Source organism: Paenibacillus sp. IITD108 (assembly GCF_036541265.1).
Taxonomy (GTDB): Bacteria; Bacillota; Bacilli; order Paenibacillales; family Paenibacillaceae; genus Pristimantibacillus.
Genome location: NZ_JAZHCT010000047.1, coordinates 1 through 41,138, shown reverse-complemented (window position 1 = coordinate 41,138; position 41,138 = coordinate 1). Strand labels below are relative to the sequence as shown.

The following is a 41,138-nucleotide window of genomic DNA, read 5'->3' as shown; positions in this document are numbered from 1 at the left end:
CTCAAATCGAGCAAAATAAGTAAATTATTCACAAATAGCGCCGATGACAACCGTTACAATTTTTAAACAGCTGTTTTTTGCAAAATAACGCTTCTCATAACCGTTACAGTTGATCCATCATTTACTCCACTCTAACGGTTGCAGGAAGCGCTAATCCGTCTAATAACCCGCTTTTTATCAATATCAGATTAACGTAGATTCCGAAAATAATTTGTATATGTGGTACCATCACCCAAGCCAGCACAAAGGGCAGGATTTTTTTATTTAGTTTAGTTTAGTTTAGTTTAATTTAGTTTGTTCTCATCATAGGACCTCCTATAACGGCGGGGCAATAGTCATATGCTCACAATTGCCCCGTTGTACCTGCTTATTAATATTTAGTCATGATGTTGTAGAGTATCTGTACAAATTGCGCTCTGCTTGCCAAATCTTGTGGCAGGATGTTGTCATTGGTCCCGGCGATAATTCCCGCTCTCACAAACTGTTCAATGGCGTGATTGGCATAATCGGCAATCTTCCCTGCATCCTTGAAGTCTGACAGATTTTTGACGTTGCCTGCTGCCGGTAATTCATTTATGTTCTTAAGCGTATTGTATACCAACACGAACAATTCCTGTCTGGTCACCTGTCTGTCAGGAGCAAATTTGTTACCGCCCACCCCGTTGGTAATTCCTAATTGCTTCGCCACCGCGAGGTATCCCGTGTAATAGGTATTTCCGGCATCGCTAAAATTGTTTGCGGCGTTTTCGTTCGGGCTGATGCCAAATGCTCTCATAATCATGACCAAGGCTTGTGCCCGGGTTACACTATCATTCGAACCAAAGTTTGCATTGTCCACTCCTTTGGTGATTCCTCTTGCCGCCGCAAAGGTTACCGCCTCATAGTACCATGCGCCCTCTGCCACATCTGCAAAGTCAACCTTGTTGTACGCGACTGCAAACTTCGAGGCTCCTTCTGTCTTGAAGGCCAGTGTTCCGGTTGCCGGGTCATAGATGCCTTTGGTCACTACCACCGGTAGTCCCTCTTCGTTGATGCCGTAGGCGACAATGGCATTCGGATTTTCTCCTGCTTTCAGTGTATATGGAATGGCTGCTTCCGCTTTGCCGCCAAGCTGTAATATTTCCTTTTCTCCGCTGGTAATATCAAAGCTCACTACCGGTCTGCTACCAACCTGGCTTCGAATTTCAGCTGGCAATCCGGTGCTTTTCTCCTTCGCAGCCGTAATGGAAATAGTTCCTGCCGACTGTTTCAGAAGTCCTTCTGCCGTCCTCTCATCAAAGGTCATCGTTCCAAACGGTGTAGAAACGACCAAGGTATCCGCATTGCTATCTATGAACGCTTTCAAGGCTTCATCTGTCAGACTGACACCCGCTGTCCCGGCATCAGCCCCCGCATTCACTTCAATTCTAACTGTTGTCTCTGTTCCTACACCCTGCATTGCCGCTTCAGCCGCAGCCTTCGCGATGGCATCCTCCATCTGTTTCTCGGATATTGGCGCTACAGCCTTTCCGTTTTGATCTGTCGTAGGCTTTACAGGTATCGTCGTTGTTACACGTCCATCCTCAACCGTTGTTCCAGGCACCGACGTTGGTGTCGGTGTTGGTGTTGGTGTCGTCGGAGGCGTCACCGGACTTGTCGTCCCGTTCACTGTCCACCTTGCATACAGCGTTATATTCCCGGTCACCTTGTCTGTCGTAAAGTTCCATGCTGTTTTTAAACCTTCATCCTTATACCATCCGGCAAATGTATATCCAGTTCTGGTAGGCGGCGTCGGTGCTGTGATTGCACTGCCGCTGGAGACATCTGCAATCACTGATACCCCGCTGCCTCCATTACTGTTGAAGGAAACTGTATAGGTCTTCGGTTCTTCAGTTCCTCCTTGGGATTCCATTTTTATGAGCACGACATCTTTAATCCCGGATATATTTCCGGCCGCATCGATGGCCTTTACCCTGTACCTGCGTACCGCATCAGGCTCCAATCCGGTGTGAATATAGGTTGTTGAATCCGTTCTGACCGTTCCATTAATCCCACCTATCTCCGGCGAGTTCAGCACTTCCAGAATATATCCGACAACACCTACATCATCGGTAGCCGGCGACCAGCTTACACGCACCTCACTGTCGGAGATCTGCTTGGCAGTTAAATTCTCCGGAGCTGTCGGCGGTGTTACATCCAGTTCAGTATTGACCTGCCAAAGCATTGCAGGACCGGTGATGCCCCCGGTACCCAGTTCATCCAGGACTTCATTTCCCACATCAACAACAATCAAATTCGGTTCGCCAAATTTAATCGCCGGCGTAGCGTCAAACTCCCACGGCTTCATCAGAGGGGAGCCCTTCTGAACTAATGTCAGCTCTGTACCGTTCATCCATACTCTCGCTGTCTCATCAATACTGCTGAACCAAAGCCGAATCGGCTTTCCCGTATTAAACTCCGAATCAACATCAACCGTTGTTCTGTACCAGGCATGTCCTTTGTAATAACCAATCCCCTGATCGGACCAGGACTCCGAATAGGTTTTCAGTTTCATCCAGGATTCCGTTCCCAACCCAGGTTTCCAGAGCCCCAATTTATCCCCGGAACCGTTCGGGAACAGCATAACATTCCATTCGTCCGGCAACTCGGCAACCATTCTGTTGCCGTTGCTGAGCCTTTGACTTCCCTGATTTGTGATTTTATCAAAGAACCAGTCAGTATAATTATAGGAGGCGAGGGTGTTGAGCATGACAGGTGAGTGAATAACAGCCTGTTCTCTTACTTTAGAGATTTGATCGAATTTTTCCTTAGCCTCAATAAACTTAAAGCTGTTAATCCGTTCCTTCATTTGAAGGAAGTTGTCGCCAAAGCTAAAAGCAACACGCACCATATTGACCCGTCGGGCATATACTGGATCCGCTGCCCGTTGCGCCGCATCTTCAGCTTCCGTTAGCGACTGCTCCATTGCCTGCATGACACTGTCAATTAAAATATGCTGAAAATCATTGATACTTCCCGCATAATAATCTGCTTGGGCAAAAGCATTTTCCAGAATGTCGAAATGTCTTTTCATCGGCTCTGCGGCAGATCCATAAAACGTTGTAAAGTAGTCCTCCAGCAAAGCATCCACATCCAGATCAGGGTTCCACATCATCTTGGCCGCCACATAGAGCGTCGGTCCATGATAGGCCCACGCCGGAAGCGCCTCGCCGCGTATTCCGATAATACCCTGTTCGTTGAAATACTTGTATTCTGTTCCTATTCTTTCTGAAAGTGAAAAAGGTAGCCCTGGATCAGCAAGGTTATAAAGATAATCATATATCATTACGTTAGGACTTACCCTTTTCCAGCCGTCAATCATGTCCTTGATGTGCTGCCGCTCCCACGAAAGCGGATTTTCAATGCTTTTCATCCTATCCGTTCTAATGGAAGCGATAATCGGTACGATCCTGGAATCCGGCATATGCTTTACTGGCGGATAATAATACTCATCATAGGCAAAGAAAGAAATTTTCACATCATGATATCCGGCAGCATCAAGCTTTTCCAAAACAAGATTAAAAAATTTCACATAGCGATCTGTTAACGATAATGTTCCTCCATGTATGGCACCCTTAAAATCCCCGTCCCACTCTGGGTCAGGCTGGAGTACCAATACTGGTCCGTCATTGGGTCCCATACTTAAATATTCAAGCTTGGGGTCTGCATCCAATCTTCTGATTGCCTCTGCCACAACAAGGTTCAGTACCTCCGGCTTGGTCACATCGTATTGTCCGGTCGGATTTCCTTTGGCATCGGGCAAAAACAAATCAGGGCGTTCTTTATTCGTAGGCGATGTAATCAGTAATCCATGATTTCCTAACGTTTTCTGATTCAGACGCATATGTTCGACCCAGGGCGCACCTTCTGTCAGATTGACACCCACCGGCAAACCGGCACCTGCGACATATGGCGCAACAGCTTGCAAAAAACGGAAATCAAAGCTCGGGTGCTGGATGGTGTCCTGATAACTGACCGCAATTGTACGCATTGACGGAACTACGGTGCCGATATCACCGGGCATGAACCACCGCACACCAATTTGCTCCAGGAGCTCGTAAGCGGCATAAAGGCTCCCTTTGTCATTGTCATCCAATCCTGCTAATTGAATGATCCCCTCCTTAACATATAGCTGGAAAGAATCGGGTTCAGTTCCCTTAGCACGGATTGCAGCCTTAGCTGCATCAAGATCTGGAGCGGCTCTACCGATATAGATCTTTGTTCCCTGCACCTCGGCCGTGTCATCAGCCACAGGCAATTCTACTCCGGATATTTGCCGAATATAGTCTTTGAGTTCCTGCATCGCCTTCTTTTCATATTCGGTTGCACTTTGCGACAAGATGATCGTAGACCGTGATTTTCCGTTCTCCACCAATACGAGCTTGGAATCCGTATCATTCAAGACTGTAATTCCCTCTGTTAAGCCTGTAGGGCCATTTGCAGCCAAAATCTGGGGCACCGAAGCAAACAACAGCCCAATGATTAATCCCCAGCAAAGAAAAAGTTTTCTTGTCAAGATGCTCAACTCCTATCATCCATAATTTAGAGGGTCATTGGGGCCGCATGGTGATTTCCACTATGTCACTAGAGCTTACATTCGGGAACGCCGTACTATAATTATCGATTGCCCTTACCCTGTACCTAAGCGTCTTACCGTCAGCTTCCAGTCCGGTGTGGGTAAATTCCGTTGCTAACGCTCTCATTAGTTCTTTGTTGACTCCTCCCGGGGGGACCGGATTCAGCAATTCCAAAACATATTCCCTCATTCCGTAAACCGATTCGGATGCAGTCCAGCTTATTGTCACCTCGGTGTCAGAGATCTGCTCAACGGTCAATGTAGGCTTTGTAGGCGGGACTTTTAGAGTAATGAAAGCACTCGCAGCAGATTGACCTCCAGCATTATCAACTGCCAGTACCCTTATCTTGCGTACGATGCCCATTTTAAAATAGTCGGTGAAAATAAATTCATTTGTTGTTGCTTCTACCGTCATGAGTTGTCCCGCACCGCCGTCTACATCCCACACCTCCAACATGTATTTGGCAATCCCAACATCAGATGTAACCGGATCCCAGCTTATTTTCATCTCACCTTTAGCGAGCACCTCAGATTTCAAACCCACTGGGGCCGCGGGCGGGGCAACAGGCGTTACATTATCCGACATGGTTACCTGCACTACAGCACTATAGTCAGCAGACATATTTCCGGCAGTATCGATCGCCTTCACCCTGAACCTGCGTGTCATACCGGGTTGCAGTCCGCTGAGGATATAAGCATTCGTTGTCGATTTTATCGTTTCCAGTACTCCCCCCGGAGGATTCTGGTTCAGCACTTCTAGGCTATACCCGGCAATTTCGAAATCTCCATAAGCGGTAGAAGGGTCCCAGCTTATATAAACCTGGTCGGCGGAGGTTTGCTTAACCTTCAAACCCGTCACCGTTGAGGGCGGATTCATTGTTACACGTGCGTAAGCACTATAATTAACCGATTTATTTCCGGCAGTATCAATTGCCTTTACCCTGTACCTGCGTTCCATGCCGGGTTCCATACCGGTGTCGATATATTCATTTGTCGTAGTGATTACCGATCCAAGCACTCCCCCTACGCTCTCCCGGTTCAGCATTTCCAACTGATATCCTGTAACTCCTGTATTATCTGCGGGTATATCCCAAGTTACTTTCACGGTGGTGGTACCGGGAATGTGTACAGCTTTCAAGTTCTTCACATCTGCAGGCGGGAGATAATCCAGCTCCGTATTGACCTGCCAAAGTATTGCAGGACCCATGATCCCCCCGGTACCCAGTTCATCTATGTCTTCATTACGAACATCAACAACAATTACATTGGGCTCACCAAATTTAACCGCCGGCGTAGCGTCAAATTCCCAAGGTTTTGTCAAACCCGTCCCCTTCTGCACCAATGACAGCTCTTCGCCATTTATCCAAACCCTGGCTGTCTCATCGATACTGCTGAACCAAAGCCGAATCGGTTTTCCTGTGTCAAATTCCTCAGCGACATCTATCGTTGTCCGGTACCAGGCATGTCCCTTGTAATAACGAAGCCCTTGGGCGGACCAGGTCTTTGAATAGGTTTTCAGCTTCCTCCAGGATTCTGTTCCCAATCCAGGTTTCCAAAGCCCCAGGTCAACTCCGGATGCATTTGGGAACAGCTTGACATTCCATTCATCCGGCAACTTAGCAACAATTTGGTTTCCATTACTGACCCGTTGTTTTCCTCCATTTACCATTCTGTCAAAAAACCACTCTACATAGGTATAAGCTTTATAGCTGCTTAAAATGGCAGGGGAGTGAAGAACAGCCTGTTCCCTGAAATCATAAACGTTATTAAGCTTTTCCTTTGCCTCATCAAAATGAAAACGATTGAACTGTTCGAGCATTTCAAGAAAGTTTTCACTGAAACCATAAGCGATGCTGATCATATCAATCCGTTTGGCATATACCGAATCCGATGCCACCTTCGCCTTTGCTTCCCCAAGTGTTCTTGCCAATTCTTGCATGACTTCATCGGTCAAAATGTGTTGGAAATCATAAATATTTCCGGCAGAATAATCCGCTTTTGCAAAAGCATTTTCCAAGATTTCGAAATGCTCCTTCATCGGCGATGCCGCAGGTCCATAAAACGTTGTAAAGTAGTCCTCCCTCAAAGCTTCCACATCCAGATCGGGGTTCCACATCATCTTGGCTGCCAGATAAAGTCCCAGGCCTCCATACCCCCACTCCGGCGTAGTCTCGGCGCGTATACCTACAACTCCATGTTCTTTGAAGTACTTGTACTCCGTACCTACTCTTTCTGCCAGCGAAACAGGCAGGCCCGGATCGGCAGGGTTATAAAGATAGTCATAAATCATTACCATGGGACTTACTTCATTCCAGCCATCAATAACTTCTTTTAGATAGTTACGCTCCCATGCAAGCGGATTTCCGATGCTGTGTATCCGATCCAGGGTGAGGGAAGCAATCATCGGTACAATTCGTTGATTTGGCGTCCACCGGACCGGCGGATTATAGTAAGTGTTATAGGCGTAGAAAACAATTTTCACATCTGGATACCCTTCTTTTTCAAGCTCATCCAAAACAAGATTAAAAAATTTTATATAACGATCCGTCGTTGATAATGCTCCTGTTAATACATCCCTATCATCCCCATCCCATTCAGAGTCAGGCTTGAGTACCACCACATGGCCATCGCTTGGTCCTATACTCAGATATTCAAGGTTGGGATCTTTCTGCAATTTTGCAAGTGACTCTGCTACAACAAGATCGAGCACCTCTGGCTTGGTCACATCGAGATGTAACGACGGTGTTCCGTCGGCGTTGGGCAGATACAGATCCGCTCGCGTTGATCTCGAAGGAGGGGAGCTCAACAATTCATGCGCACCTACTGTCTTTTGATTAAGCCGCATATGCTCGACCCAAGGTGCAGCCTCTTCGAGATTGCTCCCCATAGGCATACCGGCAGCCCATAAATATGGCGAGGTAGCTTGAAAAAAACGGAAAGAAAGACCCGCGTGCTGGATGGTGTCCTGATAATTGACCTCAATCGTGTCCAACTCCGGAACAACAGTTCCGATATCACCGGGCATGAACCACCGTACGCCAATTTGCTCGAGGAGCTCATAAACGGCATAAAGGCTTCCTTTGTCGTGGTCTTCCAACCCTACCAGTTTAATGATTCCCTCCTCAACATACAGCTGGAATGAGTCGGGTTCATCTCCCTCGGCACGGATTGCAGCCTTGGCTGCATCAAGGTCTGGAGCAGCGCTTCCAATATAGATCTTGATTCCGTCCACACCAGCCGAATTGCTCACAACAGGCAACTCAGCTTCGGATATTTGTTTCATGTAGTCTTTGAGTTCCTGTGCTGCTTTTTGTTCCGGTTCGGTTGCGCTTGGCGAAAGAATAATGGTCGACTTGGCGACTCCGTTCTCAACCAACACGAGTTTAGAACCCTCATCATTCATCGCTGTTATCAAAGGTTCCTTGCCAGTCTCCTCTGGCAGACCGGTTAAGCCATTTTCAGCCAAGGCCGGGGGGACTAAAGAAAACAATAGTGCAATGATCACTCCCCAGAAAAGAAATCGTTTTCTTTTCAAATCAATCATCTCCTTTTAATCATGATTCGAGGTTATTCGCACCTGCAATACTATGATAAATTTATAAATGAGCAAAATTGGACGCAACAAAAGGAACCCACGTTTCGCATGAAAGCATTTCTGTTTTCGTTTTATTCATGCGGAACGTGGGGCAAAAGGAAATATGAGCAAGCTTGCTTATAATTATTTCTTGTTTTCCATTTGGTCAATATAGTCGTTCATTTCCTTCAGATACGTTTGGCCGAATTTCGCATTCCAGTCCTGAAGCACCTCTTTGTACTCGGATGACTGCGCATCGCCGATAATGATTTTTGTCGTAACTTCACTGAACTTTTTGTTAAAGTCCAGGTAAGGCGGCGTCTTCGCAATGGCTGGCGTGAAGTTGCGGTCTTTGGACATCACGATTCTTTTTACGGCTTTCTCAATATTCGGCACGAGTATCTGCTTCAGTTCCTCCGATATAGCCGGATTAATGAAGAACATATAGTCGTTGGCGCGGCGAACCATATTTTTGCGGACGAACGTTTCCAGCGGCTGTTCCGCATAGACGCGCTTGTTGTTTTCCACCTTGTAGTCATGCCCTTCAATACCGGTGTAGATTGAATCCCAACCTTCATCCGAAAGCATGTAGTTGAATACGTCAACCACTCTTTGCGGTTCCTTCGCACTGCTCGTTATCGCCCAGAAGCCCCATAAGCCCGTACCTTGTCCCAATCCCTTCATCTCGCCTTGCTCGTTCTTGACGAAAACATAGACAAGCTCGAAATTCGGATTGATCTGTTTACCGGCATTCAGGAAAGTTTCGTAATGACCTGCAAACCCGTCAATCACACCCGTTTTACCGCTTTGAAACCGTTCCAGAGCTTTGCTTCCATCGATCGTAGGACCATCCGGATCGATCACTCCTTCTTTGAACAGCTTGGCCGTCAAATCCAAAGCCTTCGTATATTTATCCGAGTTCAGATCGTATTGGGGATTCATATACTTGTACTCTCCCCCATCGGACTCCTGCCAGCCATAAAGTCCCTGCTCATTCTGGAAAACCGGTCTGAGCGATTTGTCAGGCTGCATGGCCCATCCATATCCGTACGTATCGTGCTTTCCGTTGTCGTCCGGATCTTCCTTCGAAAATTTGTACATGATCTCGATCATTTGATCCAAAGTAATTTCATTATTCTCAGGGAGCTGGATATTCAATTTATCGAGCCAGTCTTTTCGGAACCAGTACCCGTCGGAACGGATAACGGTTGTACGCGGAATGCCGTAAACTTTGCCGTCACCGTTCACGCGCAGAGCGTCCCAGGAAACGTCGTAGGAATATTTCTGGATATTCTCGGCTCCTTCCAAATATTCGTCGATCGGAACGATAACGCCGTCCTTAACCGCTTTCAAGAACGCCGCATCATCCGGACTTGGAAACCAGACGACATCGGCAAGTTCGCCAGTCGTTAGCGCTAATTGCAATCGCTCGGTATAGCCTGTCGACGGCGGGATATCGAATTTGATCTCCGTATTCGTCGCTTCCTCGATCGATTTAACAAGCAACTTGTCCGTTTCTGACAAGTTAGATGACGCAAATTCTCCCATAATTTTCATGCTTACTTTCGGTTTGGCGGTTTCCGCCGCTCCCTCCGACGACGACGGTGACGACGACGGCTTCGAAGCGCCGTTTTCTGCCGGTCCGCCTTTGCCTCCACACGCGGCAACTGTGACAAGCAGCACCGCAACACCTACACAAGCTATTGTTTTTTTGAATTTCATCTTGATTCAGCCTCCCTTAAGTATGTTATCTATGGCAAGGACCGGAAGGATTTATCCTTTAACGGACCCAAGCATAATGCCTTTGACGAAATAACGTTGCAGGAAAGGATACACCGACAAAATCGGCAGAATGACGATCATGATCGTCGCGTATTTGAGCGTCTCCGGCATGACATTCATATTGCCAAGCTCGGCGCTATTGCCTTCTGCAGAAATTTGCAGCATATTGGCTCCCTCGATGACCTCCCGCAGAAATAGCATGAGCGGCCAGTTGTCCACGCTGCGAATATAGATGATCGCCGTGAAAAAGCTGTTCCAATAACCGACCGCTGCGAACAATGTCAATGTCGCAATAATCGGCATTGAAAGCGGGACGACGATTTTAAATAAAATGTAGGGCTCTGAAGCTCCGTCCATTTTCGCGGCTTCCTCCAGCTCCTCCGGAATGTTCTGCATAAAATTGATCATCAGAATCAAGCTGAATGCGGAGAACAGCGCAGGAAACACAAGTGCAGCCAGCGTATCTACCATACCGAGCGAGCGAATCAAATAAAAATTCGGAATGAGCCCGCCGTTGAACAGCATCGTGAAAATAACCAAATTGATCAGAAGCGCTCTGCCTTTCAGATGTAGCTTGGAGAGCGGATAAGCAGTAATAATGTACAGAAATATCCCTAATGCCACGCCGCTAATAGTAATAATTATCGTATTGAGATAACTTCTGGCCAGCACGGGATGCGAAAGGATATCCTTATAAGCATCGAACGTGATGTCGCTCGGCCATATGCGCATCGGGTTTTGCATATAAGCGGTATGCGAGCTGATCGAGACTGCGGCAACGTTCAGTAGAGGATACAGCATAACCACGCAGATCATAGATACAATCAGATAGATGGCGATGTCAAAAAGCTCGATTCTTTTTCGCAAGTTCCTTTACCTCCTACCATAATGACTTGCCGAACAGACGCGCAATCCGATTAGCGAATACGATCATAACAAGTCCAACAACCGATTTGAACAAGCCGACCGCAGCCGTGAAAGCGAGCCTTCCTTCCAGCAGTCCCACCCGGTATGTGTACGTTTCAAACACATCAGCCACTTTGTACGTGGCGGGATTGTACAACAAGAAAATTTGCTCGAAGCCGATATCCAAAATGCTTCCGACCCGCAAAATCAAAATGATGACGATCGTCGTTGCGATGCTGGGAAGCGAAATATACCATATTTTTTGTAGCCGGTTGGCTCCGTCAATTGTGGCTGCTTCGTAAAACGACGGATCGATGGACGTCAGCGCGGCCAGGTAAATAATCGTTCCCCAACCAAGCTCCTTCCATATTTCCGCGGAAATGAGAATCGTTCGGAAATATTCCGGCTTGAGCAGAAAATGAATCGGCTCCCCGCCCAAATCGACGATCAGTCGGTTGACCCAACCTGACGACGGGGACAGCATATTAATAACGATGCCGGCAATGACGACCCACGATATGAAGTGCGGCAAATACAGCACCGTTTGCGCAAATTTTTTGAACAACAGATTGCGCATTTCGTTGAGCAGAATGGCCAGCAGGATCGGCGCAGGAAATCCGAACAACACCTGATAGAAGCTGATGACGAGTGAATTTCGCAAGATCATGAAGAAATCGTCCGACTGGAACAAATAGCGAAAATTTTCGAAGCCGATCCATTCGCTTTCCGTTATGCCTTTAATCAAATTGAAATCTTGGAATGCAATTATAATTCCGAACATTGGAACGTACTTAAAAATAAACAGATAAAGAAATCCCGGTATAAGCAACATATACAGCCATTTGTTTTTTCTCATGTAGAGCCAGACGGGACTGGCTTTGCCGTTATTCATTCTTTTCTCCTCCCGAGGACGCTGCCGCCAGGCAGGTTACTCGCAAACGATTTCAACCACTCGCGCATGGTCCAGCCCATTCGTCGCGATGACCTCCAGACGGAGCGTCTTCAGATTTTTCAGCATTGCCGGCAAACGAATCATTCGCTCGTAATTATCCTTTATATGAGCAATTTCCTTCCTTCCGCCATCGTCGTGCGCAATCAGCCTGAATTCCTTCAGCGTTTCGGCTTGCGGCCGTCCCCACTGCATATGCTTCTGAAGCACATCCAAATGGCATAGCATCAGCAATCGGTGCAGCCCGGTATCGAGAACGATTGTAATTCGGGAAACTGTAACCGGCTCTGCCCACTCCAGCTCCAGCCACGGACTTTCATCTCCCGGCTCCGACATCCAGCGATGTGTGCCCGCCGTCGTCAAGTCGGGACGTACTCCCTTCTCCCCATGGACCGCGCGAGTGTGCCCGTCCACCACATTACTGCATCTTCCTTGCTCTTGCTCGGATGATGCGGAAATTCGAGCAAGCTTCGCGAGATTTCCTTCCAGCATACGACCCGGTAAAAAAGCTCCCTGCCGCAGCAATTGCTGCTGCGCCTCCTTCACGACACCGCTTTCACGATATGCTCGCTCTAGCGGCAACTTGTGCTTCACCGCCGTTGCTGCGAATGTTCCAAGCCCTTCTCCCATGACCGCGCATGTCGCCATTACCCTCGTGCTGGAGAAGGCGATATGAGTAGCCGACAAATTTCGGCCCGCGAACATCAGATTCGCAATATTCCTGCTAATCATCGAGCGCAGCGGAATGCTATACAAATACGGTGTAAACGGCTGATTGCAAGGTTCTTCGTCCTTCGCATCGATGCCCTGAGGCGGATGAGTATCCATCGACCAACCACCGTAAGCGATTACATCTTCGAAATCGACAGCCTGTTGAATATCGTTTTGTGTCAGGACATGCTCACCGATAAATCGTCTGGACTCTCTTTTGCCTGGCAGAAAACCGAACCAGTCCAGTGCCCAATTTGCAGAATCCGGGTGATGACCGCTATTTTTGATGTGATCCCATACCCCTAGCATGATCGCTAGCAATTCGTCGCGAATATACTCATTGTTCTTGATCGTATCCAGTGTTCCTCCGAATTCCACCCACCAATAGCCGAACTCCCATGTGTTGTGGTCTCTAAACTGCAAATCCTCCTCCGTAAACTTGCGGGCCCATGGCGGTGGAATAAACGGCATCGGGCGGCCCATATCTTTCGAGGTGAACAACAGGGAGGACCCAAGCCGGTATGCGTCTCTATTCAGGTTCGCACCGGACTCATTAAATTCATGAGCCGCTTCACGGCCAGTCGTAAATGCGGCGCCCGCTTCAAATCCCAGCCTGCCGTCACCCGTACAGTCCGCGTAAATTGCGGCATGAATCTTAAAGCGGTCTTCCGTGCTCTCTCTAACCGCATGAACGGCACGAATCCGGGAATCCTCGACATCGGCTCCGACAACCGCCGTGTTCAACAACAGCGTCAAATTCGGTTCGGCGCGGCATTTCTCATACAAGATCAAATCTAGCATACTCGCGCTTCGTTGTGGATTTCGTACAGCGCATTCCAGCATGATTTCCTCAATAATGCCGCTTTCCCTGCGTTCCGCCTCCAGTTTCTTTCCAATGGTTGAAGCGCCGGATATATTCATGCGAATCTCTGACGAGGCATTCCCGCCCAGTACAGAACGATCCTGACACAAAATAACACTCGCGCCATTGCGCGCAGCCGCTAATGCGGCTGCTACTCCAGTCATCCCTCCGCCGGCGATCAAAACGTCCGTATCCAATATTTTCGAATTAGTCTCTCCCATCACTCATTGACTCCTTTACTTGCTATACTATATCTTTAATTATATGATACTATCTTTTATTCTCGTATTTGAATTCATAAAATTTACTTTTCATATCCAAAATTTCATTGAATCGACGAGGTGAACCAAGATGCCCGCAGACTTGCCCAAACTTATATGGCATAACTATTGGATTAAAAAAGATAAATTTCTGATGGAAGCGGATACCTATGCGACATGGGTGCTTTTCGCGGTGGAAGAAGGAAGTTTTGAATATCAGATCGGAGAAGATTACGGAGTAGCGGAGTTCGGCGACGTGGTCGTGTGCCCGCCCCAAATTGCTTTTCATCGGAACGTAATAACGCCTTTAAGCTTTCATTCCCTTACGTTCCTGCTCCCCGAAGGAGAAGAACAGCGGATTCAGCCCCTTCTTGCACAGCGGAAAATCAGACTGCCGCAAATCCGACGACTGTCCGAAAACTACAGCAGTTTACGACAAGCGGATCAGCAACTGTCCTATAATCCGAAAAGTCATAAGCTGCGGCAGCATTATTTAGTCGACATTTGGCTAATGATCACACGGCAGGCGATGGAATCCCCTGACACCGATTCTTTAGCCGGGCATGACGACTCCATTCGTGATGTCGCGGACTATTTGCATAACCATGCCCATAAGATGCTCGAAATCCGCCATGTCGCGCAGCAGTTCGGAATGACGCCTGTGAAACTGATTCGCAAGTTCAAAAAGAGCTATGGCGTCAACCCGTTGCAATACTTAACATCGTTCCGGGTCAAGCATGCGTGCAGACTGCTCTTGACCACGGAGTGGACGCTTGACGTCATTGCCGGAAATTGCGGCTACGAAAACGGCTTCTACCTCAGCCGCGTGTTCCGCAAGGAGATGGGCATAAGCCCGTCCGAGTTCCGCAAGCAGAATCGGTATTGAGGATGAATGCGGAGCGGTTGCACAGAAATATCGCTCCCCCACCGGGAGTTGCTTCCTGAGTAGGCGAGGCAAAAGCCAGCTTAAGCGCAACTTCTTCAAGATTTCCCAATTGAAGAGCTTGGTGGTTGTTGCCATTCGAATGAGTTCACAAAGCGCATATGCATTCATCAAAATAGGTAGCACCAACCAATTGTGTATGATATTTCATATACAATTGTGTTTTTCGCGCCACTTCTGCTTATTCTATATGAAATTTCATATACATTTGGCCATTTTGAGGTAGCACCGACCAGTTCTGTATGATATTTCATATACATTTGTGTTTTTCACGCCATTTCTGCCTATTCTATGTGAAATTTCATATACATCTCACATCCGTCACAATCGCCCGATCCTTTACTCTACTCTAACGGTTGCAGTTGAGCTTATTTGCCTCAAATCGAGCAAAATGAATGAAATATTCACGAATAGCACCGATGACAACCATTACAATTTTTAAACAGCTGTTTTTTGCAAAATAACGCTTCTTACGAGGGTGTCGATTAATTGTGGATAGGGCAATAAGCAGTCGAAAGGGATGCTACTACGATCAAGTTTGGGATTCCGACCGCTGTTGTAGTCCAATTTTTTTGATGAAATAACCCCTGTAAAGGATAAAATTGGCCCACAAAGGCGGACGCTGCCGCTTCTCCATTCCCAATCTTGCTCTTCGTTCCCCTTTCTTTTGCTTGCTAATATTTGCCCACAATTAATCTACAGTCTCCTTACAACCGTTACAGTCGATCCATCATTTACTCCGCTCTCTTGCAACTGGAGGTTGTCGATCTAAAATTTACTCCACTCTCACGGGTGCCAGGAGGTTGCGGAGCCATCATTTACTCCGCTCTCTTGCACACTGGAGGTTGTCGATCCATCATTTACTCCGCTCTCTTGCACACTGGAGGTTGTCGATCCATCATTTACTCCACTCTGTTGCACACTGGGGGTTAACGACCCATCATTTACTCCGCTCTCTTGCACACTGGAGGTTATCAATCTCGATCCATCATTTACTCCACTCTCTTGCACACTGGAGGTTATCGATCCATCATTTACTCCACTCTGTTGCACACTGGGGGTTAACGATCCATCATTTACTCCGCTCTCTTACGCACTGCGGGTTAACGATCCATCATTTACTTCGCTCTCTTGCAACTGGAGGTTGTCGATCTAAAATTTACTCCGCTCTCACGGGTGCCAGGAGGTTGCGGAGCCATCCTTCACTCCACTTTAACGGTTGCAGGAAGCGCCGACTCACAGTTAGAAAGGTAAAAAGCAATAAAAAGGTGGCTCGCAAAGATTAGGTTTGTCCTATCAAGGTAAATCGGCTTATAAAAATTAAGTCGGCTCTCAAAAGTTAAGTTTGGCTTACAAAAGTTAAGTCGGCTCTCAAAGATTAAGTTTGACATACAAAGTTAATTTCGGCTCACAAAGGTTAAGTTTGTCCTACAAAGATGAAGTTTCAGCCAGCAGCACACTGAGGCAGCAGACTCCTCCCGCTCCACCAGTCCCAACCTTTAATTTTTCAGAAATCCCTGCTCCTTAATCTTAAGGTTGACGACGCAGTTAATTACGACATCAGGATATTGTTCCTGCCAGTTCATTTTTTTCCACTCTTTATAAGACATGCTGTTTCGGACATGAATGCCGATGCCAAGGTTGTCGGTTTTTTTGCTTTGCAGCTGTTTAATTATTTTTTTTGCGCGCTCGGTTAACATTTCTGAAATGATATTCTCTAGCTGCTGCTTATCGGTTGGGCTGCCTAATTTCAGGTCACCATTATATTCCAGTAACGAAGCCAGTGCATTAACTTGTATGTTGACCGTAATTTGACCATTCTTCTCGTGTTTGACATTGAGCTTTCTCGAACTGTTCAAGGCGCTAAGCATGATCGTGGTATTCCCCGATGGATCGGTTAGATCGATACTGATTTCTCCTTGAATAAAGCTTCTTTTAAGAAAGAAAAAGATAACAGCATCATCCGATTGGATTTTGCTGACATATTTATCATCTTTAAAAAGCGCAATTCCATCAATGGCGATACTATTTCCTGCATCCCTAATGACTGGAGCAATCGGATCGATCCCGTCATCATAATAATCTCTTGAGAATGAATAGATCGTTGTTTCAGGAATAGATTGGCCCAATGATTCTTTTTCGATTAGATGATCAATATATTTTCCTGTTCGCGGATTTTCAGGAAAATCCTTTGAGAGCAAACTCCCAGCATCTTCATTCACAACAACAATTTTCACTTGTTCGGCAATCGTAGGGTCTCTCTTCAACGTATCCATGTAGTCCATCAAGCCTTCTTTTGCTATCGGTATTCCAAATAAAGCCGTACGCAATTGACCGCTCACCAATATCAGATTCGTCTTTTTCGCCAGCTCTATCCGCGCTTTTTTGCCGCCTGTTGTTTCTGTATTAAGAATGAGTCTGGCGTTTGATTTTTGTATATCCGGATTTGCAATAGGAATGGATACCGTATACTTTAATTTTCCATTTGGGAGCAAATCATAGCTGGTAGACTGGATAAAGCCAGTTTTCTCCAAAATACGCTGATCGCCGCAGCTTGTCAGCAGGAGAAGGGCAATCATCACACTGATAAATCGATATTTGTTACTCACTTCGCTCACCTCTCATTCTTTCTTTGCAGCAGAAGAAGGCTTATTAAAAAAAGGGGCAGCCCGAACGAAATGCCAAACTCGAAATAGCCCAGCACTGTTAACCACTTCTCAACCACGCTCATTACATCAGGTATATAGGCAACAAAGTAGGAGAATAAAAGAATACCGGCTGTAATCAGTTTTCCGTTAATTGGAATGATTCTTGCGCAGGTCTCCTTCGCCGCCCACAAATACATAACCGATGTAATGATAATAGAGAACATAAAAAAGCCATAAAATAAAATTTCTGTCCCCTGCACGAATGGGAACTGAATATAGGCAAACATGCTTAACAATGGAAATTGCAATGTTTTTAAGTAATTATGCCCGTAAAAGCCGAAACTAACGAAACCTAGATATGTATACATAAGCGTAACAAATAAGTTTGCAGCAAGAATTGATTTTGTAAATTTTGATTTTTTATTGATATAAGGAAACAGGAGCAAACAAAGCTCAATGCCCAAAAAAGCTAAATAGATGTTAGAAAAACTTTGTATAGTTATAGTGCTGTCTTGAAAAATAAAAGGCGTAAGCCTTGCCCATTTAAAGTCGTAATAAAAGTAAAACAGTAGGAACACCATCCAAATAATGGACCAAAAAAACACCGCAGCCGCTTTCGAAATATTATAAACTCCTTTAATGATGAGGCTAAAAGCCAATATATCGAATACTAGCTTAAATAACATCGGATTGGTTGTGGGAAATGCAATCATTTGAAAGACCAGCAAATATTGTTTTGCAACCAGGCAGCCAATTAATGACCATACTAATAGCAGAAACAGATATAAGGGGAAAAGTATAATCTTAGAGATTGATTGTTCCATAATGTCAAATATGGATTTTCCCTTTCCCATTCGATATACAACAGCCATCAATAAAATATTTGCACAAACCATCAAAGAAACAAGCGGAACTGCCAGCCAGCCATTGGTCCCAAATTGTTCAGCAAGACGGCGAGATAAGCTAAATATGACCATACCTGACTGCGTCATATAGATCAAAATGGCCAAATGAAAGGGTGATAATTTCTCTTGAATTCTAGTCTCCATTTTTATTTTCTCATCCTATTTCTAATCGTATTTGGCGACTTGCTTTGCGTGGGCCTTCTTTTCAGAAATTTAAAAGGGGCTACGATAAACGTGTCCTTCCAATCCTTTGGCTGGAATGGTGCAACAGGCGTGAGATAAGAAGTCCCTAAACTGGTCAGTCCAGATATGTGAATGACAATTGCAGCAATTCCAACAGCCAAACCAAAGTTTCCCCATATTCCTGCCAAAATAATCAAACCAAAGCGAAGCAGCCTTATCGATGCGCTCATAACAAAAGTTGGCGTAACGAAAGAAGCAATGGCTGAAGAAGCAACTGCAATAATCAGGATATTGCTCGTCAAGCCAGCCTGCACTGCGGCTTGTCCAATTACGATACCGCCAACAATACCGATCGTTTGACCAATTTTGGACGGAAGCCGGGCGCCCGCTTCCCGGAGCAGCTCTATAGTCGTTTCCATTATTAATGCTTCAATTAGAGGCGGAAAAGGAACCTTAAAGCGCGATTCCGTTAAAGTTAAAAGCAGATTTTCAGGAATCATTTCGTAATGATAGGTTGTGACCGAGACATATAGCGCCGTAAATGAGAGCGTAATAAAAAGCGCAAGAAATCTTAATAATCTGCTAGCGGTTCCGAGCATCCAACGCTGATTATAGTCATCGGAAGAAGAGAAATATTCAAAAAATGAAGTTGGAGCGCTAAAGGCGGAAGGACTGCCATCAACAAACACGACAATTCGGCCCGAAACTAATTTTGAAGCCATCGCTTCCGGGCGCTCGGACGTAAAAAATTGCGGAAAAATAGACAGAGGAGAATCGTCTATGAATTGCAGCAGCATATGCGTATCGAACAAGGAATCAATTTCAATGTTGGATATTCTATGAGTAGCTTCATTCACATAATCCATATTGACTATATTTTTAATATAAAGGAGATACACATCTGTTTTCGTAACTTCCCCAACCGAAAGCTTGATCGTCTTCAAGTGTGAGCTTTTGATCCGTTGACGTATTAAAGATAAGTTCGTTCCGATTTGTTCAGTAAATGCGTCATGTGCGCCGATAATAACCGTTTCTGTTTCCGATTGGGAAACCGTACGGGATTGAAGGCCAAAAATATCAATAAGAAAAACATTGCGCCCATGAAAAATGGCTACTTCCCCAGCTAAGATTCCAGTAATTAAGTCTTTGCTTTCTTTAATTTTGGTAAATTGAGATTGTTGTAATACTGCCGAAATATCATTAGCAGATGTATTTATAAGAGGAGATATAACATCTCTATGTAATTTGTCTTGATCGATCTGATGACTGAAATAAACCAGGTCAAGGCTGAATTCTGGGTAAGAACGATGAGTAATATCGATACAATCTTCAAATTCCGATAAAGTATGCGCTAGTGTCAGCGATTTGGATTTGCGATTCCATAACATAAAATACACACCTTTAATCTCGTATAGTATCTTGTTACTGTTTCCCTCTCGCACCATTTTTATGACTAGGACATTCTTATGGATTAAATAGAGGGTGTCGACTAATTGTGGATAGGGCAACAAGCAAGTAAAAGGGTGGAAACTGCGATCAAGTTTGGGCGGACGCTGCCGCTTCTCCATTCCCAATCTTGCTCTCCGTTCCCCTTTCTTATTGCTTATCAATAGTTGCCCACAATTAATCGACACCCTCAGATAGCACCTTAAATTATTGCAAAAAAGGCAATCCCCGTCATATTCATGACTGATGGACTGCCCTAATTCGCTTATTTTTTATTCAAAAAATTAAAGATGGCTTGTGCTGCCTCAGCTCGATTAACGGAAGCCTTAGGAGCAAAGTTATTGTTGCCCCGTCCAATCATAATGCCCTGTTCTGCCAAAGCCCTGATTGCTTCTTTTGCCCATGCAGAAATTTGAGCGTCATCTGCATAGCTTTGCGCCTCAGAAGCCTGGATCGCTTGCTTTGTTTGCCACTCCAGCGCTCTCTTCAGCATAACTGCCATCTCCTCGCGCGTTATCGAAGCCTGAGGGTTAAAGCGATTGTCTCCTTGGCCGTTAACCAGGCCAGCCTGCGCTGCAGCACTAACCACTCCTGTATACCATGCATCAGGACTTATATCCGCAAACGTTTTACTGCCTCCTTTTGCCAGCCCGATCGCTCTTGCCAGCAAAGCTGTGAATTCAGCTCTCGTAATTTCGCGAGAAGGTGCGAACTTAGCTGTTGTTGTGCCTTTAATAATCTGTCTGGCAGCAAGCTCACGGATTGCTTCCTGCGCCCACTGGACTTTCGATAGATCATCAAATTTCTTTACAAATACCAAGCCTGCAATTTGCCCGCCCTGAAGCAGCTGAACGGTTAGGCGATCACCAGTTACCTTTTCATCCATATAGATAAGCTCTCCATCTGCGCCAATCTGATACACATGGTAGTTCGCCAGCTTATCCTTAGCGGCTAGCAATGAAAGCGTCAGCGGAGCTTTAAACGGCTTAGCCGCTTGCTCTTTATCGCCATTTGTCCATTTCACCAGCACTTCCCAAACTTTATCCGGCAAAGAAACATCGGCATATTGTCTCTTTGCAGCAAGCGATGCCAAGCTTTGTCCTTCTTCCTCTGCCAATGCTCTCAGCTCCAGCTTAAGCTTCTCAGAGCCTTCTGCTTCACTCGATTTCAATAATTCGTCTATCCACTCAGGGCTAAGCACTAGCTGAGCATCACCCTGCTCAATAGTAAGAGATTTGTTCTTGCCATGCAGCTGTTTCAAAATATCAAGCGAGAGAACTGCCGCTTCCTGATCAGCCCCCAATACAATTACCGGCTGATCTAAAGCTATATCCTGCTGCTTCACAACATACTCGCCAGGTTTCGAACCCGAGTCAGGGTTACCGCCGGTATAAGGCGGATTTGACGGATCAACTGGGTCCACTGGATCTACCGGATCGACTGGGTCCACCGACAGCGCCTTCATTTCAAAGGCAACGTAATTGACGGTGGAAGCGCCATCCATAATTCCATTGTCCGTTAAGCTAAGCGCTGCTGTGCTTGTAGGCTCTATGACATTAATATGTGCCGTAACCCCTATCTTGCGGCCTTCTTCAGCCGTTATGCCAATCGTTGTCCAAGGTATAGCCATCTCTACCTGATAACCATCCGCAGTCCTTGTGCTTTTTTGAATAATGCCTTGTGTCAGATTCGCATTAGGAGCACCGTTATAATAGATTTCAGGATCATCCACTCTAATGGTGTATTGATGCGTTCTGTCATCGCGCACACCTTGCACAAATTCACTGTCCACAAACAATTCTACGCTTGTTTCTTCCCATACGGGACGCGCTTTAGGGACATGAATATTGCCGTCCTTCACATCAAAGGCTGCGTACAAATGAGTCGGGCTCCACAATAAGCCTAATCTTCCTCCGCTAGTCTCATCAAGCAAGTTGCCGAAGGCCATATAACCAATATTCCAATTGGTGTTCCAAGCTGCTTCATCTATAATGCCGTCGATATTCATTGAAGCCATATTTACAGCTTCAAGGTTATAAGTCTGTTTTTCTTTGACAAATTTTTTCGGCATCCAAGCAGAAGAAGATACGTCATCCTGTGAAATGTCCTCCGTTAAAGAGAGCTTACCTGAAGCTGCCAAGCTGGCATTATCGACATCCTTGTCATTTACATGTGCGGTGAGTCCGATAATATTGCCTTCCACCGGATTAATATCTAGCGATCGCCAAGGAATAGCGATTTCCATGTTATAGCCTTCTGCTGTTGCAGCGTAGCTGTACTTAATTTTTTCATTCGCTTTTGGTGTTTCCCGATAAATATGCACTTGCGGATCAGCTGCCCGAAACACATATCTGGCCGTATGATCATCATATGCGCCTTGCTTGCCTGTTCCATCCACATAAATTTCCAAGGAATCATCATCCCACGGGTTGGCTGCGCCAGAATTGATAACATGCTGGTCTTTAATTGCAGCCGCTACAAATAAATACTCATCATTGTAATGGAAGGACACGGATGCTTCATTGTCACTCGTGCCTGTTTTATGCGTGAGAGATGTGCGCGCTTGCCACATCGGTTCATTCAGCTTGCCATCCACATAAGGAACAACCTGGCTGGAATTTAGCTCATACTGCTTCATCGCTTCCGTATCCACGCCCAGCAAATGAAGGTCGCTGAAATACAGCTCTGCTTCCTGATTGCCCGGCAATGTCCAGAACAGGATCGTTGCTATGCTCGCTCTGTTATTTTTAAGCTCAGAAAGGTCGAATGATAAATGATTGCTGCCTGCAATTATGGTGCCCATCCGGTGGTCTGAAGGAGCGCCATCTTTATCGAAAAACTTTATAAAAATATCTCTTGGCTCGTTGCTCGCATTGAAAATATCCAATTCTACCGTTTCGGCCCAAGTAAAATCCTGCAGTTCCTGGCTTACAGGAATACGAATGCCAGGATAGCTTTCCTGATTGCTTGTTGGAATTTTCACTTTCAGCGCTTTGCCGTCTCCGGTCGCATGTTCATCGGTAATACCTAACAGTGTAACGCCGTATTCAGTTGTTATACCGCTAATCGACTGCTGATCAGGGAAATTATGAATGACCCGTTTCTGCATAATCGGCTCCAGCGTGCGGGACTTAATGATCACGTGCTTTGTAACCGTACGCTCGACAGCGCCTTTTTTAAGCTTTATAGCGACTTCGTTCATACCCAAATTAAAATCCATAATGTAGCTGTAACGATCGCTCACACTATTGCCTGGAATTGCTTCAGCATTAATCGCTACGTTGTTAATGGAAACCTCAGTCCCCTTTTTAGCAAATACAACGACTTCTTTTTTGGCATATTCATTAGGCTGATCATTAAATATGACTAGTGCTTGCGGATTCAGTGCCAGCTCTTCAATAAAATCGGCAACTTCACTTCTTACCTGCTGCAGCTCCTCTGCATTTTTAGTAAACGACTTTACATTAGTAAACAAGCGGTCATAATACGGTTGGATCAGCTCCTTTGCCGATACCTCTATTTCCAACTGCTGCGCCGCTTGATTAATCCGATCTTCCAGAAGCCACAAATACTCATAATCCTGATTGCCATCACGAATGGCTTGCAGCCTTAATGTAGCAATCGGGCTATTCATGCCGTATTTAGCACCCGGATACAAAATATATCCGTCGCCGTTTGCTCCCGGGAATGCCAGCGGATCGTTCCAAATATTGCGTTCCGTATAATGTGTACCGGTCCATTTTCCATAAATATTAACCGCCCAATACAAGTTCCCCTCAATATCGTAGGAATGCTGCATCCAAGGCACCAGACGTGCACTTATTAAATCATCATCAAGATGATACGACGGATACGGATTAGACGGTACGACACAGCCATACCACCATATATTACCTCCATCGGCTTTAAATTCTGCTACCTGCTGCAAATACTCCTTACTCTCGAACTCACGGAACAAAGGCGTGAATGTATTAACATCGTCTATAAGCGCAGGATGAAGACCAGTCGTCACAATATGTCTTAAATTAGGATCAATAGCAGCGATTTGTTGGCTGCGCTCTATTACCTTTGGGAACATGGCCGTTGTCGGCTCATCAATTTCTGCTCCCAAATAGTAATAAGCTTTATCCAGCAGCCCTTTCGACTTCAGGTCATTAACTAGTTCCTGCGCTCTGCCGCTTTCAAAGTCGCCTACCGTATAAGGTAAATTATAGGCAGATACACGTGGATCGTTAATGTAAGGCGCAGCATCGATTACATACTGGTCGTAATCATCTGTCGGGATAGGCAATGCCGTTGGCGTAACGTGATAGTTCAATAGAAATTCATAATAATTCTCCATAATGTCCCAAAACTCAGGCGATCCTTCAACAAGACCTGGGTAACCATACGGAAGCATCCAGCCCCACACAGCAAACGCCGTTTGTGCATGGTTTTCTTCAGGCAGAGCAAAGTCTCTAACCTTTACTGTAATCGGCACCTGCTCAACATTGCCATTAGCCGTTACAGAAATAGTACCGTTGTAAACGCCAGCAGGCGTATTCGCTTCCGTTTTTACCGTAAACCAAATTGCTTGATTATTGCCGCTTTCCACTTGGATGGAGCCATGCAAGTCCATATACGGCGAATATGGAATTAAAGCATCCGGATACCAGCCCGGCTCATGAGCGCCATTTGACTTGGCCGTTGTTTTCACATAATGCTGCACAAGCACCTCGATATCACTGGCAGGAATGATAGTGCTGCCCGAGCTCAAATCTGATATAGCCGCTTCCGTTATGTTGACATATCCGTTATCAGCTGTAAGCAAAACCTGACCGCTTTGATATTCACGACCCGCCATTTCAAGCTTCACTTCATTTGAAGAAAGCGGGGCAGCATCACGTTTCAAGCTCATTGTGCTAGGCGCTGTCCAAATGCGATACGTGCCTTCAACTGGCTGCGGACCATCATTTAATTGAACGAAAGAGACATCATCCAAGTAAACCCGGCCAGTGCCTCCTGACATCATCAAATAAGGCTTCACACTTTTTGCGCCCTCTAAAGGCTTAAATCGGTAGGTGAAATGCTGCCAATCGCCGGTAAACTCTTCCCCCTCCATTTTTTTGTGCGGCGCACCTATCCATCCATTATTTTCATTAAAGAAATCCAAATTTAGCAGCGGACGTCCAGCCATTTCCGGATCTACTATCTTGATCCAAACCGAGAACTCATATTCTTCTGTATCCTTCACAGGCAAGGACTCTATAGGCTCCCAGTTCGGCAAACCCTCTCCCGTAGAATGATTTATAAAAATACTATACATGCCGGAATGCTTTTCTTGGTCGCTGATGCCAAAATCCGTTCCCAATTGACCCGCTGAATGCTGCCAGCCAACCGGCTTGCCTCCTGAAATTAGCTCAAAGCCAGCATTATTTAGCATATTACCAGAGGACGCTGCTTCTGCCTTCGGAACATAGCCTGTGCCTGAAAAAAACGGTATAACAAGACTTAATATTAAAAGTTGAACAGCCCATTTTTTACTTCTTGATTTCCACCTATTCACAAAAATCACTCCTTTACTATTTATCTCTCCGAAACTCCTATTAGTCTGAAGAATATATCTGTCTTAGAGTCGTACCTCCTCTCTTAAAATTCACTCACTTCCTTCCTCTCCTCCTTTGGAAGCGCTTACACGAAACGAACCTAGGGACGATGCATGGACACGTGCTTTTCCATACATGCTTATCCCTATTCAATCAGCCTTTCATTGCCCCCATCGTTGCGCCTTCCATAATTTTGCGTTGGAACATCATATAGAAAATGACTGAAGGAATCATTACGATAACGACCCCCGCAAACATCGTTACCCAATCTGATGTATACTGCATCTTCATGTTCGCCTGATACATATTTACGCCAATCGTATACTTAGCCGGATCGCTTAAATATATAAAAGGGCCCAGGAAATTGTTGTACAGTCCTAAAAACTTAAATATCGCAACGGTTACAATACCAGGTGTTGACAATGGAATAATGATGCGCCAAAACGTCTGATAAATAGATGCTCCATCCATATAAGCACTTTCCTCTAGATCCTTCGGCAAAGAGGACATAAACCCGCCCAGCAGCATTAAGAAAAATACGTTCTCTCCGAAACTATCCAATATAACGAGTCCAGACAAGCTATTCGTTAAGTTCAAGCTTTTCATCAATATATACTGAGGCACTAAAGCATTGATCCCGGGCAAAAATAGAGATAGCATTATAAGTCCCCATATAAATGCTCTGCCGCGAAATTGCATTCTCGTAAGCGCATAGGCATTAAGCGTTGTCAAAAAAGTGCCAATTACTAAACTTACCCCTACATAATAGACAGTGTTCAACATAGATTGCCCAATATTATAAGACGTCCACGCTTTCTCATAGTTGGCCCAATTCAAGCTTGTTGGCAGCGCCCATATATCCTGAAAAAATTCCACATTTGTCCTCAGTGATTGATAAGCTATCCATACTACCGGAAAAATAATGGTAGCTGCCCAAAAGAACAGTGCCAGCCTCCAAATGTAATCCATAAATGTTCGCCGTTCAGCCATCCTCGCTCCTCCCCTCGCAAGTTATTAAAACTCAATAGATTCCTCTGGATAATATTTATCAATGATCAGTTTTGCTCCTATCAAGATGACAAATAGCAGCATGCCAATTGCAGAAGCATAACCATAATTGTGATATTCTTTTCCAAAGGCCAGATTAAACATATATAGCCCGATTACATCTGTTGAGCCTTCAGGTCCGCCATTGGTCAGAATCATAATCATTTCAAAGCCTTTGAGTGATCCTAGCACAACAAAAACGACACAGACCCGAATAACATTGCGAATGAGCGGTATCGTAATTTTAAAGAGCAGCTCCATCGGCCGAGCGCCTTCGAGCTGTGCCGCTTCATATAGCGATTTGGGTATGGCGCTCATAGCATTAATAAAAATGATCACATATAATCCTACGCCGCCCCATACCATCGGCAGCACAAGCGCCCAGATAGCAGTCTTCGTACTGCCAAGCCAATAAAAATCATTCATCTTTAAGCCGAACAATTCAATGATGCCGTTAAGCAAGCCAAAGCTGCCGTCAAAAATAAATGCCCATAACAAAGCTACAACTACTGTAGAAAGCACATTAGTAAAAAAATAAATCACTTTATACCAGGCGTTTTCCTTGTAGGACTTCATATTGAGCAAATAGGCAAGCAATAATGAAATAAATACAATAAGCGCAGGCACTATAATCATATAGATGACATTATGATATAAAGCGCGCCAAACGAATTTGTCTTTTACCAGATGAACAAAGTTATCAAAGCCTACATATTTGGGCGCTGTTAAGCCATCCCATTCCAAAAAGGAATAATAGACGGACATAATGTTTGGATATAACGTAAATAAAATATAGCCGAGCAAGGATGGAGCGATAGCAATAATCAAAAATGTCATCTTCTGCCGGCTGGCTTTATTCGTTTTTTTCTTCGGCTTTGCCGCTGTTTGTGCCGGTCTAAGTTCAGCATCCAATGCGCATTCTTCCTCCTTTACACGGATTTGGGAGAAGTAGCATTTCCCCCAAATCCGCAAATGATGTTACGGACGGTCTTTAGCGATGGCTGCTTGCTTCAGCTTCTCAGCTTCCTCTAACACTGGAAGCGGGTCCTTCTTGCCTGTTGCGACCGCGGTAATCAGCTCACTGATCATTTTTTGAGATTGCCCATCCTCTGGACTGGACAAGCCGAAGTTGCGGCGGTAAGAAATGTATTCTACATTATGCTTCGTTGAATATTCCATCACTGCTTTTTGTGTCGGCTGCAGCTTCTCAATACGTGCAGGATCATCGCCGTAATCTAATCTTCCTGGATAAGAGCCCGCATCAACAGCCAGCGACTCCTGAATTTCAAAATTGTAAAGGCTCATAATGAACTCTTTTGCCCACTTCTTGGTCAGATCAGGTTTGTTTTTCCAAATAACAAAGCTTACATCGCCTACACCGGCATTAACAAAAACCGTTTGATTCGGATCATTCGTAACCGGGATGCTCATAAAGCCCCATGTAAAGCCTTCAGGCGTGCTTTCCTTCATTTCATTGCCGACCCAGTCCCCTGTTGCAACCATTGCAGCTTTATGCTGCATGACCTGCATTTGCGATTGCGTATGATTAAGCGCCGCTACGCCGGACGGGAAGTAGCCCTTTTTGCCGAAATCATACATACGGCTCCACGCTTCTTTATTCTCTTCTGTTGTAAGCTGAGGCCCATCGAAATTGCGGAAATTTTTCAAGTAAGTATCAAAACTGCCATTTGCTTTGGCAAGATCAAACTGCAATACATTGAATACATAATCCGTTAAGTAACCTGCGTAAACCCCTGGGAATGTAATCGGAATGATGCCATCTGCTTTGATCTGTTCAAGCAGGGCAACAAACTCATCCCAAGTATTTGGGCTTTTGTTCCAGCCTTTCTCGTCAAACAGCTTTTGGTCAAAAAACAATCCGGACGTGTAGCCGACTACGGGCACACGAGCCGTCATGCCAAGGCTTAGTGCTGTATCATAGAAATCATCGGAGATGACGGAACGAAGCGTTTTGCCTGAACCATCCGGAAGCTGCCGGTCCCAAAGATCATCCTGTGATTCCAGCTTGCCTGCTTCAACAAGACGTTCCATTGATCCGGCTGCAGTAAAGCGCGGCATGAACAGATCAAACATATCATCATCATTGCCAGCCGCAATCTTCGGCTCCAGAATCGTCTCCAGTGTTGGTGTCGAAGTCAAATCAAATGTAACGTTTGGATACTTCTTGGTAAACTCAGCCATAGCCAAATCCATCCAAACACGGCCGGATCCGCTTTCCCATAATCCCACTTTTAAAGTAACCTTCTCGTCTTTAGGAAGCCCATTTTCATACACTTCCGGTTCAGCCGGATTTGCCGCATCAGTTGGAGCTGCAGACTCATTCGGCGTTGCTGAAGGCGAGCTTGACGGTTTATTGTTTCCATTGGAGCCGCAAGCTGTTAATAAGGCAAAGCACATTACTACGGATAATAAAAGTACAGAAAACCTTTTCAATTGAATTACCCCCTAGTTTTTTATTCAGCTGATGCTATTTAAAAGCTGATCGCTTCTCAGCCCAACTGCCAATTCAATAGACTTGCCGCCAGAAAGCCTTGACTTCTCTGCCGCAAAAGCCATCAGATGGCTTTGCATGGAGGCTTCAGCTGATGTCAGCCCTGGCCCTGCATCCTCGCCATGAGACCGTACTTGCTCCAAAAACGAGCGCATCAACCCTTCATCGCCTCCTCCATGCCCTCCTTCTTCAAGAGTGACTGGAACCGTTTCAGGCTTAGCTCCAAATCGGTAAAGCTGTATGTCATTTTTCTCCATATAGCCTCGAATTTCGCCCATCGTTCCCATGATTTGAACCGTTCTTGAAATATCGTGCGAAAAGCCGGACATCGTAAAGGATGCTGTGGCACCGCTATTAAACTCCATATTCACAACCTGATGATCGACAACATTATTATTGCAGCGATAAACACATTTTCCGAACGGCCCCGTTTGCAGCGCCTTGCGAATGCCTTGTGCTGAAAGATCATGCGTTATAAATCTGGTCCAGTCTGTCGTCTCTGCCTCCTCATAGATGCGAATAGCAGAATAAGGGCACTCGCGCTCTACGGTGCAGCCGTCCAGACATCGTTCAGTCGAGCCGAGCGGGGCATTCTCAAGACAAAAATGCTTTAAAGAGCCAAAAGAGCTAACCCTTATACACGGTTCATCCATAAGCCACGTCAGCAAATCCATATCATGGCATGACTTCTGCAATATCATGGGGCTTGTTTCTTCCGAGCGGTTCCAATTGCCTCTTACAAAGCTGTGTGCCATATGATAATATCCAACGTTCTCGCTCAGTTGTATGGATACGAGATCCCCAATGGCACCGCTTTCAATCACCCGCTTAATATTTGACCAAAAAGAGGTATAACGCAATACATGGCATACAGTTAGCAATCTCCCAGAGCTGCGGGAGGCTTCGATCATCGCAATAACCTCAGCTTCTGATGGAGACATTGGCTTCTCAAGCAGCACATCATAGCCCAGCCCCAATGCTCTCACTGTAGGTAGAAAATGCATCCTATCCTGTGTTGCAATAATAGCGATATCTGCCATTTTAGTCTGATCAAGCAGCTGCTCCCAGCTTTCAAACACTTGATTTGGCAATAAGCCATGTTCGGCAGCTGCAAGCGTTCTGCGTTCTTCATCGGGATCTGCAACCGCGACAATTTTCAATTCATCTGGATACTTATTGGCATAAGCTCCATACACAAATCTTCCTCTTGCCCCGGCGCCCATTAACACTGCCGTTATTTGGCGCACCTTATCACACCCTTCTTAACCTAGGTCTACACCACCCATAAATCGGTAAACCTGTTTTCAAGGTGATCATAACACCCGTTATAAATTGTTGTCAACCCTGTTTTCAAATAATATTTTTTTACATTTAATGTGCTTACATACCTGTATTGGATCCTGAGTTAAGCCACTAATTATATTAAAGTTTGACGTACAGACCAGTTTCAGCCTATAATATAACTAGCGTTATGAACAGTTTTCAAAGGAGTTTATGGATATGGTAACTAAAAAAGAAATAGCAGAATACCTCGGCATTTCGCGCACTGCCGTTTCTCTCGTGCTCAACAATACACCAAGCAGTACGATTTCCGCGGAAACCCGCAGCAAAATATTGCAAGCAGCCAAAGACCTCGGCTATCGAGATATCGAGGTTTCTCCTAAGCTTTGCTATGTGCTGTATGACCGTGACGCTAATGACCCGCGTTATATGGCGGATTTGCATGCGATTGAATCTGCTGCGAGCCAGCATCAATACGGATTGATTTTTATGAACATTACACATGAAGCTGAATCATTGAATAAGCTGCAAAAAATTATAGACAATCAAGAGGTTGACGGCTTTGTAATAGCCGGAGATGTTGATGAAAAGCTAATGCGTATTTTTCAGCATTCCAGCACGCCATATATTTTATATGGAAAACCTATTGAAGAAGTGGAAGACGTCGTCAGCTATATTGCAATTGATGACCGAAAGATTGCTTACGATGCTGTCAAAAACCTACTTTCAATGGGACATACCCGTATTGCCCTTTTTATGGGTACACTCGACTATCTTATTCATCAGCACACTTTGGACGGTTATTTAAATGCGCATAAAGATATGGGGATCGAAGTGGATAAATCGCTCATTCAAATTAGCAATGATGAGAATGGCTATGAGATTTGCAAGCGGGCTCACATGCTGCGTTTGGATTATTCGGCAGCCTTCTGTGCGAATACAGTTATTCAGTTTGGCGCCCTTCAATATTTGCAAAGCATAGGCGTTGCTGTACCAGGTCAAATCAGTCTGGTAGGCTCGGGCTTTACTGAATTAGTCAAGCTAAGCATGCCTCAGCTGACTACTTATTTTGTTTCCAGCAATAAAAAAGAAGAGACCGTCAGCCTTCTTGTCGATCTCATTCACAACAAATCAGACGATAAAAAAGTTTCTGCCTTTATAACTGATTTTGAATGCTTTGACGGCGGTACGCTGGCACCTTATGCGCCTGCAAAATAATTGCCTGCCGAAATGGAATATTTTATTGTACAACAAAGAAAAGCAGCTTGTATCCGCCTAACGGAAACAAGCTGCTTTTCATTTTTTGTTTGGTATTTTTTTGCTAAATCAAGCGAAAACTTGAACAAACTTTTTCTAGCCTGCTTGCCTTTGAGCTTTGAACATGTCATAAATACTGATATACAATTTTGAAAGGATGGCAGCTATGTTCGAGCGATTAGTGCGCCGTTTTCACCATACTACTTTCCGCAAGAAGCTTATTCTGACCTACATTATTATTATAGTTGTTCCGGTTATGTCCGCACTGTTTGCATCAGGTCTGCAGCTGTACAAACAGACCAATACAGATTACGAAAATATTTTACAGCAGCTCAACAGACGTACTAACGTAACTCTTAACGACTTTTTTACAAGCCTGGCACGCAGCTCCTTTTTTTATATGACACAGCCCCGGCTCATGGAAATTGTCCGTAAAACTAGACCGTCCTCCGAACAGCAATACATTTCGGATGGCAACTATATGCAATCGTCTATGGAGCAATTTGTTCTCATTAACAGCAATATTGCGATGATTTCCATCGTAACGCCCAATGGAGGCATGTATGGCAGTAAGCCGGAGAAAGTGGACCAGGTAATGACTGCTGTCAGCCGATATGGCAAGGAAAAAATAAAACAAGCTCCTTTTATCGTAACTGAGGATACTTCGGACAGTAAATCAAATCATACCATTTCTATAATCCGATATTTATCCGATCTGTATTTAACGAATGGCCGTGAAGGCTATGTAAAAGTAGATATTTATAACCGTGCCTTTGAAAATATGCTCGGCGGTATTTCCGATGATTCCGCCCAGCTTGGCACCTTGGTGCTTGATGGCAACAAAATTTTATATAACTCAGATGCTTTTATGAGCAATGCCAATTTCGAGGAAATGGAAAGAATAGCAGGCAAGTTTCAGGAAATTACACGAGACGAGAAAAAAACGCTGCAGCTAAAATACAACGGCAAGCAGTATTTATTCAGCGGCAATATTAACGAGGTAACTGGCTGGACGATCATTCAATTTATACCTGTCAATCATATTTTTGATACTTTTGTAACGAATACTTTGAATTATGTGCTGCTCAGCGTCCTTTCCCTGCTCGCAGCGTTTGTGCTCGCTTTTTTCTTCCACCGCTATTTCATTTTGCCGATTTTGAATTTGAGCAAGTCCATGAAAACCGTCGATACGTTGAATGTGCCTCTCCCGGTTCGAAGCAGCGACCGCGGGGATGAGATCGGCCGGCTTATAAACAGCTTTAACGAGATGTTTAAACGCTTGAAGGAGAGCCGTGAATCTGAAATTGCGTCCAGCAATTTGCAAAAGATTGCTGAGCTAAAAATGCTGCAATCGCAAATCAATCCGCATTTTTTATATAACACCTTAAATACGATCCATGCGATATCCGAGCTGCATCGTCTTGATCAAATATCAATCATGACTAAAAGCCTTTCAAGCATTTATCGTTATAATATTAAATTCGGCGATGAGGTCACGATCGGCAACGAGCTTGAACAAATTAATAACTATATTAAAATTCAGCAAATCCGTTTTCTTAACAAGTTTAAAGTTGAGTACGATATTGATAAGCGGGTGCTGTCTTATAAAATATTGAAATTTTTAATTCAGCCGATTATTGAAAATTCCTTCTATCACGGGCTTGAGCCTAAAGGCGGTCAAGGTATTTTAAAGCTGACCATTAAGCAGCTTGACCAAACCTTATTTATTTCTGTTCAAGACGATGGAGTAGGTATTCCGCCTGATAAGCTTAAAGAGCTTACTGATATTTTAAATGAAAGCAAGCCTGAGCTGAACGGAGATAATAATCGCAATTTCGGCATCCGCAATGTCCATGCGCGCATCCGTTATTTTTATGGCGAGAATTACCGTATGGAAGTAAACAGCTCGGAACAGCAAGGCACAACAATTATGATGTATATTCCGATAAGCGAGGAGATGAGCAGCAATGAAAATACTAATAGCTGATGATGAATATTTTGCAAGAAAAGCCGTTATGCAAATGGCGGCGGACTGGAATCCGGAGGCAGAGCTGCTGGAAGCGGAAGACGGAACGGAAGCGCTAGAGCTAATAAAGCGGCATAATCCGAATATTATACTGACCGATATACGCATGCCCGGCATGGACGGCATGGAGCTGTCAAAGTATGTGTATGACAATCAAATCAGTTCGGCTGTTATTATAATTAGCGGCTTTGATGACTTTCATTATGCGCAAGAAGCGATTCGTTACAGAGTTGATAATTATTTGTTAAAGCCGGTTGACCGGTCAGAGCTTTATCCCCAGCTCGACAAGCTGTACGAGAAATGTATGGCTGCTGAAAAGCAGCAGCTGAACGGACTAATAGAAGCGGCTCTATTCGAAGAAAATAATACTGGCATTGCTGCAAAGCTTAGCGCCCGTTTAAATATTGATGAGCATAATGATTGCTCCCGCACAATCGTGCTATGGCTGGAGCCTAAGCTTCATGCTGCAGCCGCAGGAGAACTGCGCTCGCTGCTTAGTCAGCGCTTTAAGTATGCTGCCTTGCTGTCTGACCGCCAGCACCCACATCTTCTCGCCATTTGGCTGTGCGGGCAAGAGATCGATCTTCAATATGACAGCATCCGTGTTTTTTGCGACACTGTCAACAAACAACTCGAACAAAATTGCGAAATGACAGTCTCAATCGCCTATAGCGGAACCTCCTCCCTGCAAAAGGGCGGACAGAACATTCATGAATCCTACAAGGCAGCCAAGCTGGCCAGCCTGCAAGCGGTTTTGAGCGGGTCCAAGAAAACGATAAACAGCAGCAGCATACTATCCGACTATTTGTATGATGCCGCCTTTTTAACGGATTGGGCGCAAACCTTCCAGCGTAAATTAACTAATCTGCAAGAGGATGAAGCTGTTGCCATGCTGTATGCATGGTCTGCTCAATCGGCAGAAAAGCAGTTTTCTGCCTATATGCAGCAGGACTGGTTTGCAAAAGCCGTTCATATAATGAACACCATTATAGGCCATACCAACCAAGAGGTGGAAGCTTCATTTATTGAGCAGCACAGCTTATTTGATTACTTTACCGCAGAAGCGCATATCAGGCAGCTTGAGACTTGGACAAAAGGAATTTGCGGCCTGCTTAAGAAAAAGGAAGCAAAGACAGAGCTGATTGAAAATATTAAAACAGATGTCGAGCTCCATTATGCTTCACGCATCACTTTAGAGGAGCTTGCCAAAAATAAATATTTCGTAGATCCGAGCTATTTAAGCCGGCAATTTAAACGGAAAAGCGGCGTCAGCTTTACCAGCTATTTGCTGTCTGTACGTATGGAAAAAGCGAAAAAGCTGCTGGAGAACGGCGAGGCACGATCGATTTCAGAGGCGGCAGAGCGCGTTGGCTTTAATGATGACTCCTACTTCATTCAAATGTACAAAAAATATTTCGGGGATACGCCGGGTAAAATGATACAAGTCAAATAAAAAGCTTTTAAAGATCATTTTTCTCCTATTCATAGAGTCATAACTCTCCTATTTGTCGGATTTATACTCTTGATAAAATGAACACTGTACAACAAAGAAAAGGAGTTGGGCAAATGAAAAGGAGCTTGATCAAGGGCGGTCTTGCAGTCCTGCTCGGTTTGACATTAGTAGCTGCAGCTTGTTCTAATGGTAAAACTGAAAACGTATCCAATAACGGTGGAAATGACGGCGGAAAGGTCAAAATCGAATACTTCCAGATGAAGTCTGAGGTTGTCGAGATTGTAAATGATCTGATAGCAAAATTCGAAACAGAAAATCCTGGCATTATCGTCGAGCAAAACAATGTGCCAAACCCGGAAAACGTATGGTCTATGCGTGTATCTACCAATGATGCGCCTGCCGCTTTTACACACTATCCGCATAACCCGGTTTTTCAAAAGATGGCTATTGAAGGCCGTGTAGTAGATCTTACTAACGATCCATTGCTTGACAATGTATTGCCTGCAATTGCTGAAATCAGCAAAATAGAAGGCAAAAACTACATGGTCCCAATCGGTCTTGCTACGCTAGGCGTGTACTATAATAAAGCTATTTTTGCTGAGCACGGCTTGCAAGTGCCAACCACTTACGCAGAATTTATTGATGTTTCAGAGAAGCTGAAAGCGGCAGGCGTTACGCCAATGCTGTTCCATGACAAGGATTTCAATGGTATTCGTCAAGAGGTTGTTTATAAAATGGGGCAAACCATGCCAAACGTAGAGCAATTTTTGGACGACGTAATGAATGGAAAGGCTCATATTACAGATAACCCTGAATTCAAGCCATTCGCTGAAAAATTGCTGGCACTAAGAGAATTTGGACAAAAAGACATTATGGGAACGGGATATGACGACGCTTTGCGCGAGTTCTCCAATGGCAAGGCAGCAATGTGGTTCACAGGAATTTGGGCGCAAAAAGAAATTAAATTGAATAATCCTGAGCTTGATTTCGCTATGTTCCCGCTTCCGACTGAAAAAGCAGAGGATCTAAAAACACAGGTATCCGTTGACACTGCGATCGGTCTTCCAACAGGCGGTAAAAACGAAGCTGAAGCTCGTAAATTTGTAGAGTTTATGTCCTCCAAAGAAGCCGTTGAAGCATACTTGGAAAAAGGGGGCTATCCGTCAGGCATTAATGGTGTAGACACTGGATCTGCTGAAATGGCTTCCTTAAGCCAATTGATCAAAGACGGCAAGGTTTACCCTACGATCGAACGCGTATGGCCGCCAGGCTTGAATGCCGAGGTTGGAAAAGCTACGCAAGAAATGTTCGTAACAAAAGATATAGAGCAATATTTAAAAGCACTTGATTCTATTTTCTACAATGTATTGAATCAATAATGTAATCCAAAAAGGCGGGAAGACCTTGATTCATTCAACGATGCGCGAGGTGCTCCCGCCTTGTTTTTTAACGGAGGTAGACATATGAATTTACGAGGATCAAAGTCCAATTTGATTTTTTTCCTGCTCACCCTTCCTGCCGTCGCATTGTATATGATCTTCTTTCTTGTTCCGCTGTTTATCGGCGTTTACTACAGTATGACGAACTGGGACGGCTTTTCATTATCCTATGATATGGTTGGTTTACAAAATTACATGAAGATTTTGCAGGATAAACGCTTCATGAACAGCTTGGTTTTTACGGGGCTTTATACGGTTATTATCGTAATCGGCAAGCTTGGCGTTGCGCTTGTTCTTGCTTTGCTGCTTAGCGGATCGCTTAAAATGCGCGGTTTTTTCCGCTCTGTTTATTTCTTCCCGGCGGTACTTAGCATGATTACCGTCGGTATGATCTTCAACTACTTCTTTTATGCCCTTTTCCCGCCTATCGGCGAAGCTTTAGGCATTGATTGGCTGTCGCGCAATATTCTTGGTAATAAGCAGACCGCTATTTACGGAATTGCACTTACGAATATTTGGCAGGGCTTTGCTGTTCCGATGGTTATCTTTATCGCAGGACTTGCCAGTGTTCCAAAGGATTTGAATGAAGCGGCTATTATTGACGGTGCTTCGCCTATGCAGCGCTTCTTCTCAGTAACGATACCGTTCCTGATTCCAATGCTGACTGTTAATGTTGTATTGGCGATCAAAGGAGGGCTAACCGTGTTTGATTACATCGTAGCGATGACAAATGGCGGTCCTTCAAGCTCAACAGAATCGCTCGGCTTTTTAATTTATCAGCACGGCATGAACGAAATGAAGTTTGGTTACGGTACAGCAGAAGCCATTTATGTGTTCTTCCTCATTGCGCTTATTTCCTTTATCCAAATCAAGCTGCTATCGCGTAAGGAGGTTGGACAACAATGAAGAAAAATAAGCTGCTTCGCGCTTTAAGCTATCTGTTCCTAAGCATCGGAACACTTTTTATCTTCTTTCCAATTGTCATTACGCTGTTCGTAGCTTTCAAATCAAGGGCTGAGACGAATAAAAGCTTTCTTGCTCCGCCTTCGAGCTTATATTTGGACAATTTCACTGCTGTTATTACAAAAGCGAACTTTTTGCAATCGTTGCAAAATTCTTTTCTAATCACTTCAGTTTCGTTGCTCATTATGCTATTTGTTATTCCAATGGTTGCTTATGCTATTTCCCGGAACTGGAATAAAGCTTATTATAAGGGCGTATACACATTAATATTGCTTGGTATTTTTGTCCCCTTCCAGGCGGTTATGCTTCCGATTTTCCGTCATATGAGCAATTTGCAAATGCTGAATCAAACGGGACTTATTATTATGTATGTAACCTTGTCCTTCTCGCAAGGCTTGTTCTTGTCGGTAGGATTTTTGAAAAACATTCCGATGGAATTGGACCAGGCTTCAAAAATTGACGGCTGCGGCGTTTGGCTTACATTTTCCCGCATTATATACCCGCTGATGATGCCGATCATTGCCACTATTCTTATTCTGAACAGCCTTTGGATTTGGAACGACTTCCAGCTGCCAGTCATCATGCTGAACAGACATCCGGATATGTGGACGATGCCGTTGTTTATTTATAACTTTAAATCCGAAGTAAGCTTTGACTTTAACCTTGCATTTGCCGGCTTCGTGCTGTCTATGCTGCCGATTACAGTTCTCTACGCCTTTACGCAAAAATACATTATCGGCGGTTTAACTGATGGTGCCGTTAAATAAAGGAAATTGCAGATTAATTGTAGCAACATTACTTGAAGCAAAGAAGGGAGAAGCGGAGGGCATCGGTCGTAAGTCCAATCTTGGTCGCAGCGCCATCCTTTTCCTTTGCTTTTTGTCTTTACAACAATTAATCAGTATTTCAATATAAGAAACCTAATTGGGGGCTTATCGAATGAAGCTGACCGTAATGACATTTAATTTGAGAGTAAATACACCGATAGACGGGATCAATGTTTGGCCGAACCGGACTGACCGTGTTATAGAAGCGATCACAGAAGCTGATCCGGATATTATTGGCACACAGGAAGGCACGCTTGACATGCTGAAGGATCTGGATAAGGGTCTGCCTGAATACAGTCGCTTTGGCCGCGGCCGCCTGGACTTAGAACAAACGGAAACAGACGAATTTTGTGCGGTCTATTACAAAAAGGATTTGTTTCAAATCGTGGAGGAAGGACAATTCTGGCTGTCAGAAACACCGGATAATCCCGGCAGTTTAAGCTGGGACAGCAGCCTTCCGCGCATTTGCTCCTGGGCACTTCTTGCCAGCAAAATACAGCCGGACCAGCATTTCTATGCCTATAACACACATTATGATCATCTGGGGCAGCAGGCGCGGGAAGAAAGCTCCCGCTTGCTTATCGAGCATATTACAGCTAGCACCGGCAAAGATGTACCGTTTTTACTTACTGGAGACTTCAATGCTGAACCTGGCAATTTAGCGCTGACCATGCTGCATGAGAGCTTCCAATCTGTTTATTCGGTTATGAATGCTCCTCCTGGACGCACCTTCCACGGCTATTCAGGGGGGCATGACGGCGAGCCGATCGATTTTATTTTTGCTTCTCAAAATATAAAGCTATTATCTGCTTATGTCGATACGAAACAGCGTAATTACGGCTTCCCATCCGATCATTATGCGGTTATTGCAAATGTGAAATTGTAAAGCTGCAAAATGCTCGAAAAAGTTTTAAGGAGGCAGCAAGAAATGCGGCAATACAATGGCTACATCTTCGACCTGGACGGAACCTTATATCTCGGGCAGCAAGCGATAGAAGGTGCCGTCGAAACGGTCAACAAGCTGATGGAAGATGGAAAAAAAGCTGTTTTTCTAACGAATAAAACGATCGAATCGCGCAGCTATATTATGAAGAAGCTGAACAATCTGGGCATTCAGGCAGTTCCTGAACAAATGATTAGTCCTGTAGTAACGACGTTAAAGGTGCTGCGTGAGCAATTTAACAGCAAGAAAGTTTATGTTATAGGAGAGGCAGTTTTCAAAGAAGAGCTTGAGCAGGAAGGTATTCCTTTCGCAGCCTCACCAGAAGAAACTGATGTCGTAATTCTCTCCTGGGACCGCAACTTTCATTATCAGCATATTGAATTTGCTTATCGTGCTGTCAAGCATGGCGCAGTAGTGATGGCCACTAATCCGGACCGCACTTGCCCGATGCCGGGCGGGGATGTGCCAGACTGCGGCAGCATGATCGGCGCCTTAGAAGGAGCTACTGGCAAAAAAATTGATATGGTCATGGGCAAGCCGTCCAAGCATATGATCGGTACAGCGCTTGCTGTGCTTGACTTGAAAGCAACCCAATGTTTAATGATTGGAGACAGACTGGAAACCGATATTTATATGGGCAACCAATCAAGAGTAGACACTGCGCTCGTATTAAGCGGCACTGCTACTGAGGAGGATGCTGCGGCAAGCCCGTATAAGCCAACCTATATTATCAGCTCCGTCAATGAGCTGATTTAATACCCATTCGTATAGCAAAGCAATCGTTTATCCATAATAAGATAGAACAGCTTCGTCGTCCTTAATCGAGGATGTACGGTATCTTTCGAAAAAGGTCATGCTAGGAGATTATTATGGATAACAACTACAAATTCACTGAATTGGATCAATCATTAGTCGAAGACATTCGCAGCCTCGAGAAAAAAATCGAAGAAACAATTGGAGAAAAGGTTAATTTAATAGCTTATTCTCCTGCGGCAGGAGAAAAGGATAACACTCCATCCTAAGCTTAAAACTAAGCTTAAAAAGCTGGTTCCATGATTTAATGGAATCAGCTTTTTTCATATTCGAATGATTTCTTATATTCTGGAAACCTTATTATTAATTGTTGCCCTGCCCATACAATTAAGTTCAAGAATTTATGACGTAAATGGAGATAACAAATGAGACTTTTCAGATGTATACTTGTGCTGCAGCTTATTGTATTCGTATGGGCTTCCGTCACATCATCAGCATCTGTTCTTGCGACTGAAGACCCGTTACCGATTTATGCGCCAAAAAGTGAATATACAATTGAGGTTTTTCCGCTTCAACACCGTCTAACTGTATATAAACAAGGAAAACTATACAAGCAGTATAGAGTTGCTGTAGGCAATCCTTCAACGCCAACCCCTGTTGGTGTTTATACAATCATTTACAAAGGGAAGAATTGGGGACCTTCTTTTGGCCCGCGCTGGCTCGGGTTGAACGTTCCTTGGGGCTACTATGGCATACACGGCACCAACAAGCCTCATTCCATCGGCCAGCATCTCAGCCATGGATGTATTCGTATGCACAATTCGCATGTTTTAGAATTATATGAGATTATTCCGGTTGGCACTAAAGTTACGATACACGGTCATGTGCTTGGTGATATGAGTCGAGACCCTAGAGATTTGGCAGAAGGCGATGTTGGCGGAGACGTGCAATTAATTCAATCCCGATTAAAGAGCGGCGGATATTTCACAGGTGTATGTGACGGGAAATTTCGTTCAGATACTACGGCAGCTCTCAAAAAGTTTCAACGTGACCGAAAATTGCTGCCTAACGGGGTAGTGTCGCGCACGATATATAAAGAACTGGGCTTAATTGAATAAAGAAAAGTTAAAACTCAACTTAAATGATGAACTTCTAAGGGTTGCCACAAACGCTATTCGTGCAAAAATGACAGCTTAAATTTTCTAAAGGTTGCTATTGCGCTTAATTTCCGAAAAAGCACTGATTTTGCTCGAAAAAAGGGACAATAGCGCTCGTGGCAACCGTTAAAT

Annotated in this window: 26 protein-coding genes; 11 read left to right on the top strand and 15 right to left on the bottom strand. The window is 44.7% G+C overall.

The window, feature by feature from the left end; all coding sequences use genetic code 11:
* Window positions 1–370: 370 nt before the first annotated feature.
* The 6 genes from V1L65_RS26135 to V1L65_RS26110 all read right to left on the bottom strand — a co-directional run bounded on the left by V1L65_RS26135 (window position 371) and on the right by V1L65_RS26110 (window position 13,599).
* On the bottom strand, window positions 371–4,534 hold the full coding sequence (locus V1L65_RS26135; protein ID WP_331702244.1) for a DUF4838 domain-containing protein: 4,164 nt from the start codon (window positions 4,532–4,534) through the stop codon (window positions 371–373).
* 34 nt (window positions 4,535–4,568) lie between these two features.
* The gene (locus V1L65_RS26130; protein WP_331702243.1) at window positions 4,569–8,138 is read right to left on the bottom strand and encodes a DUF4838 domain-containing protein; all 3,570 of its coding nucleotides are present in this window, start codon (window positions 8,136–8,138) and stop codon (window positions 4,569–4,571) included.
* A 174-nt stretch (window positions 8,139–8,312) separates the two neighbouring features.
* On the bottom strand, window positions 8,313–9,890 hold the full coding sequence (locus tag V1L65_RS26125) for an extracellular solute-binding protein (protein WP_331702242.1): 1,578 nt from the start codon (window positions 9,888–9,890) through the stop codon (window positions 8,313–8,315).
* Between the two features lie 51 nt (window positions 9,891–9,941).
* On the bottom strand, window positions 9,942–10,817 hold the full coding sequence (locus tag V1L65_RS26120; RefSeq protein WP_331702241.1) for a carbohydrate ABC transporter permease: 876 nt from the start codon (window positions 10,815–10,817) through the stop codon (window positions 9,942–9,944).
* A 13-nt stretch (window positions 10,818–10,830) separates the two neighbouring features.
* Window positions 10,831–11,748: an ABC transporter permease gene (locus V1L65_RS26115; RefSeq protein ID WP_331702240.1), complete on the bottom strand. Its 918-nt coding sequence runs from the start codon at window positions 11,746–11,748 to the stop codon at window positions 10,831–10,833.
* Between the two features lie 36 nt (window positions 11,749–11,784).
* Complete coding sequence (locus V1L65_RS26110; protein WP_331702239.1) at window positions 11,785–13,599, bottom strand: FAD-dependent oxidoreductase; 1,815 nt, start codon at window positions 13,597–13,599, stop codon at window positions 11,785–11,787.
* Window positions 13,600–13,729: 130 nt separating this feature from the next.
* On the opposite strand from V1L65_RS26110, the gene V1L65_RS26105 reads away from it, so the two are divergent.
* The gene (locus tag V1L65_RS26105) at window positions 13,730–14,524 is read left to right on the top strand and encodes an AraC family transcriptional regulator (protein ID WP_331702238.1); all 795 of its coding nucleotides are present in this window, start codon (window positions 13,730–13,732) and stop codon (window positions 14,522–14,524) included.
* An 843-nt stretch (window positions 14,525–15,367) separates the two neighbouring features.
* Here V1L65_RS26105 and V1L65_RS26100 read toward each other — a convergent pair.
* From V1L65_RS26100 to V1L65_RS26060, 9 genes are all read right to left on the bottom strand, one after another.
* A complete protein-coding gene (locus V1L65_RS26100) occupies window positions 15,368–15,634 on the bottom strand; it encodes a hypothetical protein (RefSeq protein ID WP_331702237.1) in 267 nt (88 codons plus the stop codon).
* Window positions 15,635–16,080: 446 nt separating this feature from the next.
* Entirely contained in the window at window positions 16,081–17,190 is a 1,110-nt protein-coding gene (locus V1L65_RS26095; RefSeq protein WP_331702236.1) for a Ger(x)C family spore germination protein, read from the bottom strand.
* A 5-nt stretch (window positions 17,191–17,195) separates the two neighbouring features.
* A complete protein-coding gene (locus V1L65_RS26090; RefSeq protein WP_331702235.1) occupies window positions 17,196–18,278 on the bottom strand; it encodes a GerAB/ArcD/ProY family transporter in 1,083 nt (360 codons plus the stop codon).
* 2 nt (window positions 18,279–18,280) lie between these two features.
* The gene (locus V1L65_RS26085) at window positions 18,281–19,705 is read right to left on the bottom strand and encodes a spore germination protein (protein ID WP_331702234.1); all 1,425 of its coding nucleotides are present in this window, start codon (window positions 19,703–19,705) and stop codon (window positions 18,281–18,283) included.
* A gap of 323 nt (window positions 19,706–20,028) precedes the next feature.
* Window positions 20,029–25,308, bottom strand: coding sequence for a glycoside hydrolase domain-containing protein (locus tag V1L65_RS26080; RefSeq protein ID WP_331702233.1), 5,280 nt, complete (start codon window positions 25,306–25,308; stop codon window positions 20,029–20,031).
* A 193-nt stretch (window positions 25,309–25,501) separates the two neighbouring features.
* A complete protein-coding gene (locus V1L65_RS26075; RefSeq protein WP_331702232.1) occupies window positions 25,502–26,338 on the bottom strand; it encodes a carbohydrate ABC transporter permease in 837 nt (278 codons plus the stop codon).
* A 24-nt stretch (window positions 26,339–26,362) separates the two neighbouring features.
* Window positions 26,363–27,307 carry a carbohydrate ABC transporter permease gene (locus tag V1L65_RS26070; protein WP_331702231.1) on the bottom strand — a complete coding sequence of 315 codons (945 nt, stop codon included), beginning with the start codon at window positions 27,305–27,307 and terminating at the stop codon, window positions 26,363–26,365.
* Between the two features lie 66 nt (window positions 27,308–27,373).
* Entirely contained in the window at window positions 27,374–28,849 is a 1,476-nt protein-coding gene (locus tag V1L65_RS26065) for an ABC transporter substrate-binding protein (RefSeq protein WP_331702230.1), read from the bottom strand.
* Between the two features lie 24 nt (window positions 28,850–28,873).
* Complete coding sequence (locus V1L65_RS26060; RefSeq protein ID WP_331702229.1) at window positions 28,874–30,154, bottom strand: Gfo/Idh/MocA family protein; 1,281 nt, start codon at window positions 30,152–30,154, stop codon at window positions 28,874–28,876.
* 253 nt (window positions 30,155–30,407) lie between these two features.
* Here V1L65_RS26060 and V1L65_RS26055 point away from each other — a divergent pair, with 253 nt between their 5' ends.
* The 10 genes from V1L65_RS26055 (at window position 30,408) to V1L65_RS26010 (ending at window position 40,967) form a co-directional block, all read left to right on the top strand.
* On the top strand, window positions 30,408–31,406 hold the full coding sequence (locus V1L65_RS26055; protein WP_331702228.1) for a LacI family DNA-binding transcriptional regulator: 999 nt from the start codon (window positions 30,408–30,410) through the stop codon (window positions 31,404–31,406).
* 196 nt (window positions 31,407–31,602) lie between these two features.
* Window positions 31,603–33,432, top strand: coding sequence for a sensor histidine kinase (locus V1L65_RS26050; protein ID WP_331702227.1), 1,830 nt, complete (start codon window positions 31,603–31,605; stop codon window positions 33,430–33,432).
* On the top strand, window positions 33,413–34,924 hold the full coding sequence (locus V1L65_RS26045) for a response regulator transcription factor (protein WP_331702226.1): 1,512 nt from the start codon (window positions 33,413–33,415) through the stop codon (window positions 34,922–34,924). Before V1L65_RS26050 ends, V1L65_RS26045 begins: the two co-directional genes overlap by 20 nt.
* Window positions 34,925–35,037: 113 nt before the next feature.
* The gene (locus V1L65_RS26040; RefSeq protein WP_331702225.1) at window positions 35,038–36,303 is read left to right on the top strand and encodes an ABC transporter substrate-binding protein; all 1,266 of its coding nucleotides are present in this window, start codon (window positions 35,038–35,040) and stop codon (window positions 36,301–36,303) included.
* Window positions 36,304–36,387: 84 nt separating this feature from the next.
* A complete protein-coding gene (locus V1L65_RS26035; protein WP_331702224.1) occupies window positions 36,388–37,269 on the top strand; it encodes a carbohydrate ABC transporter permease in 882 nt (293 codons plus the stop codon).
* On the top strand, window positions 37,266–38,093 hold the full coding sequence (locus V1L65_RS26030; RefSeq protein ID WP_331702223.1) for a carbohydrate ABC transporter permease: 828 nt from the start codon (window positions 37,266–37,268) through the stop codon (window positions 38,091–38,093). Before V1L65_RS26035 ends, V1L65_RS26030 begins: the two co-directional genes overlap by 4 nt.
* Before the next feature lie 172 nt (window positions 38,094–38,265).
* Window positions 38,266–39,039 carry an endonuclease/exonuclease/phosphatase family protein gene (locus V1L65_RS26025; protein ID WP_331702221.1) on the top strand — a complete coding sequence of 258 codons (774 nt, stop codon included), beginning with the start codon at window positions 38,266–38,268 and terminating at the stop codon, window positions 39,037–39,039.
* Window positions 39,040–39,081: 42 nt separating this feature from the next.
* Window positions 39,082–39,852 (top strand): HAD-IIA family hydrolase, encoded by a 771-nt coding sequence (locus V1L65_RS26020; protein ID WP_331702220.1) that lies wholly within the window; start codon window positions 39,082–39,084, stop codon window positions 39,850–39,852.
* A gap of 113 nt (window positions 39,853–39,965) precedes the next feature.
* The gene (locus V1L65_RS26015) at window positions 39,966–40,118 is read left to right on the top strand and encodes a hypothetical protein (RefSeq protein ID WP_331702218.1); all 153 of its coding nucleotides are present in this window, start codon (window positions 39,966–39,968) and stop codon (window positions 40,116–40,118) included.
* A gap of 156 nt (window positions 40,119–40,274) precedes the next feature.
* Window positions 40,275–40,967 carry a L,D-transpeptidase family protein gene (locus tag V1L65_RS26010; RefSeq protein WP_331702217.1) on the top strand — a complete coding sequence of 231 codons (693 nt, stop codon included), beginning with the start codon at window positions 40,275–40,277 and terminating at the stop codon, window positions 40,965–40,967.
* Window positions 40,968–41,138: the final 171 nt, after the last annotated feature.

Coding starts and splice junctions, on each gene's coding strand:
- V1L65_RS26130 (WP_331702243.1), bottom strand. CDS start 8,138: ATGATTGATTTGAAAAGAAAACGATTTCTTTTCTGGGGAGTGATCATT.
- V1L65_RS26125 (WP_331702242.1), bottom strand. CDS start 9,890: ATGAAATTCAAAAAAACAATAGCTTGTGTAGGTGTTGCGGTGCTGCTT.
- V1L65_RS26115 (WP_331702240.1), bottom strand. CDS start 11,748: ATGAATAACGGCAAAGCCAGTCCCGTCTGGCTCTACATGAGAAAAAAC.
- V1L65_RS26110 (WP_331702239.1), bottom strand. CDS start 13,599: ATGGGAGAGACTAATTCGAAAATATTGGATACGGACGTTTTGATCGCC.
- V1L65_RS26105 (WP_331702238.1), top strand. CDS start 13,730: ATGCCCGCAGACTTGCCCAAACTTATATGGCATAACTATTGGATTAAA.
- V1L65_RS26090 (WP_331702235.1), bottom strand. CDS start 18,278: ATGGAGACTAGAATTCAAGAGAAATTATCACCCTTTCATTTGGCCATT.
- V1L65_RS26085 (WP_331702234.1), bottom strand. CDS start 19,705: ATGTTATGGAATCGCAAATCCAAATCGCTGACACTAGCGCATACTTTA.
- V1L65_RS26075 (WP_331702232.1), bottom strand. CDS start 26,338: ATGGCTGAACGGCGAACATTTATGGATTACATTTGGAGGCTGGCACTG.
- V1L65_RS26055 (WP_331702228.1), top strand. CDS start 30,408: ATGGTAACTAAAAAAGAAATAGCAGAATACCTCGGCATTTCGCGCACT.
- V1L65_RS26050 (WP_331702227.1), top strand. CDS start 31,603: ATGGCAGCTATGTTCGAGCGATTAGTGCGCCGTTTTCACCATACTACT.
- V1L65_RS26045 (WP_331702226.1), top strand. CDS start 33,413: ATGAAAATACTAATAGCTGATGATGAATATTTTGCAAGAAAAGCCGTT.
- V1L65_RS26040 (WP_331702225.1), top strand. CDS start 35,038: ATGAAAAGGAGCTTGATCAAGGGCGGTCTTGCAGTCCTGCTCGGTTTG.
- V1L65_RS26035 (WP_331702224.1), top strand. CDS start 36,388: ATGAATTTACGAGGATCAAAGTCCAATTTGATTTTTTTCCTGCTCACC.
- V1L65_RS26030 (WP_331702223.1), top strand. CDS start 37,266: ATGAAGAAAAATAAGCTGCTTCGCGCTTTAAGCTATCTGTTCCTAAGC.
- V1L65_RS26025 (WP_331702221.1), top strand. CDS start 38,266: ATGAAGCTGACCGTAATGACATTTAATTTGAGAGTAAATACACCGATA.
- V1L65_RS26020 (WP_331702220.1), top strand. CDS start 39,082: ATGCGGCAATACAATGGCTACATCTTCGACCTGGACGGAACCTTATAT.
- V1L65_RS26015 (WP_331702218.1), top strand. CDS start 39,966: ATGGATAACAACTACAAATTCACTGAATTGGATCAATCATTAGTCGAA.
- V1L65_RS26010 (WP_331702217.1), top strand. CDS start 40,275: ATGAGACTTTTCAGATGTATACTTGTGCTGCAGCTTATTGTATTCGTA.